This window comes from Kitasatospora sp. NPDC058048, from assembly GCF_042885555.1.
GTDB lineage: Bacteria > Actinomycetota > Actinomycetes > Streptomycetales > Streptomycetaceae > Kitasatospora > Kitasatospora lactacystinica.
Window position 1 is genome coordinate 74,328 of record NZ_JBHVRT010000024.1, and the last position, 52,912, is coordinate 127,239.

Consider the following 52,912-nt stretch of genomic DNA (forward strand, 5'->3'; position numbering starts at 1 on the left):
TGGGGGGGGGGCGGGGGGCGGGGGGCCGGGGCTGTGCTCCCGGGGGGGGGGGGGGGGGGCACCGGGGGCGGGGGCGGGGGGGCCCCCCCACGGCCCTTCACCCGGGTTTTGCTTCCGGGTCAGTCGGCGGAGCTGTCCGAGGAGACGGACGGCTGCTCGGCCTGCTCCAGCCGGGAGTGCCTGATGCTGTAGCCGAAGTAGACGACCAGGGCGACGGCGAGGGCGATCGCCCCGGCCCGGAAGGTGTCGGCGTGCAGGCCGGTGATCAGGTAGATGCAGAAGCCGACGCTGATCAGCGGGACGACCGGGTAGCCGGGCACCTTGAAGCCGCGCGGCAGGTCGGGCTGGGTGCGGCGCAGCACGATCACGCCGATCGAGACCACCGAGAAGGCGATGAGCGTGCCGAGGCTGGTGATGTCGGCCAGGACCCTCAGCGGGATGAACGCGGCCAGCGCGCCGACGCCGAGGCCCACCACGATGGTGTTCCAGATCGGGGTGCCGGTACGCGGGGAGAGCTGGGCGAAGCGCTTGGGCAGCATGCCGTCGCGGCCCATCGAGTACAGGATGCGGGTCTGGCCGTAGATCACCACGAGGGTGATGCTGAAGATCGAGACGATCGCGCCGAAGGCGAAGACCATGGCGGGCCAGCTCTGGCCGGTGATGTCCTGGAGGATCTGGGCGAGGCCGGCCTCCTGGCCGTCGAACTTCTGCCAGGGCTGGGCGCCGATGCCGGCCACGGCGACCAGGATGTAGAGCAGGGTCACCACGACCAGCGAGATGATGATCGCCATCGGCAGGGTGCGGCGCGGGTTCTTGACCTCCTCGCCGGCGGTGGACACGGCGTCCAGGCCGATGAAGGAGAAGAAGATGCTGGACGCGGCGATCTGGACGCCGCTGAAGCCGAGCGGCATGAACGGGCTCAGGTTGCCGGAGTGGAAGCCGGTGAGCGCCACGCCGATGAACATCAGCAGGATCAGGATCTTGATCGCGACCATCACCGCGTTGACCTTGACCGACTCGCTGACGCCGCGGATCAGCAGGACGCAGACCATGGCGACCAGCAGCAGCGCCGGCAGGTTGAACCAGTGGGTGCTGTCCGGCGCTCCGGAGAGCTCCTCGGGGATCGTGAACCCGAAGGCCAGGTCGAAGAACTTGTTCAGGTACTCGGCCCAGGTCACCGCGATCGCGGAGGCGGAGACGCCGTACTCCATCAGCAGGCAGATGCCGACGCCGAAGGCGACGCCCTCGCCGAGGGTGGCGTAGGCGTAGGAGTACGAGGAGCCGGAGACCGGGATCGCGGAGGCCATCTCGGCGTAGCAGAGCGCGGTGAGTCCGGCGGTGACCGCGGCGATCACGAAGGACAGGATGACGGCCGGGCCGGCCGAGGGCACCGCGGTGTTCAGCACGAAGAAGATGCCGGTGCCGATGGTGGCGCCGATGCCGATCGAGGACAGCTGCCACAGCCCGATCGAGCGGCGCAGGTGGATGCCGGAGCGCCCGCCCTCCTCGGGCGCACCGGCCGGGAGGGAGTTCTTGCCTTCGGTCTCGGCGATCAGTGTCGAGACGGGCTTGCGTCGCAGCAGACGCGCACCAAGGGTGTTGCTGGCCAAAACTGCGGTCCTTCTGGGCGGGGGAGGGTGTCCTGGTGGCTGGTCACCCGGAACACCCTGGGGTGTCATCGGGGATCAACCGAACAAACATGGGACAGTACCCGGCGAAAGCACCAGTGTCGCAAACGAACAGTCCCAACCGGCGCATTGTCCGAATTGGCGCACAGTGATGTACAAACCGGACACTTCGTAAACGGCGCTTCTACCTCCCGGCGATTAAAGCAGCAGGCCGGCGCCCCGCGGGGATCACCCGCCGAGCACCGCCCGCATCACCGACCGGGCGATCGGCGCGGCCGGGGCACCACCCGGCCGTCGGTGCCGGTCAGCAGCTCGTCCTCGGTCCCCTCCAGCCGGGTGGTGCCGTACGCCTGCGAGGCGAAGCCGGTGACGGCCGCGTCGGCCGGGACATGGCCGTCCAGGTCGACGCCGACCTCGACGTAGCCGAACACGGCGATCAGGACGGCGCCGATCACCAGGACGAGCTCGGTGGTGCGTCCGGTCGGCACCGGCCGGCTCGGCCCGGCCGCGGATCCCGACACGGCGGAGGGTGTCGCCACGGACCGTCCTGGGGATCAGGAAGGGCCCGGTGCCGCCGGCCGGGGGATGCCGATCGGGGCGGACCGGCGCCGGGGCTGGTCCGCCCCGACGGGAGCGGCGGTCGGGCGGAGGGTCAGACGGCGGCCTGAGCCCGGGAGGCCTCGACGGTCGCCTTCAGCTCGGCCTCGGCCTCGGCCGAGAGCGAGGTCTGGATGATCCGGCCGCCGTACCGGGCCAGCGCCGGGACGACCTTGTCGGCGGTCGCCTTGCGCACCAGCAGGAAGACCGCGGCGGTGCCGGGCTGGAGGTGCTCGCCGACCTGGCGCATGAAGTCGTCGTCCACCCCGATGTCGGTGGAGGCGCCGACCGCCGCCCCCGTCGCACCGCCGACCGCCGCGCCCACCAGGGGCATGAAGAACAGCAGGCCGATGACCCCGCCCCAGAGCGCGCCGCTCGCGGCGCCCGCCCCGGTCGTGCTGACCTGCTGGTGCAGCTTGATCCTGCCGTCCGCGCGACGCTCGACGACGACCGCGTCCTCCAGCTCGATCAGCTTCTGCTTCTGGAGCCCGATCGCCTCGTCGCGCACCGCCTGGGCGGTGGCGAGGTCCGGGTAGGCGATCGCGAAGAGGTTGCTCACTGCGGGGTCCTTCCAGGGTGTCGGACAGGCCGGCCGGGTCCCGGTGCCACCGCGGTGGCGCCGGGTCCCGATTCCGCACCCTAGCGAGGGTTGTCCATATGTAGGACTATTCGCTGCGGTGTGTCCCCCATCGGCGGAATCGCCCGGGCCCGCCGGTCCGTCCCGGGGCCGTCACTCCGGCCGCCGCCCGGCCAGCGCCGCCACCCCCGCCCCCACCGCGGCCAGCAGGACGACGGCGGCCGACAGGCTCGCCCACGGCACCTCGATCCGCCCGGTCCGGGCCGCCGCCACCAGACCGCGCACCGCCGTGTTGGCCGGCGAGACCGGCACCACCAGCAGCAGCGTGGCCAGCCCCAGCGCCGTCGGGATGCCGTACTGCGGGCGGAGCAGCACCGGACGGTTCGCCAGCGCCCCGGCCAGCACCCCCAGCAGCGCGCTGACCACCGAGGCCGCGAGGCCGGCCGCCACCGCCGCCCCGGCCCCCGGCTCCTGCCGCGCCCCCGGATCGGTCACCGGCCCACTGGTGAACCAGACCGCCGCCACCTGGCCGGCCGCCAGCACCAGCGACACCGTCAGCGCCGCCAGCAGCGCCCCCAGGTGGACCCGGACCGGGCCCGCCGCCGCCACCAGGCAGGCCCGCGAGGCCGGCGGCTCCGCGCTCAGCACGCTGCGCACGTACCAGGCGCTCACCGGCAGCAGCACCCCCGCGCCGAAGCCGAGGCCGCCCAGCAGCGGATCGCCCGCCGCCACCCCGACCACCAGCAGCAGCGCGTACGCCAGGAACGGCGGCAGCCAGGCGTGCGAGCGCAGCAGCAGCTCCAGGTGGTAGCGGGTCAGCGCCCCGATCCGCGCCGTCACCGCTGCCCCTCCTCGCGCCGCCGCACCGCCAGCACCCGGACGGCCGGGCGGCCCAGCAGCAGCCGGCGCAGCAGCGCGTCCGAGTGCGCGGCCGGCACCGCCAGCCGCACCGCCGTCCCGGCCAGCGCGGTGACCTCCGGCGCCCCCGGCAGCAGCGGAGGAAGCGGGGCGCCGTCCGGGACGTCCACCTCGACCTCCATCACCGGCCCGTCCCGCGGCGGCTCCTGGGGACCGTCCTCGACGGGCCGCAGCACGCCGTCCGTGCCGACCCCGTAGGCGGCGCTGGTCAGCCCGGCCAGCCGGGCCGGGTCGTGGTCGACGAACAGCACCGTGCCGCCCGCCGCCGCCCGCTCGGCGGCCGCCTCGTCCAGCACCGCCCGCGCCTGCGGGTCCAGCCCGGTCCAGGCCTCGTCCAGCAGCAGCACTCGCGCCTCGGGGAGCAGTGCCTGGGCGACCGCGACCTTCTGGCAGGTGCCCTTCGACAGCCGGCTCAGCGGCGTGCCCGCCCGGTCCGCGACGCCGAACCGGTCCAGCCACTCCCCCGCCCGCCGCCGTGCCCGCTCCGCCGACAGCCCGTGCACCCGGCCCACCCTCAGCAGGTAGGAGGAGGCGTCGAAGGGCAGCGCCGGCGGGAAGCGCTCGGGCACGTACGCCGCCGGGCCGGGCCGCACCACCCGCCCCGTGCTGGGCCGCTCGATCCCGGCGACCAGCCGCAGCAGCGTCGACTTGCCGCTCCCGTTGCGCCCGGCGATCCGCACCAGCTCCCCCGGCCCGACCGCCAGGTCCACCCCGCTCAGGATCCACCGCCCCCGCCGCCCGTACCGCTTGCCGACCGCCGCCAGCTCCATCGCGCCCCCTCCGCCGTCCGATGTGTACGGAAGGCTATCCACGGCGCGTAAGCCCGGCGTCAGCGAATTGCGCACCGATGCGCCGGAGTTCGCGCCGGAGCTGGTTGAGGCACGATCCGGACTCGTTTCGCCACGATGAACTGATGATCCCTAGGATCGGCCGGGTGACTACCGGACGACGACCACAGACCAGGCTCGGCAGCCTGCTGGCGGCCTTGGCGATAACGGGCGCCTCGCTGCTCCTCGGCCTGCCCGCCCACGCCGACGAACCATCAGCCGGGGCCGCCCCCGCATCCAAGGAGGCCCCCCGGGTCGACCTCGTCCTGGACGTCAGCGGCTCCATGACCGCCACGGACATCCAGGGCAAGAGCCGCATCTCGGTGGCCCAGCAGTCGCTGAACGAGGTGATCGACGCACTGCCCGCGGAGACCGAGTTCGGCATCCGCACCCTGGGCGCGAACTACCCCGGCAACGACAAGGCCCAGGGCTGCCTGGACACCAAGCAGCTCTTCCCGGTCGGCAAAACCAACAAGGTCGAGGCCAAGACCGCCGTCGCCACCCTGCGGCCCACCGGCTGGACCCCGATCGGTCTGGCCCTGCGCGGCGCCGCCCAGGACCTCGGCAAGGGCGAGACCACCCGCCGCGTGGTGCTGATCACCGACGGCGAGGACACCTGCACCCCGCCCGACCCGTGCGACGTCGCCCGCGAGCTCGCCTCCCAGGGCATCCACCTGGTGGTCGACACCCTGGGCCTGGCCCACGACGACAAGACCCGCCAGCAGCTGCTCTGCATCGCCAACGCGACCGGCGGCACCTACACCGACGTCCGCACCCAGGAGCAGCTCACCGACAAGGTGAAGCAGCTGGTCGACCGCTCCAACGACACCTACACGGTGGCCCCGGTCAAGACCGCCGGCACCGACAAGTGCGAGAGCGCCCCCGTGCTCGCCCCGGGCGTCTACACCGACCGCGAGAAGTTCTCCGAGCACCGCGTCTACAAGGTCCCGGTCAAGTCCGGCCAGGAACTGCGCGCCTCGGTCAGCGTCGCCCTCGACCGCCCGGTCGCCCGGGACTACGGGGTGCTGCTCCAGGCCACCAGCGCGGCCGGCCAGGAGCTGGTCCGCGGCACCGACGCCGGCAGCGGCCGCACCGACGTGGTCTCCACCGGCCTGCGCTGGTCCACCGACGACTCCAAGGGCTACGTCACCGCGAGCCCCACCGCCTCGAAGGGCTCCAAGGAGAAGCCGGAGACCACCGTCTGCCTGGTCGTCAGCAACTCGCTGGCCCCGCAGAGCGGCGTCCTGGCCGACCCCGGCATGCCGCTGGAGCTGACCGTCGACCTGGCCTCCGCCTCGCCCGCCCCGGAGGGCGCCGCGATGGGCCTCGGCCGCGGCTGGATCCTGCTGCTCACCCTCACCCTGGCCGGCCTGGCCTTCGGTCTGGTCTTCGGCTGGATCGCGCGCTGGCGGATCGCCGTCTGGCGGGAGAACTGACCATGCGTACGACGATTCGCGGCGCCCTCGCCGCCCTCGCCCTGCTGCCCGCCCTGGCCCTGAGCGCCCTGGGCGCCCCGGCGGCCTCGGCCGCCTCGCCGTCCCCCTCGGCGAGTGCGAACGGCACCCCGGCCCCGGCGACCAAGGCCGGCACCTCGTTCCTGACCGCGGTCAACCTCTCCCCCGGCCAGGACGCCAACGTCTCCGTCTCCACCGGTGACTACCTGTACTGGGCGTTCGGCGCCTCCGAGGGCCAGACCCCGACGGTCGACCTGACCGTCAACCTGGCCCCCACGGCCGACCGGCACGGCCCGCAGACCTGGTCCGTCGAGGTCTTCGACGGGCTGCGCCGGCGCCAGTCGTGCACCGCCGGCACCCAGAACGCCACCGCCGAGCAGAGCACCGCCACCCTGGCGCTGAACTGCACCCTGCGCGAGGTCCGCACCTGGGCCGAGCCGTGGTCCGGCGACCCGCTGCCCGGCACCTACTACGTGCGGCTGTCGGTCAGCGATGTCCCGCAGCCGGACCTCGGCCTGGCCTCCTCGGTCCAGCTGCACGTCGCCGCCAAGGGCGACGCCGACAACGCCCAGCCGGAGGGCGGCGAGCTGAAGGCCCCGCTGGTCCCGCCGGTCGGCGGCGGCGCGAGCACGGCCAAGGCGGCCGCCCCGGTCGCCCAGGAGGAGCACTGGTACACCGGCTGGTTCTCCGGCTGGAACAGCCGCTGGTACTGGACGATCGCCGGCGGCTTCCTGGCCGCGCTGGCCGGCGTCCTCGGCTACAAGCTGACCCGGCACCCGCGCGGCCACCGGCCCGGCCACTACGGCGCCGTCCCGGCCCAGGGCTCCCACCACAGCGGCAGCTACAACAGCTCCGACCGCCCCTGAGGCACCCCCGCGGGGCCGGCCGGACCTCGTTCCGGCCGGCCCCGCGGCGTGTGCGGGTGGCGGCTGTCAGCCGCGGAAGAGGTTGTGCCCCACGTCGGACGGGACCTCGTCCTGGACCGGCTCGCTGCCCGGCCCCGGCACGTGCTCACCGGGGATCGGCTCGTCGCCCTCCCGGTGCAGCAGCACCACCCCGTCCTCGGCCCACAGCTGCCGGTAGCCGTGCGCCAGCAGCAGCCGGATCCGCTCGGCCTGCTCCTTGTCCGTCTTGAACGGGAAGGACCGCTTGTCGCCCCGGGTGAGCACGTACTCGCGCCCGCGCGGCGTGCCGTCGACCAGCACCACGTCCGCCCGGGCGGTCAGCCGCGGCGCGATCTGGTTGTCCGCCTCGACGGACGCCCCGTCCGGGATCAGCGCGGCCGCCCGCACCAGCGCCGCCTCGCTCGTCTTCGGCGCCCAGGACGACGGTACGGCCAGCGGCAGCAGCCCGATCGGCAGCGCGGCGACCAGCGCGATCCCGGCCGCGCCGAGGCCGAGCCGGCGGGCCCGCCGCACGCTCCGCTCCGGCCGCCCGGCGGCGCTCAGCCGGCCCAGCACCTCGATCGCGGCGGTGAGCAGGATCGGCCACAGCAGCGAGTCGTAGTGCCGGGCGATCGACCAGTGGTTGGGGTTGCTGGACAGGATCCGCTCGGCCAGCAGCGGCAGCGCGCACAGCACGGTGGCCGAGCGCAGCGGCAGCAGCAGCGTGGTGCCGAACAGCCACAGCAGCAGCAGCGGCTTGAGCGGCTGGTCGAAGGCGGCCTGCACCAGCAGGAACGGGTCGTGCAGCAGGTTGCGCAGCGCGTCCCCGCCGTCCGTGCCGAGCGAGCCGTAGTTCCAGTAGTAGCCCGGCTGCCCGCCCATCGCCGGGATCAGCCAGGTGATGGCGACGGCCGAGGCGACCGGCCCGCCCAGCAGCAGCCCCAGGCCGGTGAGGCGGCCCGCCCGGTCCTCCGTACGGCGGGTGCGCAGCAGCAGCACCAGCCCGTACGCCCCGACCATCAGGCCGAGGTCCTCCTTGGTGCAGCACAGCAGGACGGCGGCGAGCACCACCGTGCCGTACCGGCGGGCCAGCCCGCGCTCCAGCATCAGCAGGGTCAGCGGCACCGCGAAGGCGACCTCGTGGAAGCCCACCCGGGCGGCGACCAGCAGCGGCCAGCCGAGGCCGTAGGCGAGGCCGGCCAGGTCGGCGGCCCGGCGGGCGGTGCGCGGCTCGGCGGCGGCGAAGGCGTACCCGGCGATCCGCCGGATCAGCGGCACCCCGGCCGCGAACAGCAGCGACTGCCCGATGATCAGCGAGCGCGGGTCGTCCCAGATCCAGTACAGCGGGGCGAGCAGTGCCAGCACCGGCGAGAAGTGGTCGCCGAGCAGCGAGAAGCCGGGCGGGAACTCGTGGTGGAAGCTCTTCAGCGTCGAGACGGGCAGCCCGAAGTGGGCGTAGCCGCGCACGCCCTGGTCGAAGATGCCGAGGTCGAAGCCGCCGAGCGACACTGACGTCCAGCCCTGCAGGCCGATGGCGCAGGTCACCGCGAAGCAGAGCGCGGTGAGCAGCAGGGTGCGCCGGGCCGGGCCGAGCAGGACGGCCTCGGCCAGCCGGCGGGCGGCGGGCACGGCGGCGGCCGGCGGCGGGGGTGCGGTCTGGGTGGTCACGTCGGGTCCGATCCGTCCGGTCTGGGTCCGTGGGTCCGGCCGTCAGGTCCGGTTCGTCAGTGCGGGATCGCGGTCCAGCCTGGCGCCCAGCAGGGCCCGGACCCCTCCGCCGGCGGCGTCCACGGCCTGCCGCCGGGCGCGGTACAGGCGCACGCCCAGGACGATCAGGACGGCGATGGCGATCGGCGGGTAGATCGCGCCGGGCAGCTGCCAGTACCAGGCGACCCCGCGGCCCCAGCGGTGCGGCACCGTCCACATCACGTGCGAGAGGAAGACCAGCAGGGTCAGGCCGAACAGCACCCTCCGGGCCGTGGTCCTGGCCTCCACCGCCAGCAGGGCGAGGAGCGGGATGCACCAGACCCAGTGGTGGGTCCAGCTGATCGGCGAGACCAGCAGCGCGGTGAGCGCGGCGCAGACCGCGCCCCAGGCGTCGGCCCGGCGCAGCACCCGCGCGGAGCGCCCGGCGAGCACCGCCACGCCGAGCCCGAAGGTCGCGACCAGCGCCGAGGCGATCAGCCCGACCAGGCCCGGGTCGTTGACGTCCAGCAGCCGGCAGACAGCGCCGCGCAGCGACTGGTTGTCCACCAGGACGGTCACACCGACCCGGCTCGGGTCCCAGAGGTAGGTGGTCCAGAACCCGTACGAGGCGTCGGGCAGCACGGCCCAGCCGATCAGGCCCGCCGCCAGGAAGGTGCCGGCCGAGACCAGGGCGGCCCGGACCCGGCCGGTCAGGAACAGGTAGACGGCGAACAGGCCCGGGGTGATCTTGATGGCGGTGGCCAGGCCGATGCCCACGCCCTTGAGGCGGTGGCTGTCCGGGCGGGTCAGGTCCCACAGGACCAGGCAGAGGATGCCGAGGTTGACCTGCCCGTACTGGAAGGTGGTGAAGACCGGCTCCAGCCAGATGCCCAGGCCGGTCGCCAGGATCACCACGGCCGCCCGGTGCTGCTTCGGCCAGCCGGCCAGCTTGAGCGACAGGTGCACGGCCGCGGCGAGCAGCGCGTAGTTGAGGAGCATCACCAGGACGCGCAGGGTGCTCACGTCGAACCAGGTGCTCGGCACGAAGAGCATCGCCGCGAACGGCGGGTAGGTGGCCGGCAGGTCCCAGCCGGGCAGCCGCATCGCGTAGAGGTCCTCGCCGCGGACGACGGCCTGGCCCTCGGCCCGGTAGACCAGCATGTCGACCATGGTGGCCCCGTGGCCGTGCCGGAACCAGGCGAACACCGCCAGCGACACCGCCGCCACGCAGACCGCCGGGAGGGTCCAGGAATTCGGTCTTCCGGTTTCCGCTGCGCCTCCGGGATTCTCCGGACCCGACCGCCGCACCCACCGTTTCAGACCGAACTCGCGCACCGCGATGGCACCCCGTTGAGATAGACCAGATCGTTCCCTCGTCAGCGTCTGGGCCCACCCACCATAACCGACCCCTCTGAGCCCCAAGCCGCGTCAGAAACGGGCCCGGAAGGGTGATGTGATCTCCCCCACAGCGGACCCCGGGCGGCGGCGGCCCCGAACCCGGAGCCCAAAACGCGAAATCCCGCCGGGAGTTGCCTCCCGGCGGGATTTCGTCGACCGGCCTGAGCCGGTCCGTTGGGTGGAGCTGAGGGGATTCGAACCCCTGACCCCCTCGATGCGAACGAGGTGCGCTACCGGACTGCGCCACAGCCCCAACGAGAAGAAACTCTAGCACCTTTCGGAGGGGGTCCGTGACCACCCCCCGGGTCGCGGTGCCGGTCGGGGGGTGGCCCGGGCTATTCGTTGGCCGCGCGCGGGCGCGACTCGGGGGCGTGCGGCTCGGCGTACTGGTCGAACAGCGGGGTCTTGCGGGACTCGGCGGGGCGCCCGGCGGTCCAGGTGCCGGGGGCCGACAGGTCGAGGCCGCGGGAGACCCGGGGGGCGACCGGGGCGGTCACGTAGGTGGGCAGCGGGACGGGCACCGGCTCCCAGGAGTCCGGGCCGGCCGCTCCGCGCTCGCGCATGCCGTCGACCCACTCCTCGTGCTCGGTCGCCTCGGCCACCGCGGAGGCGGAGGACACCGAGACGGTGGCCTGCTCCGGGTCGGCCGCCAGCCGCAGGTGCGGCCGGCGCGCGGCCCGCCCTCCGGCGGGGGCGGCCGGGGCGGGCTCCGCGACGGCGGGGGCCTCGGCCGGGGCGGCGCCGGGCGCCGCGGCCTCGGCGCGCTGCTGCTCGCGCTTGCGCAGCCGCTCGGCCGCCTGGGCGGCCCGGACCCGGTCGAGCTTCACCTCGTACCGCTGGCGCTCCAGCTTGCGCAGGTGGCCGATGTACACGGTGAGGAGGACCGCCGGGACCGCCGGGACCCAGAGGAAGGCCAGTCCGGCCACCGCGGCGACCACCGCGCCGAGCGCGAAGGAGAAGAAGAGGGCGGTGACCATCCGGCGCCGGCGGGCCAGCAGCCGCGCCCGGCGTTCGGTGCCGGCCCGCGGCTCGGGGACCGGCCGTTCGGCCGGGTGCCGCACCGGGGGTTCGGGCTCCCGCGCGGGGTCGCCGGAGGAGGTCCCGTCCCGTTCGGGAGGACCGTCGTCGCTCTGTTCGCCGTCACGTGGTTCGTCGCCCAGGGCCCGGGCCGCCCGCCGCTCCAGCCCCGAACGCCCGGCCAGCAGGCGGATGGCGGTGCTGAAGCGTTCCGTCGGGCGCGCCTCGTTGAGTTCGTCCTGCCTGCGGAGCCACATCGGCACCAGATAGGCGGCCCAGGCCCCTACGATGACGGCGTAGATAAGGCCGCTACTGCTCACGATTCACACCGTACGGGCGCCGGGGAAGGCCTGGCAGCAATTTGGCGCGGCGTGTCGTGTGATCAAGCTGATTCTCCGACTATTTTGCCGCTATTTGTGGGGGTCCGGTGCCCCTTCGATGCCATATCGATATTTCTTTCGAACATGTATTCAATTACTGCGCTCGCGCCCGGAACTGAGCGCCCGCCAGCGCTCCAGCATCCCCTCCGGGACCTCCTCGTCGGTCAGCGCGTAGACGAGGTGGTCGCGCCAGTCGCCGTCGATGTGGAGATAGCGCGGCCGGATTCCCTCCGAGCGGAAGCCGAGCTTTTCCACCACGCGCCGACTCGGGCCGTTCTCCGGGCGGATGCAGACCTCGATCCGGTGCAGCCCGAGCGTGCGGAAGCAGTGGTTCACCGAAAGCGCCACGGCGGTCGGGATGATGCCGCGGCCGGCCACGCCCTCGTCCACCCAGTACCCGATGTTCGCCGAGCACATCGAGCCCCAGGTGATCCCGCCGACGGTCAACTGGCCGACCAGGTGGCCCTTGTGGAGCACGACGAAGGGCAGCATCCGGCCGGCCGAGGCCTCGCCGCGCAGGAAGCGGACCATCTGCCGGTACGTCGGCCGGGGGCCGCTCGCCCGACCCGCCGGGCCGGGCGGCACGGTGGCCTCCCAGCGGCGCAGCCAGTCCCGGTTGCGGCGGCTCACCTCCTGCCACTCGCGCTGGTCGCGCGCCCGGATGGGGCGCAGCACGACGTCCCCCTCGTGGAGTTCTACCGGCCAGCCGGCGTTCAGTGGGTTCTCCCGGTCGCTGGGACGTCGGGCCGGGGGTGGTCCCCGCCGCCGAGCTGGTCGACGGCGTGGGCGAGCAACGGCTCCAGGACGGCCAGGCCGTCCTTGACGCCGCCGGTCGAGCCCGGCAGGTTGACGATCAGGGTACGTCCGGCGAGCCCGGCGAGCCCGCGGGAGAGCGCCGAGGTGGGCACCTTCTCCCGGCCGTACGCACGGATGGCCTCGGCGATGCCGGGGACCACCCGGTCGATCACCCGGGCGGTCATCTCGGGGGTGAGGTCCATCGGCGAGATGCCGGTGCCGCCGGTGGTCAGCACCACGTCGTAACCGGCCGCGACGGCCTCGCGCAGCACGGCCTCCACCGGCTCGCCGTCCGGGACGACCCGGGGGCCGTCGGCGGTGAAGCCCATCGCGGTCAGGCCGGCCACCAGCAGCGGGCCGCCCCGGTCCGCGTAGACCCCGGCCGAGGCCCGGTTGGACACCGTGACGGCCAGCGCCCTGCCGGCGGGCACCGCGCCGGACGGCGCCGTCACGCGTCCACCTCCGGCGCGAACCAGTCGCCGCTCTTGCCGCCCGTCTTGCTCAGCACCCGGACGGACTCGATCGTGGCACCCTTGTCCACCGCCTTGACCATGTCGACGACGGTCAGCCCGGCCACCGCGACGGCGGTCAGCGCCTCCATCTCGACGCCGGTGCGGTCGGCGGTCCGCACGGTGGCGGTGATCTCGACCGCGTCGTCCGCGACGGCGAGGTCGACCTTGACGCCGGAGACCGCGATCGGGTGGCAGAGCGGGATCAGGTCCGGGGTCTTCTTGGCGCCCATGATCCCGGCGATCCGGGCCACCGCGAGGGCGTCGCCCTTGGGCACGCCCTCGCCGCGCAGCAGCTCGACCACCTGCGGGGAGACCCGCACCCGGCCGGCCGCCACCGCGGTGCGCGCGGTGGTGGCCTTCTCGGAGACGTCGACCATCCGGGCGGCGCCCTGGTCGTCGACGTGGGTGAGGCGGTCGCCGGGGGGAGGTGTCGTCACGGGGAACTCCAGGGGCGCGCAGGTCGAATACCGCGCTACCGTACCGTTCCCCGGTCCGGGGAGCCGATCAGGAGTCCAGCAACACCACGTCCACCTCACTGCCGGCCGGCAGCGCGGTGGTGTCCTCGGGAACGGTGATCAGGCAGTTCGCCCGGGCCAGCGCGCCGACCAGGTGCGACCCGGCGCCGCCCACCGGCTCCACCGTGCCGTCCGCCGCCGAGTAGCGGCCGCGCAGGAACTGCCGGCGGCCGGCCGGGGAGCGCAGCGCCGCCGGGCAGAGCGCGCGGACGACCGGGCGGTGCACATGCGCGGCACCGAGCATGGTGCGGATGACCGGACGGACGAAGAGCTCGAAGGAGATGTAGGCGCTCACCGGGTTGCCGGGCAGGGCGAGCAGCGGCACCCCGGCCGCGCCGCCGATCCGGCCGAAGCCTTGCGGCTTGCCGGGCTGCATCCGCAGGCGCCGGAAGTCGACGCCCCCGTAGGACTCGAAGACCTCCTTGACCACGTCGTACGCGCCGACGCTGACCCCGCCGCTGGTGACGATCAGGTCGGCCCGGCCGAGCTGGTCCTCCAGGACGGCGCGCAGCCGCTCGGCCTCGTCCGGGACGGCGCCGACCCGGTAGGCGATGGCGCCGGCCTCCTGGGCGGCCGCGGTGAGGGTGAAGCTGTTGGAGTCGGCGATCTGCCCGGGGCCGACCGGCTCGCCGGGCTGGACCAGCTCGCTGCCGGTGGACAGCACCACGACCCGGGGCCGCGGGCGGACCTTCACGGTGGGCCGGCCGATCGCGGCGAGCAGGCCGAGCTGGGCGGGACCGAGCCGGGTGCCGGCCTCCAGCACCCGGGTGCCGGCCGTGACGTCGCTGCCGCGGCGGCGGATGTGCGCGCCCTCGGCGACCGGGCGCAGGACCCGGACCTCCTCGTCCGGGACCGGCGCGGTCATCGCGGCGGCGGCCACCCCGGTGCCGGTGCCGCCGTCGGTCCATTCGACCGGGGCGACGGCCCGGGCGCCGGGCGGCAGCGGGGCTCCGGTCATGATCCGGGCGGCCTGGCCGGGGCCGACCCTGGGCAGTTCGCCGGCGCCGGCCGCGATGTCGCCGACCACCGAGAGCACCGACGGGTAGGTGTCGGTGGCGCCCTCGGTGTCGGGGGTGCGGACCGCGTAACCGTCCATCGAGCTGTTGTCGAAGGGCGGCAGGTCGCCGTCGGCGATCACGTCCTCGTCGAGCCGGCAGCCCTGGGCTTCGAGCAGCTGGAGCTCGATCGCGGGCAGCGGGCCGACCGCGGCCAGCACGTCGGCGAGGTGCTCGTCCACCGTCCAGAGGCGGGGGGCCGCCGGGGCCGGGTCCGCTCCGGCGTCGCAGCAGGCGCTGGGCGTGGTGCTGGGCTCGGTGGACCCGGTCATCGGCGGCTCGCTCTCTGTCGTGGTCGGTCCTGCGTCAGGCCTGCATCTCGGAGCCGACGAACTCCCGCAGCCAGGAGCGGAACTCCGGGCCCAGGTCCTCGCGTTCGGCGGCCAGACGGACGATAGCGCGCAGGTAGTCGGCGCGGTCGCCGGTGTCGTAGCGACGGCCCTTGAAGAGCACGCCGTGCACCTGGCCGCCGTCCGCGGCCTCGCGGTTGGTCAGCTCGCGCAGGGCGTCGGTCAGCTGGATCTCGCCGCCGCGGCCGGGCGGGGTCTCCCGCAGCACGTCGAAGACCAGCGGGTCGAGGACGTAGCGGCCGATCACGGCGTAGGCGGACGGGGCCTCGCCGGGCTCCGGCTTCTCCACCAGGTCGGTCACCTGGAAGACGTCCTCGCCGAAGCCGTTCGCCTTGACGGCGGCGCAGCCGTAGAGGTGGATCTGGGAGGGGTCGACCTCCATCAGGGCGACGACCGAGCCGCCGAGCTGCTGCTGCACCTCGATCATCCGGGAGAGCAGCGGGTCGCGCGGGTCGATCAGGTCGTCGCCGAGCAGGACGGCGAAGGGCTGGCCGGCGACGTGCTGCTCGGCGACCGAGACGGCGTGGCCGAGGCCCTTCGGGTCGCCCTGGCGGACGTAGTGCATGTTGGCCAGCTCGACGGACTCGCGGACCCGGGCCAGGCGCTGCTCGTCGCCCTTGCGGACCAGCAGCTCCTCCAGCTCGTAGGCGCGGTCGAAGTGGTCCTCCAGGGCGCGCTTGTTGCGGCCGGTGACCATCAGTATGTCGGACAGGCCCGCGGCGGAGGCCTCCTCCACGACGTACTGGATCGCCGGCTTGTCGACGACCGGGAGCATCTCCTTCGGGGTGGCCTTGGTCGCCGGGAGGAAGCGGGTGCCCAGTCCGGCCGCGGGTACCACGGCCTTGGTTACCGGAACTCGGGAGTTGGTCGTCGTCATGCGTTTACCTTACTCAGGCACGTTTTCGCCCCGGCCGATCACCGGCGGCGGCTAGGACAGCACGTCGCGGGGCCCGGCCACAGTGGCTGGCGTATGGGTCGCGACCGGCTGGGCGAGGGGGTCCCGGCCGACACAGGCCGACAGACTACCCGCCTTTCCCGAACGGTCACGTTCGGCATCCGGTCCGTGATCGGACGGGCAACCGGCCTGCTCGGAGCGGTCGGTTCGGGGGCCATCGGTTCCCGGGCGGCCGGATTCCCCGGGCTGCCGGGACGAGAGCCGCCAGCAGTCGCCGCCGGCCGCCCGGGCCGCGGCGAGCGCCGCGTCGGCGGCGCGCAGCAGGACGGCCGCGTGGGTGCCGTCCTCGGGCAGCACGGCGATGCCGGCGGCGGCGGTCAGGCCGTTGCCGGCGGCGGGGCGGGACTCGCGCGGGCCGGAGGACCAGTCCAGCAGCAGGTGCCGGCGGACCGACCAGACCAGCCGCTCGGCGACCTGCGCGGCGCCCTCGGCCCCGGTGTCCGGCAGCACCACCAGGAACTCCTCGCCGCCGTAGCGGCCGAGGGTGTCGGCCCGGCGGATCTCCATCGCGAGCCGCTGGGCGAGGTCGCGCAGCACCGCGCCCGCCCGGGCCCGGCCGTGCTCGGCGACGACCGCGTCGAAGCCGGTGATGGCCAGCATCAGCACGGCGAGCGGGCGCGGGCCGTCGGCCTGCTCGGTGTGCTCGGCGCGGCGGGCCCGTTCGATCTCCCGGTCCAGGGTGAGCTGGAGGTGGCGGTAGTTCCACACACCGGTGAGCGGGTCGCAGGAGGCGGTGCGCTCCAGCTCGGCGCAGCGCTCCTCCAGTTCGGCGATCCGCCCGCGCAGCCGCTGGGCCCCGGCGGCGGCCCCGGCCCGCTCCCGCCGTCCGCGCAGTCCGAGGGCGGTGGCGCCGGCCAGTGCGGGGACGCTCAGTGCGGCCAGGGCCTGGACCAGCAGCGGGGTGGTCAATGGGGGGTGCCCTTTCGCGTGTCAGGCTCTGCGCGTCGACGGTGCGCAGGCCAGGAGGATCGGATGAACGAGGATCGGATGCCCAACGAGAAGAGCGACCTCAGGACACGGCTGTTGACGCAACGGCGCGAACTGGCCGCCGAGGAGCGCGCGGCGGCCGCCGGCGCGCTGGCCGCGCACGCCGGGGAGCTGGCCGCCGCGGGCGCCACGGTGGCCGCCTATGTCTCGGTGGGCGCCGAACCCGGGACGCGGCCGCTGCTGGACGCGCTGCGGGCGCGCGGGGTGCGGGTGCTGCTGCCGGTGCTGCTGGCGGACAACGACCTGGACTGGGCCGAGTACGCGGGGCCCGACGCGCTGGCCCCGGCCGGACGCGGGCTGCTGGAGCCGGTCGGCCCGCGGCTCGGGCCGCAGGCGGTGACCGGGGCCGCGGTGGTGCTGCTGCCGGGCCTGGCGGTGGACCGCTCCGGGCTGCGGCTGGGCCGGGGCGGCGGCAGCTACGACCGGGTGCTGGCCCGGCTGGCGCGGGCGGGCGCGCGGCCGGTGCTGGCGGTGCTGCTGTACGAGCACGAGCTGCTGGAGCGGGTGCCGGCCGAGCCGCACGACCGGCCGGTGGACCTGGCGGTGCTGCCCTCGGGGGTGCGCAGGCTGGGGTGAGAACGGCGGAGGCCCCGCTCCCTCGGGGGGAACGGGGCCGCCGGTGGCCGGGCCGTACGGGCGTCAGCCGGTGGTGAGCACCAGCTTGTGCTTGGTGGCCTTCTCGACCGCGTCCGGCGAGTAGGACCAGGTCAGCAGCTTGCCCTTGAGCCAGAGGTCGGTCTGGTCGTTGTAGTTGTCGTGGAAGGCGTGGCCGGAGGCGCCGCCGACGTTGATCCAGCGCGAGGAGTCGAGGTCGTTCAGGTCGACCACCATGCGCATCGACGGGATCCAGTCCACCTGGTAGCCGGCCGCCGCGTTCCAGCCGGCCGCGTCGACCGCCGCCGAGCCGCCGGAGAGCCGGTACGGGCCGCGGTTGAGCAGCTTGTGCACCGCGCCGGAGGCGATCGAGGAGTTGTCGGTGCCGAGGGTCTGCTCGCGCAGCTCCAGCTTGTGCAGGCGGCCCCAGCTCCAGGTGGAGACGTCCTTGCTGAGCAGCGAGGTCAGCTCCTGGCGGGCGTTCTTCATCGCCTCCTGGAGCAGGTTGTTCAGGCCCTTCTGCTCCTTGTGCTGGTCGTCGATGTACGTCCACCACGAGCTGTCGGGCTTCTCCAGCTGCTGGCGGACCACCTCGGTCCAGCGGTCGCCGCCGTCCGGCTGGGCCTTGCCCGGCTCGCGGGTGCCGCACTCGGTGACGATCTTGGTGGAGCTGTCCGGCTTGGTCGGGTCGTCCTGCTGGCGGACCAGCAGGCAGTTGTCCTTGGCCCGCAGGTCGGCCGGGAACTTCTGGCCGAAGGCCAGGATCAGCAGCTGGCGCCAGACGCCGTTGTAGTAGGCGGCGGCGGCCGAGTCGGCGTCCTGGTGGAAGTTCCAGTCCTTCAGCAGGTCCTGGGCCTCGCGCACGTACGGGTCGCTGACCGGCTGCTTGAGCAGCAGTGGGACGAGCGTCTTGGCCATCACGCTGGTGTTGTCCAGCTGGAGGGTCTGCATGTCGTCCGGCGAGATCTTGCCGTTGTTCTTGAGCAGGCCCTCGATCTGGTCGGTGATCTCCTTGGCGCGGGTGCCGTACTCCCAGTCCTTGGTCAGGTTGTACTTGTAGCTCGGGTCCACCACGGCCTGGTTGGCGGTGACGATGTAGCCGGCCGAGGGGTTGAGGCTCCAGGGCAGCGCGGTGAAGGGGATCGGGTCCTTCCACTGGTACGCGGAGTCCCAGCCCGGCGAGGGGAGGGTGCCGTCGCCCTTGCCGCGGACCGGGATGCTGCCCGGGGCCTGGTAGCCGATGTTCTTGGCGTCGGCGTAGATCAGGTTCTGCGCGGGGACGGTGAAGTCCTTGGCGGCGGCGCGGAACTCGTCCCAGTTCTTCGCCTTGTCCAGTTCGAAGACGGCGTCCATGGTCTTGCCGGGGCTGAGCGCCGTCCACTGGAGGGCGACGCCGTAGCCGCTGGTGCCGCGGTCCGGGGCGGACTGGCCGTTGGGGGCGTACTTGCCGACGTTCTGCTGCTCGCTGCTCTGGTCGGAGATCAGCGGGGCGCCGGTCTGGGTGGTGCGGACGGTGATGGTGCGGTCCTCCCCGCCGGCGACCTTGATGGTCTCCTTGCGGAGGTCGAACTTCACGTCCTTGCCGTCCACCTGGTAGGTCTCCGGGCCGGTGACCTTCTCCAGGTAGAGGTCGGTGACGTCGGCGCCGAGGTTGGTGAAGCCCCAGGCGATGTCCTTGTTGTGTCCGATGATCACGCCGGGCATGCCCGCGAAGGTGAAGCCGGAGACGTCGAACTGGCAGGCCGGGGAGGCGGTCCGGCAGTGCAGGCCCATCTGGTACCAGACCGAGGGCAGGCCGGGGCCGAGGTGCGGGTCGTTGGCCAGCAGCGGCTTGCCGGTGGTGGTGTGCGAGCCCGCGACCACCCAGGAGTTGGAGCCGATGCCCTGGCCGGGGCGGCCGAGCAGCTGCGGCATCGAGTCGACCCGGTCGGTCAGGCCCTGCAGCATCGCCTTGGTGGCCGCCGCGCCCTGGGCGGTGGCGGCCGTTCCGGCGGCCGTCCCGGACTGCGGGGAGCCGTCGGCGGGACGGTAGTTGTCGCCGGTCACGGCGCCGGTCTTCACGATGGTGCCGTTGCGGGCGTACGGATAGTCCGGGTACAGCTCGGCGATCTTGTCGGGGCCGAAGTCCTGGGCCAGCAGCGAGCGGTCGATCTCCTCCTGGAGGTTCCCGGAGAGGTTCCAGGCCATCGCCTTGAGCCAGGCCACCGAGTCGACCGGGGACCACTGCTCGGGCTGGTAGCCGCTGTTGACGACGCCGAGCAGGCCGTACTCCAGCGAGGCCTTCGAGCCGCCGGGGTGCTCGGCGAGCCAGGCGTTCACGCCGTCCGAGTAGGCCTGGAGGTGCTTCTTGGTCTCCGGCGACAGCTTGGTGTCGAACTCCTTCTGCGCCACCTGCCGCCAGCCCATGGTGCGGATGAACGCGTCGGTGTCGACCTGGCCGTCGCCGAACATCTCGGAGAGCCGGCCGGCCGTGATGTGCCGGCGGACGTCCATCTCCCAGAAGCGGTCCTGCGCCTGGACGTAGCCCTGGGCGCGGAAAAGGTCCTCGTCGGTGTCGGCGTACAGCTGCGGGATGCCGTTGGCGTCCCGCTTGACGTCGACGGGCGCGCTCAGGCCCGGCACCTTGACGCTGCCGTCGACCTCCGGGAAGGAGGCGCGGACCGCGGAGACCCCGCGGTAGCCGCCGTAGCCGGTGCCGGCCACCAGCAGCACGACCAGCACGATCACGATCAGACGGGCGCGCCGGAACTTCTTCGAGCGGGGCATCTGGGTCCTTGCGGTCCTGACTTCGGGGCGGGCGGGCGTGTCCAGGGCCTGCGGCCGTGACAGGGCACCACATTAGGCCGAGTCGGCCGGGCACCGTGAACGGGGGACCAAGCTAAAGATATGGCAAAATGTTAGACTGCGTAACGATCCGCAAGAGGAGCATTGACGACTTCTTAACGGGTCACCCCACAGCACCACCAGACACCCCGCCCGCCCATGCCTGCCCGAGGTGCCCCTGCGTGAACGTCTCCCACCTGAACCAGCTCCTGCTCGAGTCCTCCGTGATCCTGCTGTTCGCGGTGGGCGCCGTCCGCCTCTCCACCCGATCAGGGCTGCCGAGCCTGCTGATCTATCTCGGGATCGGCGTGGCGCTGGGACAGAACGGGATCGGCGTCACGTTCAACAACGCCGAGCTCACCCAGGTGCTCGGCTACGCGGCACTCGTGGTGATCCTCGCCGAGGGCGGCCTCAAGACCAGCTGGCGGGAGATCAAGCCGGTCATGCCGGCCGCGACCGTGCTCGCCACCGTCGGCGTCGGCATCAGCGTCTTCGCCACCGCCGCCGGCGCGCACTGGCTGGTCGGCCTGGACTGGCGCACCTCGCTGCTGCTGGGCGCCATCGTCTCCTCGACCGACGCGGCCGCCGTCTTCTCCGTCCTGCGGATGGTCCCGCTGCCGCACCGGCTCACCGGCCTGCTGGAGGCCGAGTCCGGCTTCAACGACGCGCCCGTGGTCATCCTGGTCGTCGCCTTCGCCACCACCGGGGAACTGGACACCTGGTACGTCCTGATCGGCACGATCGCCGCCGAACTGGCGATCGGCGCCGCGGTGGGCCTCGCCGTCGGAAAGATAGGCGCCTACGGGCTCAAGCACGTCGCACTGCCCTCCTCGGGCCTCTACCCGATCGCCGTGATGGCGCTCACCGTGCTCGCGTACGCCGGCGGTGCGCTGCTGCACGGCTCCGGCTTCCTCGCCGTCTACATCAGCGCGGTGATACTCGGGAACTCCAAGCTGCCGCACGGCCCCGCCGTCCGGGGCTTCGCCGACGGACTGGCGTGGATCGGGCAGATCGGCATGTTCGTGCTGCTCGGGCTGCTCGTCACGCCCGAGACCATGGGCGACGCGGTGGTGCCCGCGCTGGTGATCGGCGGAGTGCTGGTGTTCCTGGCCCGGCCGCTGTCGGTGATGGTCTCGCTCACCCCGTTCAAGGTGCCGGCCCGCGAGCAGGCACTGCTCAGCTGGGCCGGACTGCGCGGGGCGGTGCCCATCGTGCTGGCCACCATCCCGGTGGTGTCCGGCGCGCACCGGGCCGAGGACGTCTTCAACATCGTCTTCATCCTCGTCGTCGTCTTCACCCTCCTCCAGGGGCCGACCCTGCCGTGGGTGGCCAAGCGGCTGCGGATCGACGAGGGCGACATGGGCCAGGACCTCGGCATCGAGTCCGCCCCGCTGGAAAAGCTGCACGGGCACCTGCTGTCGGTCGCGCTCTCCCCCGCCTCCAAGATGTCGGGCGTGGAGATCAGCGAGCTGCGGCTGCCCAAGGGGGCGGCGGTCACCCTGGTCGTGCGGGAGGGGAACTCCTTCGTGCCGGACAAGGCGACGGTGCTGCGCGGCGGGGACGAGCTGCTGGTGGTCACCACGGACGAGGTCGGCGAGGCGGCGGAGCGGCGACTGCGGGCCGTGGACAAGGGCGGCAAGCTCGCGGGGTGGCTGAACGGGCGGTGAGCGCGGGGCCGGGCCGGCTCGGCCCCCTTCACTGCTCGAACCGGCTGCTCCTGCTCGCCACGGCTGCTCCTGCTCGCCACGGCCGCTCCGGCTCGTCCGGCTCCTCCGGCCCGTCACGGCTGGGGCGGGCCGGAGGAGCCGGGGTCGGCCCAGGGTATCTACGCGCGTAACTGATACGATGGTTCGATCATCCGTATAACCACCGCTAGACCACCCCCAATTTCTGCCTGACGCAGAGTTGGCGCGACCGCTCGGCGGCCGCGGTCCGGCTCCCGGCCACCACGCCGGACCGGCCCGGTATCTACCCCGGTCGACGCGCGAGAGGACGACTCTCGGCGCCGTCGGGGCCACACCATGCCCTGCCGCGCTACCAGGCAGCAGGAAGGACCGACCGTGACGGCGCGCCGAACGGTCGACACCGCCGCGGACCACGCGGCCACCCCCGCAGCTCCGGCCCCCGCCCGCGTCGGGTACGGCGAGCTGCTGCGCACGCCCGGGGCCTGGACGTTCCTGTCCCCCGCCCTGGTCGCGCGGCTGCCGTACGCGATGCTCAGCATGGGCATCCTGCTGCTCGTCACCCGGACCCACGGCTCGTACGGCACCGCCGGTACGGTCACCGCGGTCGCCGCCGTCGCCCAGGCCCTGGTCGGGCCGCAGACCGGGCGGCTCGCGGACCGCTACGGCCAGGCCGCGGTGCTCGTCCCGACCGTCCTGGTGCACGCGGCCGCGGTCGGCGCGCTGATCGCGCTCGCGCTCGGCCACGCGCCCGCCTGGAGCCTGTTCCTGGCCGCCGTCCCGGCCGGTGCGAGCGTTCCGCAGGTCGGCGCGATGGTCCGGGCCCGCTGGGTGGCCACGTTCACCGCGAACGGCGCCTCCGACGCCTCCGCGGCCCGGGTGAGCACCGCCTTCGCCTTCGAGTCCGTGACGGACGAGTTCACCTTCGTGATCGGCCCGATCCTGGCCTCCGGCATCGCCGCCCTCGCCAACCCGGCCACCGCCCTGGTCGCCGAGGCCGCGCTGACCCTCGTCGGCGGCCTGGCCTTCGCCGCCCAGCGGCGCACCGCCCCGGCCCGGATCGTGCCGCAGCCCGGCACCAAGCGCGCCTCGGCGCTCGCCTCCCCCGGCGTCCGCCTGCTGGCAGGGACCTTCCTCGGGGTCGGCGCGGTGTTCGGCGGCATGCAGGTGTCGGTGAACGCCTTCGCCGACTCGGTCGGGCAGCACGACGCCGGCGGCACCGTGTACGGGATCTTCGCCGGCGGCTCGATGCTGGCCGGCGTGCTGTACGGCGTGATCGCCTGGCGGCGGCCGGTGCAGCAGCGGATGCTGATCAGCTACGCGCTGCTGGTGCTGGGCTGCTCGGTGCTGTGGGCGATGCCCAACCTGGTCGCGCTGACCGCTGCCGGGCTGGTCTGCGGACTGGCCATCGCGCCGACCCTGATCAGCGGCTACACCCTGGTCGAGACGCTGGTCGCGGACGGGGCCAAGACGGAGGCCTTCACCTGGCTGACCGGCGCCATCGGGCTGGGGCTGGCCGTCGGCTCGATGGCGGCGGGCCGGCTGATCGACGGGCACGGGCCCTCGACCGGGTTCCTGGTGCCGGTGGCCGGGGCCGGACTGGGGCTGATCGTGCTGCTCTCGCTGCGGCACCTGCTGGTGGCACCGGGACACGGGGCGGCCGTCGCGGGCACCGCTCCGGCCCGGGGTTCGGGCGACGTCCCGGCGGAGCACGGCGCTGCCGGGCGGCTGGTGGGCGCGGCCAAGGGCTGAGCGGGAGGCGGTCCGGCGGCCGGGCCCGGCCCATCTCACACCGGAGTCGCTGGACTGATCCCGCGGAATGCCGCATCATTGACCATCGTTAGCACTCATCAGGCGAGAGTGCCAGGAGGAAGACAAGTGCCCACGTACCAGTACCAGTGCACCGAGTGCGGCAACGGCCTGGAGGCGGTGCAGAAGTTCACCGACGAGGCGCTGACCACGTGCCCCGACTGCCAGGGACGACTCCGCAAGGTCTTCTCGGCCGTGGGCGTCGTGTTCAAGGGCTCCGGCTTCTACCGGACCGACAGCCGCTCGTCCTCCAGCAGCACGGTGGGCGCCGGTTCGTCGTCGACCCCCTCGACGTCGTCCGCCACGTCCACGTCCTCCTCGGCTTCGTCCTCGTCGTCGAGCTCCGGCTCCTCGTCGTCGTCCAGCCCGGCTCCGGCCGCGAGCTGACCTCGGCGCCGGGCCATCGGCCCGGGACGGCCCGCAGACCTCGGAGAGGCCCGTCGGCCCCGCTTCCACGCGGGGACGGCGGGCCTTTCCGCGTTTCCGCCGGCTCCGGCCGTCGGCCTCCCTCGCCTTCCCCTCTTTCCTCTCCTTCCCCGTTCTTCCCCCGCTGCGGCCCCGTGGGTTTTCCGTCATCCCGGACGGGCCGGGGCAACTCGTGCGGGTGAACGAAGTTGTCCACAGGGCCCGGTTTTCCACAGGCCTGGGGAAAGTGCTGTCCGAGTTCGCCGGAAACGCTCATCGTGTGGGCATCCGGTCCGCGAGGGGCCGGGCCGCCGACACTCCGGAGGTGCGTCGATGACGACCGCGAACTTCTCCCTGCCCCTGCCCCTCCCGCTGCCCGCGCCCGCCGTACCGCCCCGGCAGGAGCTGCCGGGCTTCCCGCCGATCCGGCGCGGGTGCGGCGGGTGGCACCGCTGGCGCAGTGCGGTGCGACGGCGGGCCGGGGTGCCCGTCCTGGTGCTGCTCGCGGTGGCGGCGGCGCTGGCGCTGGGGCCCGCGCGGGCCGGTCTGCCGCCGCCCCAGGGGGGGCGCGCTGGGCCGGACGGGTTGTCAATCCGGGGCTGCGGAAGATCACCCGTAACCGGGGGGCGACTTCGTCGTTCGAGGCGGCATGAAGGGCTTCAAGGAATTCCTGCTGCGTGGAAATGTCATCGACCTCGCCGTGGCCGTGGTCATCGGCGCGGCTTTCACCAACATCGTCAACGCCTTCGTCAAGGGCGTGATCAATCCACTCGTCGGCGTCTTCGGGACGAAGGACCTCGCGTCCTACAGTTCCTGCCTCAAGGGGCCCTGCGAGGTGAGCCCGACCGGCGAGGTCACGTCCGGAATCCTCATCCTGTGGGGATCGGTGCTCAGCGCCGCGCTCCAGTTCCTGATCACCGCGGCGGTCGTCTACTTCGTTCTGATCGTGCCCATGAACAAGCTGGCGGCCCACCGCAAGACCCTCGCCGAGAAGACGGCGGACCTCGAAGCCAAGGAGGTCACCCTGCTGACCGAGATCCGCGACGCACTGGTCGCGCCGCTGCGCTGACCGACGGGTGCCGGTCGGCGCCCGGTCCCCGTTCCTCAGCCCCCGTGGTGCGGCGGGCGCTGGCTCAGGTACCAGTCCAGCCCCCGTCCACCACCCTCCCCCGCCCCGGGGCGGGCACCCCAGCCCGCATCGGTGTCGTCGCTGGACTGCTGGTCCAACGGGTCCCGGAAGACCAGCCGGGCCTTGGCGGCCGCAGCCTCCCGGGGCTCCTGCGCCCGGGCCTGCTCCTGGCCCTTTTCCTGCCCCTGCTCGCTCACGCCGTCCACTCCGTCCACTCGTCCCTCCCCTCCAGCCTAAGAGCCCCGCGGCACGCCTCGGGCCCCGGTACGGGAACGCTCCGCGCCAGGGCCCGGATGAGGGCTCGGCCCATCGGCCCGGCCGGTCCGTCGGGCGGCCCGCCAGGTGGAACTGCCGGGCAGCCTGCCGGGTGGCCTGTCAGGCGGCTTCGAAGCCCGCGTGGTCGGCGATCTTCTTCAGCTCGGCCAGCGCGTGCTTCTCGATCTGGCGGATCCGCTCGCGGGTGAGGCCGTGCTGCTTGCCCACCTCGGTGAGGGTGCGCTCGCGGCCGTCCTCCATCCCGTAGCGGGAGCGGATGATCGAGGCGGTGCGGTCGTCCAACCGCCCGATCAGGTCGTCCAGTTCCTCGCGGCGGAGCATGACCATCACGGCGTCCTCGGGGGACGTGGCCCCGGTGTCCTCGACGAGGTCACCGAACTGGGTCTCGCCCTCGTCGTCGACCGACATGTTGAGGCTGACCGGGTCGCGCGCCCAGTCCAGTACGTCCTTGATCCGGGCCTCGGTGGTGTCCAGCTCGGCCGCGATCTCGGCCGGCTCCGCCTCACGGCCCAGCTCCTTGGACTTCTCCCGCTGCACCCGCCGGATCCGCCCGAGCTCCTCCACCAGGTGCACGGGCAGCCGGATGGTGCGGGACTGGTCGGCGATGGACCGGGTGATCGCCTGCCGGATCCACCACGTCGCGTACGTGGAGAACTTGAAGCCCTTGGCGTAGTCGAACTTCTCGACGGCGCGCACCAGGCCCGCGTTGCCCTCCTGGATGAGGTCCAGCAGCGGCAGGCCGCTGCGCGGGTAGCGACGGGCGACGGCGACCACGAGCCGGAGGTTGGACCGGATGAAGACGTCCTTGGCGCGCTCGGCGTCGGCGGCTATCGTCTCCAGCTCCTCGCGCGTGACGCCGTCGGGGAGTCCGCCCTCGTCCATCAGGTGCTGGGCGTACACGCCGGCCTCGATCCGCAGCGAGAGCTCGACCTCCTCGGCGGCATCGAGCAGGGGTGTCCTGGCGATCTCGTCGAGGTACATGCCGACCAGGTCGCGGTCGGCCTCAAGGTTGGTCGGGCGGGCCGCGCGACTCCGGTCGGCCCTGTCGCGAACGACGGCACGGGTGGCCATGCTTGCTCCCTTTGCTGGTATTGCCGAGGTCTGCCTGCCTGCCTCGTGAGGGCAAGAAGTGCGGGCCCCTGGAGGCACACACGTAACGATCCAACGAACAGAATCCGGACAACATTCCCAAGTCACTCAGATTCTTCCCGGCGATGCAGTATCCTGCCGGTTTTCACCCCGGCCTCGAACGCTGAGTGACCGGTCGGGCGCGTCCCGTGCCGCCGGCCGACCGTTCCGGGAGCGATGTCTTCACTCGACCCACACGCTGCCGCCGCCCACTCGTTGAACCCGCGAACGGCCGCCGGCGTTCCCCGCGTTCCCCGCTTTCCGCCGCCGCACGCACCCCGGCACACGCAGGTCCTCCTCACAAACGATGCCGAATCGCTATCACTCCGGCTCTTGCCCGGCACGGGACACTGGGAAGGTGTCAGTCATGCACCTGACCAACAGCACGAACCGCCTCACTGCGCGTAACCGCAGTCTCCTTCGGGACACCGCGCTCGCGCTGGGCTGTGCCGCGCTGTTCGGCCTGCTGGCCGCTCCGGTGACCGGCCAGTGGCACCCGCTGGTCCGCTTCGACCAGGAGTGGATCGGCGAACTGCACACCTACGCCCGGGAACACCGGGTGTGGACCGCCTCCGTGCAGACGCTCTCGGACATCGGCGGCACCGTCACGATGCGGACGCTGCTCGGAATCGCCGCCGGGTGGCTCTGGTTGATCGGCGCACGGGTGCTGGCCGGCTGGGTGGCCGCCCAGGCCCTGGTCGGCTGGGGCGCCCAGTGGGCGCTGAAGCAGGCCTTCGACCGCGGCCGCCCCTCCTTCACCGATCCGGTCTCGCACGCCGACGGCCCGGCCTTCCCCTCCGGACACGCCATGGCCTCGGCGATCACCTGCGCCGTCCTGGTCGGCCTGCTCTGGTACCGGGTCCGCCGGCGCGGCCGCACCGCCGCCTGCCTGGTGGCGGCGGCCACGGTGCTGACCATCGGCTGGACCCGGATCGCGCTCGGGGTGCACTGGCCCAGCGACGTCCTGGCCGGCTGGCTGGCCGCCGGCATCGTGCTGGGCACCGTGACCGCCGTGATCCAGGTCTGGCGCCCCGGCGCCCTGGCCCGGGACGTACGGCGGGTCAACTGGCGCACCAGGGACCGGGTCCAGCGGGTCGTCGTGTCGGCCGGGCGCCCCTCGCGCACGGCCGCCCCGCTGGACGAGGACGGGCCGCACGGCCCGCCGGAGGAGGTCCCGGGTGACCCATTCGGACGGGCCGACGAGACCGTCCGCTGAGGCCTCGTCACCCCACGGCCCGCTCCCGGCCACCGCCGGCCACCGCGCTAGCGTGGCGGCCATGCCCGACACCACCGCCCCCACCGCCCCCATCTCCCCCGCCGCGCCCGCCGGTTACCCCGAGCGCCCGCTGCGGATCGCCGCCGTCCAGGCCCAGGCCGTGGCCGGTGACATACCCGCCAACGTCGCCCAGGCCGCCGAACTGATCCGCGAGGCCGCCCGGGCCGGCGCCCGGCTGGTGCTGTTCGCGGAGAAGGTCCTCTCCGGGTACGAGCCCGAGCTGATCAGCGCCGACCCCGTCAAGTACGCCGTCCAGCCCGGCGATCGGCGCCTCGCGCCGATCGCCGAGGCCTGCCGCGAGACCGGCACCGCCGCCATCGTCGGCGCCGCCGTACGGGACGGCGCCGACCTGCGCGTCTCCGCCCTCGTCCTGGGCCCGGACGGCGAGTTCGTCACCCGCTACGACAAGCAGCACCTGTTCCACAGCGAACGCGAGCACTACCGCCCCGGGACGGCCGGCTGCACCCTGGAACTGGACGGCTGGCGGCTCGGGCTCGGCGTCTGCTACGACTCCGGTTTCCCCGAGCACGCCCGGGCCGCCGCACTCGACGGCTGCCACGCCTACCTGGTCGGCGCGCTGTTCAGCATGGGACACGGCCACCACGAGTCCCGCACCTGGTTCCCGGCCCGCGCGCTCGACAACACCCTCTACACGGTGCTCGCCAACCACATCGGCCGCACCGGCGACTGGCACACCTGCGGCGGCAGCGCGGTCTGGGGCCCGGACGGCCGGCTGATCGCCGAGGCGAGCGAGGACCGGCGCGAACTCGTCGTCGTCGACCTCGACCCGGACGTCCTGCGCCGCACCCGCGAAACCGAGTCCCTCCTCGCCGACCTCGCCCTCGCCACCGCCCGCCCGCAGGCCCCCCGGGCCCGCTTCACTCTGGCCTGACGCACCTCGGCGGCCACCCCGGCCGGGGGCGTCAGGGCACGGGGCGCGCTCGGTTCCGGTGCACCGGTCACGGCCCGGTCAGGAGGCGCGCATCGCCGCCACCGCGGTCATCCGTCCGACCCGGCGGGCCGGCAGCACCGCGGCGGCCAGGCCGACCAGGACGGTCAGGGTCAGGGCGGCCAGCACCGGCAGGACGGGCGGGGTGCCGACCGTTCCCAGCGTCGAGGTGATCGAGCGGGCGGCCGCCCAGCCGTAGGCGACGCCCAGGCCGGTGCCGACCAGCGCACCGGCCAGGGAGAGCAGCAGCGCCTCCAGGGTGAGCATCCGGCGCAGTTGCTCGCGCGACATCCCGATCGCGCGCAGCATGCCGATCTCGCGGGAGCGTTCGCTGATGCTGAGCATCAGGGTGGCCGCGACGCCCAGGCCGGCGATGGCGACGGAGAAGGACAGCAGGACCATGCTGACGGTCTTCAGCCGGTCCAGCAGCGAGCGCAGGGTGTCCGCCTGGGCGGCCGTGTCGGCGACGGTCACCTGCGGGTGGTCGGCGAGGGCGCGGTCCAGGGCCCGGCGGGCGGTCGGCCGGTCGTCGCCGGCGGCCGGGGAGATCCAGGCCGTGGTGACGGGCGCGCCGGGGGCGAGGCGGTCCAGGGTCGTGGGCGTCACCAGCAGGGTGGCGCCGCTCTGCAGGGTGAACGGCAGGCTGCTGCGGCCGGGTTGGAGTCTCAGCTCGACGCCGCCGGCCCGCCGCACCCCGGTCTCGCCGAGTCCGCTCAGTGCGGTGCCCTCGGTGAGTGCGCGGGCCCGCTCCACGTCGTCCGTCGAGGAGTTGAGCCGGGTGGGGTCGACGGCGGCGACCACGGTGGGCCGGCCGTCGAGGTCGACGGTGGCCGAGCGGACCGGGGTGACGGTCAGCCCGTGGTCGGCGCCGAGGGCACCGAGTGCCCCGGTGGGCAGGGCGCCACCGCCGGTGGCGGCTGCCGAGAAGACGCCGGGCTGGCGCGCGGACACCACGGGCACCAGCGACTGCGAGGTGATGTCGAGCGCGGTGACCGCGCCGACCATCACGGTCACGCCGAGCAGCAGCGCCGAGCCGGTGGCCCCGGTGCGGCCGGGGTTGAGCCGCAGTTGCTGGGTGGCGAGCCGGCCGGCCGTCCCGCCGAGCCTGCGGGCGGGGCGGCCCAGTACGGCGACGACCGCGGGCAGCACCCGGTGGGACAGCCGCAGCACCCCGAAGAAGTTGGCGATGGCACCGACGGTGACGGCGAGCAGCGACAGCGGCGGCGGGGTCAGCGCCCCGGCCACCAGCAGCGCCGTGCCCGCGAGCAGCAGGCCGGAGGTCCGGACCGCGGCCCGCGCCCTGGCCGCCCCGCCGGCCGGAGCGGGGGTGCCGCCGAGCGCGGCGATCGGCGGCACGGCCGCGGCGGCCTTCGCCGGACCGCGTACGGCCAGCAGGGTCAGCAGCACGCCGAACAGTCCGGCCGCCAGGCAGGTCAGCGGGGTGGGCATCAGTGACAGGTGCACCGGTCCGAGGTCGAGCCCGCCGACCACGGCCGTGCCGAGCGCGCCGAGGGCGACCCCCAGCAGCACGCCCGCCACCGAGGCGCCCGCCCCGAGCAGCAGTCCCTGGCGGCGGATCAGCCGGCGCAGCTGCTGCCGGTCGGCGCCCACGCAGCGCAGCAGGGCGAGCTGGCGGGTCCGCTGGGCGAGCACCACCGTGAAGGTGTTGCCGACCACCATCCGCGCCACCGCGAGCGCGATCAGGACGAAGGAGAGCGCGGCGACCAGCACCACGCCGTACATGGTGTTGCTCTGCCGGGTCGCCTCGGTGACCGAGGCCGCGCGGGTGTGCACCTGGACGTCGGCGCCGAGGGCGGCGCGCAGGGCGTCGACGGTCCCGCTCCGGGAGGCGCCGGGGGTGGCCCTGACGTCGAGTCGGTCGGTGGTGACGCCGGTCGCGTAGCCGGCGACCGCGCTCGCCGGGACGCCGATGATCGGGGCTCCGGCGAGGCTCGGGGCGCCCCGCTCGTCCAGGGTGCCGACCAGCCGGGCGGTGGCGGCGGTGCCGTCGGCCCGGGTCAGGTGGACCTCGGCGCCCACGGCGGCGTCCAGCCGGTGCGCGGTCCCGGTGTCGAGCAGCACCTCGCCGGGGCCGGCGGGCCAGCGGCCGTCCTTGAGCAGCTGCCATCGCAGCGCCGGGTCCTCGGCGACGGCGCTGACCGTGGCAGTCCGGTCGAGCGGCCGCCCGTCGGCGGCCAGCACGGCGCTCCTGCCGGTCAGCCGCGGGGCCACCGCGGCCACCCCGGGGGTCTGCCGCACCTGCTCGGCGGCGGCCGCGTCCAGCCCGCCGGCCGCGGCCTTCCCGGTCGCCTGGATCGCCTTCCCGGTCACCTGGATGTCGCCGGGGCCGACCTCGGCGGCCGCGGTCTGGCTGTAGGAGTCCACCAGTGCCCCGCTGCCGCTGACGGAGGCGATCAGGAAGGCCACCCCCAGGGCGATCGCGGCGCCGCTCAGGAGCAGTTGGCGCAGTTGGCCGCGCAGCTCGGCCACGGCGTATCGGTAGGTCGTCATGGTTCCCCGGCTCGTCCGCCCTGACCTGGAACGGTGCTCCGGCAGGGGTCCCGACGAGCCTAGGAGCGCGGCGGCCACGCCCCGTCAGCACGAGGTCTGTTTCATGATCAAACCGTGGGCGCACGGCGGCCTCCGCCGCCTCCTCCCGGAGAGGTACGCCGCCCCTGACGCCGGCCGGTCCGCCCGCCGCCGGTCGCACCCGACGGTCGCACCCGGCGGGCGGCGACGGGCGGCGGCGGGCGGCGGCGGGCGGCGCCGGGCCCGGGAACGCCGCAGGCCCCCCGCCCGGAGTGGGCGGAGGGCCTGTGACCTGCGTGTTCGCTGTGCCCCAGGCAGGATTCGAACCTGCGACACCGGCTTTAGGAGAGCCGTGCTCTATCCCCTGAGCTACTGAGGCGCGGCCCGGGTGCTACCAGGCCGTTCACAGCGTACCGGATCAGGGGTGGGGCGCGGGGTGACGGAGGGGGTGCGGGCGGGGTGTGGGCGGCCGACGGGGTGTCAGGGCGGTTCAAGTAGCCTGCCGGGCAGGGTGGGATCCGCCCCGGCACGCCTCGCTAAGGAGACGAAGGACCTGATGAAACCTGCTGTGCACCCGGTGGGCCGGCTGTTGGGGCAGGTGTGGGTGTGGCCCTCGGTGGTCATGCTGGCGGTGGGCGGGTACCGGCTGGGGACGCCGGACCTGTGGCGGGACGAGATGGCGACCTGGACGGTGGCCACCCGCTCCCTGGGGGACCTGCTGCGGCTGCTCCAGCACGTCGACGCCAGCAACGGCGCGTACTACCTGCTGATGCACGGCTGGACGGCGGTGTTCGGCGACTCGACGGTCTCGCTGCGAATACCCTCCGTGCTGGCGATGGCCGGGGCGGCGGCGTTCGTGGCGCTCACCGCCGAGCGGCTGTTCGGCAGCAGGGTGGCGGCGGTCGGGGCCGGGCTGCTGTTCACCGTCCCCCCGGAGATCTCCCGCTACGCCCAGGAGGCGCGCTCCTACGCGCTGGTGACCTGCGCGATCGCGGCGGCCGCGTACTTCCTGCTGCGGGCGCTGGAGCGGCCGACCTGGCGGCGCTGGGCGCCGTACTGCGTGGCCATGGCGCTGGCCGGCGCCGGGCACCTGGTGTCCTTCAGCACGGTCGCCGGGCAGGTGGCGCTCCTGGCGCTGCACCTGTGGCGCACCCGCCCGGAGGCTGACCGGCGGCTGCTGTGGCAGTACCCGCTGGCGGTCGCCGTGGCGGCGCTGCCGGTGCTGCCGGTGGTGCTGCTGGGCAGCCGGCAGTCGGACCGGCAGCTGGGCTGGATACCGACCCCCTCCCTGCGCGGCCTCGCCCACTTCGGGGAGCGCCTCTTCGGCTCGGACGTCGTGTTCTACGCCTTCGTCCTGCTGGCGCTGCTGGCGCTGGCGCTGCCCGGCCGGCGGATCCGGGCCTGGCAGGCGCTGCTGCTCGCGGAGCTGCCGGTGGTGGGCGTCTGGCTGGTGTCCCGCCTGACCGACACCTCGTACTTCCTCGGGCGGTACCTGCTGTTCACGGTGCCCGCCTGGGCGGTGCTGGCCGGCGGCGGCGGCGGGGCGGTGTACGGCGCGATGGCGGCTCTGGCCCGGCGACGCGGCCGGGCGCCCCGGGGGGCCGTCCCGGCGGCCGGGTTGCTGACGGTCGCCCTGCTCGCGGTACCGGCCGTGGCGTCGCTGCCGCAGCAGCCCGAGGTGCGGTACGTGGGCTCGCACAACGGCTCGGAGGAGCCGTTCAAGGCGGCGGCCCGGGAGATCTCGGCCGGCTACCGCTCCGGGGACGGGATGGCGGCCCCGCTGGGCGACCAGTCCTGGGCGCTGGCCTGGCCCGGCGTCGACTACTACCTGCCCTCGGACGTACGCCCCTATCCGGTCTTCGTCGCGCAGAGCGCCGACGACGCCGGGGAGCTCTCGCCGATGCCCTGCCCGCAGCCGGCGGACTGCCTGGGCGGGGTGTCCCGGATCTGGCTGCTGGTCCTCGGTGACACCCAGGACCCGCTGGGCGCGATGCCCACGGACCAGGCGCAGGTGCTCCGCACCCAGTACGGCGACCCGGACCGGGTGACGCCGCTCGGCGGTCTCACGCTCGCGCTGCTCGACCGGGACGCCTAGGCCCTCTCTTTCGGATCACGCCAGGCGGTCGCCGCCGGAGCACGCACCTCGTCGGCTTGTCGTCGGTCGCCGATGCTCCGCATGGACTCCCTCCTCCGCACCGCCGATCCACGCACTCCAACGACGCCCACTGGTCCGACGTGATCCGAAAGAGAGGGCCTCCGGCGGAGAAGGAGGAAGGGGAGCCGGTGCGGACCGGCTCCCCTTCTTCTTCTGCCTTCTTCTGCGTTCGATGCCTCAGCGGCTCAGTGGCCTGGCGGCCCGGCGGCTCACCTCAGCGGCTCACAGCGTGCGCAGCAGCCGGGACTGGATGGACGGCGGGTTCAGGTCGGACTGGAGGGCCACCGGGACCTCCGCCTTGCCGTCGCCCGCGCCCACCCGCAGCACGCCGACCTCCGTGCCGGCCGTCGCCCTGTGGTCGACCTTCGAGGTGTCCAGGGTGACCGTGCCGGTGATGCCGGGGAAGCCCGCCACCACCAGGTCCTTGGTCGCGACGACCGCGACCTTGCCGCCGAGCCCGTCCTCCACCGAGCCGACGACGTCGCCCTTCTTCACCACCGTCTGGCCGGTCACGCCGTTCTGCGCGGCCTGGATCTGCTTGCCGCTGACCTTCAGCACGGTCGGCAGGATGCCGTCGCCCGGGTTGGGCGAGGTGGCCTGCTGGCCCAGTGTGACGCCGAGGATCAGCCGCTGCACGCCGCCGATCTCCTTGTAGGCGGCCCACATCAGGCAGCCGCCGGCCGGGGTGCTGGAGCCGGTCTTGACGCCGATGACGCCGGCCTTCGGGTTGATCAGGTTGTTGGTGTTGGAGATCTTCACGTTGTTGAAGTTGGTCTCCGCGGTGGAGACGATCTGCCGGAAGATCTCGTCCTGCATGACCTGCTCGGCCAGCTTCAGCTGGTCCTTGGCGGTGGACTTGGTGTCCGCGCTGAAACCCGCCGGGTCGGCGTAGATGGTGTTGGCCATGCCGAACTTGGCCGAGGTGTCGTTCATCAGCTTGACGAACTCGGCCTCGGAGCCGGAGTGGAAGCGGGCGAGCAGCCGGGCCACGTTGTTGGCCGAGGGCAGCATCAGCAGTTCCAGTGCCTGGTACTCGGTGAGCACCTGGCCCTCGGTGAGCGTCACCCGGGACTCGTCGACGTTGCCGGACTCCTGCGCGGCCTGCTTGTCGACGGTGATCTTCGGGCCGCTCTCCCCCTTCTTCAGGGGGAACTTCTGGAGGATCAGGTAGGCGTTCATCACCTTGGTGACACTGGCGATCGAGGACGGCGTCTCCTGGCCCGAGCTGCCGAGGCTGCCGACGCCGACCACCTCGGCGGCGGACTGGCCCTTGGTCGGCCAGGCGAGGTCGAGCACGTCGCCGGAGAAGCTGTAGCTGCCCGCGGCGGTCATCTTCAGCTTGGGGTCCGGCAGCGGGCGCAGCAGCTGGGCCACCGCGAGCGCGCCGAGCACCACGGCGAGGAAGACCGTCCAGATGGTCACCCGCTTGAGGGCACGCCGCAGCGGCGACACCGGGCGGGCGTTGAGGGAGGCCAGGACCTCCATCGCCTCGGCGGTGTTCTCCGGCGACGGCAGCGGCTCCGGTGCGGGCAGCGGCTCGGGCTTGGGCAGCGGCGGGACCGGCGGCACCGGCCGCGGGTCGGGCTCCGGCAGCGGCTTCGGGGCCGGCACGGGCGCGGGCACGGGGGCCGGCTTCGGCAGCGGCTTCGGGCCGGGGGTCGGCTCCGGCTCGGGAACGGGCCCGGGCTCCGGACGCGGCTCGGGCTTCGGCTCCGGCACGGTGCCGGCCGGGGCGGCGGTGCCTGCGGCGGAGGCGCGCGGCGGCGCGGGCTTCTCCAGCTTCTCGGCCCGGTCCGGCCGCTGGCCGGGCTGCCCGGTCCTGGTCAGCGCGAGGGTCATGGAGCTAATGGCGGGAGCGTCCTCGGCGTCGGCGTCCCCGGTGTCCTCCGGGTCGTCCTCGGTTCCGGCGTCCCCGGTCTTCTCGGCCTTCTCGGTCTTCTCGGCCTGGCCGGTCTGCTCGGCCTTCTCGGTCCGCTCCGCGCCGTCGGCCTCGTCGGTGCCGTCGGGCTTGCGCGCCTTGTCGGCCTTGCGGGCGTTGTCCGTGTTGCGGGCGTTGTCGGTGTTGTCGACGTTGTCGGCCGCTTCGCCGGCTGCCTTCTCCGCCTCGTCCGCCGTCCCGGCCGGTGCGGCCGAGGACCCCGAGCCGCTCTCGGAGCCGGTCTCGGAGTCGTCCTCGGAGCCGGTCTCCCCGGACGGCTCGGCCGCCTTCTGCCCGGCCTTCCCCGACGCCGTGGCACCCGTCCGCATGGCGAGACGCGGGTCGGCGGCGACCGGACGCCCGGCGGGCTCGGCCTCCTCCGCGGTTTCCGGCGAAGTCGCCTTCTCCCCCTCCCCACCTTCGGAACTCCCCTTGCCGGCGGCCTTCACCAGCTCATCGGGCAGCCGCAGCGCGGTGGTGCTGTTGTCCACCGGCAGCCGCAGCATCGTCGTCCGGCTGTCCACATCCCGGACGCGGAGCTGTACGGTCGAGCCGCCCTTGGGCGCCGCCTCCGAAGCGTCGGCGGGCGCCTTCGGGGCCGCCTCGCCGGAGGCCTCCGCGGGGCTGTCCGAGGAGGTGTCGGAGGAGATCTCGGCGGTCGCCTCGGCGGCGGCTGTCGCCGACGGCCCGTCAGCAGCCGTACCGGAGCCGCCCTCGGCCGGCCCGGCGGCGCCTGCCGCCGTACCGGTCCGTTCGCGCTCGCGGTCGCGCTGCCGCTCGTCGCCGTCCCTCAGCACCCTGTCGGGGGACTCGCCCACGTATCCCAGCCTCCTCAACGCCCGGCGGGGCACCGGCGAACCCGATTTCGGGAAGCCGACGCCCCGCCCCGTGTACCTGTACAGTCTCCGCCACCGGCGGCCGTTCCGGCCGCACACACCCCGCCCGACCGGCGCTTATTGTCGCCACCCGGTCGCGCCGCGGCCTGTTCACCGATCAGACGCAGGGCCCGCCGCCGCCGGTTCCGCACCTTCACCGCAAGGTCACGATTCGGAGGCGTACTCGACAAGCCCGTGTGAGAGGCGTCACCCTGTCTCTCATCCACGCGGGGAGGCTTGGATGGGCAAGAGCCGCAGAACTGTTCCCGAGGAACTCTTGCTGCTCGCTTTGGACCCGACCACGGGTACCACGGCGCAGCCGCAGACCCTCGACCTCGGACTCGCCGGGGCGCAGCTCGTCGAGCTGTCCCTGGCCGGACGGATCGTACCGGAGGGAGACCGGATCGCCGTCGTGCTCGCACGACCGACCGGCGACCCGACCCTTGACCACGCACTGGAACTGTTGCGCCGACGCGGCAGTCCGGTTCGCGCGGCGCACTGGATCGGCGGGCCCCGGTTGGGGCTGCGGCAGACCTATCTGGCGCACCTGGAGCGCTGCGGCATGGTCACGGCCGTGCCGGGCCAGGTGTGCGGGGTGCTGCCGACGACCCGGTACCAGGCGTCCGACGACTGCACCAACGCCGCGATCAAGCAGCGGCTGGACACCGCGATCCGCACCGGTGTTCCGCCGGATCCGCGGACGGCCGCGCTCGCCGCGCTCGCCCACTCGGTCGGGCTGGGCAAGCACCTGTACCCGGGCAACGAGGGCCGGTCCTCGCGGTCGCGGTTGCGCGACCTGATCCGGTACGACCCGCTGGGCGGGATGGTCGCGCACGCCGTGATGGACGTGCAGAACGGCCTTCCGGCGCAGCAGAACCGTTCTTCCCAGGGTCCCGGGGCCGCTGCCGGCCGCCCCGGCGCCCGTACGGCGGGCCGGGGTTCGGGCGGGCGGGTCCCCGCCTCCCGGGTCGGCGTCCGCTGACCCGGGAGGGCACCAGACCCCGGGAAAGCACCAGACCCCGGGAGGGCACCAGAACCGGGGAGTGCACGAGGGCCGGGGAGTCCTGGAGGGCTTCGCCGGCCGCAGTGGTCCGCACGGCCCGGCGGGCAGCCATCACGGCGCCCGACACCACCGGCCGCGCACCCGGCGGCGCACGCCGTCCCCCTCGCACCGCCCGAAGGCGCTGAGCGCCCCGACGCACCACCGGTGCCACCGGCACCACCGGCACCACCAACAGCACCGAGGGGCGGTCGCCCCGCGACGCGAGTCGCCCGGCGACCGCCCCTTCGCCGTCCCCGGACGCCCGGCAACCGCCCGCCCCCGCACCTGCCGGGGCAGGTGCGGGCCGGTCCGGGGGCGGCCTCCGCAGTACCTGTCCGAGTCGTCCGAGCCGCATTACCACCTGGGGGCTTTCGCTGTCTCGCGGAAGTGCTTTTCCGATGATCTGTGCTACCGCGCTGCTGTGATTCCCCGGCGCCGACCTGGCCCAAGGTGACATGCTGCTCCAAGTCAGGGGGGTTGGTCCCAATGTCCGAAGTGTTCCGAGGGCTGCCGCTCCAACGAGCACCAGAGGTCCGGCCGGAGGTCGAAGTGTCCGCCAACGTCAATCCCACCGTGCGCCGCCGGCGCCTCGGTTCGGAGCTGCGCAAGCTCCGCGAGGGCCTGGGCATGACGGCCGAGGAGGTCGCCGGCCGGCTGATGGTCTCCCAGTCGAAGATCAGCCGGCTGGAGAACGGCCGCCGCAGCATCAGCCAGCGCGATGTGCGCGACCTCTGCGACGTCTACAACGTGCCCGACGACCAGCTGCGCACCAGCCTGATGGAGATGGCCAAGGAGTCGCGCCAGCGCGGATGGTGGCACGACTTCAACGACATGCCGACCCCGTACAGCGTCTACATCGGACTGGAGGCCGAGGCCTCCTCGATCCGCGCGTACGAGTCCTCCTTCGTCCCCGGCCTGCTGCAGACCGAGCACTACGCCCAGGCCGTGGTCGAGGGCACCCAGCCGGACACCGACGCGGTCGCCGTGCAGCGCCGGGTGCAGGTCCGGATGAAGCGCCAGGAGCGCATCCACGGCGAGAACCAGCTGGGCAGCCTGTGGACCGTCATAGACGAGGCGGTGCTGCGCCGCGAGGTCGGCAGCAAGGCCGTGATGGCCCAGCAGTTGCAGCAGATGCTGGAGCTCAGCCAGCGCGCGAACATCACCATCCAGGTGATCCCGTTCTCGCACGGCGCCCACCCCGGCATGACCGGGACATTCTCGCTGCTGGAGTTCCCGGAGTCAGCCGATTCCACAGTTGTCTACTTCGAAGGTGTGACGAGCGATCTCTACCTGGAGAAGGAGGCGGACGTGCGCCGCTATACCGGTCTGTACGACTACCTGAGAGCGGCCGCACTCGGTGTCTCGGAGAGCCGGTCGCTGATAGCCGACATCGAGAAGGAATTCCACGAATGATCACCCCGTCCGAGTACGGAACCCGTTGGCGCAAGAGCAGTCACAGCGGGGGCCAAGGCGCCTGCGTGGAGATCGCCGTCCCAGGCGCGGGGGAGGTGGCCGTCCGGGACTCCAAGGACCCCCGGGGGCCCCAGCTGCGCTTCTCGGCCGATGCCTGGAACGCCTTCGCCTCGGCGGTGGGGGACGGCGCCTTCGGCGGCCTCCCGGACTGACCCTCCCCGCCCGGTTCCGCACTCGGACCAGTTGCCCGTAGCGGTGGCCGTCGCCCCTCGGCGGCGGCCGGCGCTACGGGCAACTCCCGTTCCTGGCTGCTTCCGTTCCGCCAGGCCCCGTTCCGGGGGCCCGGGTCGGTCAGCCCGTCACCGGGTAGCGGGTGGCCCAGTTGGCGCCCTCCGGGGTCCGCCGGTCGTGCAGTTCGGTGCCGTGCACCAGCTCCAGCACGAAGTCGTCGGCGAGTTCGAGGATCGCCCCGCGCCCTTCCAGTCCGGCCAGCAGGCCCGGCGGCAGCGCGGTGTCTCCGTGCAGCGCCCCGAGCAGGTTGCCGCAGATCGCGCCGGTGGAGTCGCTGTCCCCGGAGTGGTTGACCGCGAGCAGCAGGCCCGAGCGCACGTCGTGCGCGACCAGGGCGCAGTAGACGCCGATCGCCAGCGCCTCCTCGGCCACCCAGCCCTCCCCCAGCGCCTCGACCCGGTCGGCGGACGGCTCACCGGCCCGCACCGCGTCCAGGGCGGCCCGCAGCGCGGCGGTGGTCTCCTCGTGCGCCGGCCGCTCGGAGAGCAGGGCGAGCGCCAGGTGGACGCCCTCCTCCAGGGTGCCGCCGCGGGCGACGGACTGGACGATCACCGCGAACGCGCCCGCCGCGAGGTATCCGGTGGGGTGGCCGTGGGTGAGCACCGAGCACTCCACCGCGAGTTGGAACACCAGGCCCGGCTCCCAGGTGGTGAGCAGTCCGAACGGCGCCGCCCGCACCACCGTGCCGCAGGCCTTGGAGTGCGGGTTCTTGGGGGCCTCCAGGGTGCCGAGCCACTCGGCGTCAGCCCCGCCGAGGCCCGACAGGCAGCCCTGTCCGGGGGCGCGCTGGGCGTAGAGCCACTCCTCGCGGCCGAGCCAGCCGAGGTCGGGGCGGCGCTCGTCCGGGCCCCAGTCGCGCTGGGTGGCGGCCCAGCGCAGGTAGGCCAGGTGGAGGTCGGTGGGCGGGTGCCAGCTGCCGGTGTCGCGCCGGATGTGGGCGCGGATCAGCCCGTCGACGGTGAAGAGGCTGAGCTGGGTGTCGTCGGTGACGGCGCCGGTGCGCCCGTACGCGGGGACGTAGCCGGTGACGCCCTGCGGGCCGTGCTGGGCCCGGATCTTCTCCAGCGACTCGAACTCGACGCCGGCGCCGAGCGCGTCCCCGACGGCACCGCCGAGCAGACAGCCCCGCACCCGGCTGCGGTAGTCCTGCTGCTGGGCGCGTGACCACAGTGGCATCACGACGGGGCGCCTTTCCTCGGGTGTGGGGTCCGCGCGTCGCTCGGCCCGAAGCGCGCCCTGGCACTGTATTCGAAGAGCCGATCGAATCGGCCCCTCCCCAAGGGTTCGGTGCCCCCGTCCCGGCCGCCGTACGGGCGGCGGCCGGGACGGCAGGGGTGTCAGTCCAGCACCGGCAGCAGCTCCGGCAGGTGCCCGTCCGAGGCCAGCGCCGCGGCCCGCCGCTCGGCCGGCACCTCGCCGTAGGTGGTGGTGCGCTGGCGGTGCGGGCGGCCCGCGGCCTCGGCGATCGCCTGGAGGTCGCGCACCGACTTGTAGCTGCCGTACGCCGAGCCGGCCATCCGCGAGATGGTCTCCTCCATCAGCGTGCCGCCGAGGTCGTTGGCGCCCGAGCGGAGCATCTCGGCCGCGCCCTCGGCGCCCAGCTTGACCCAGCTGGTCTGGATGTTGGGGATGTGCGGGTGCAGCAGCAGCCGGGCCATCGCGACCACCGCGCGGTTGTCCCGGGCGCTCGGGCCGGGCCGGGCGATGCCGGCCAGGTAGACGGGCGCGTTGGTGTGGATGAACGGCAGGGTCACGAACTCGGTGAAGCCGCCCGTCCGTTGCTGGATCCCGGCGAGCAGCCGCAGGTGGCCGAGCCAGTGCTTCGGGGTGTCCACGTGCCCGTACATCATCGTGGACGAGGAGCGCAGGCCCAGTTCGTGCGCGGTGGTGACCACCTCGACCCAGGTGGCGGCCGGCAGTTTGCCCTTGGTGAGCACCCAGCGGACCTCGTCGTCCAGGATCTCGGCGGCGGTGCCGGGGATGCTGTCCAGGCCCGACTCCTTGGCCCGCTGCAGCCAGTCCCGGATCGACAGCCCAGTGCGGGTCGCGCCGTTGACGACCTCCATGGGCGAGAAGGCGTGCACGTGGATGCCGGGCACCCGCTCCTTCACCGCGCGGGCGATGTCGAAGTAGGCGGTGCCGGGCAGGTCCGGGTGGATGCCGCCCTGCATGCAGACCTCGGTGGCGCCCACCTCCCAGGCCTGCGCGGCCCGGTCGGCGACCTGCTCCAGGGAGAGGGTGTAGGCGTCCGCGTCGGTGCGGCGCTGGGCGAAGGCGCAGAAGCGGCAGCCGGTGTAGCAGACGTTGGTGAAGTTGATGTTCCGGGTGACGCAGTAGGTGACGTCCTCCCCGACCGTGTCGCGGCGGACGTCGTCGGCGATCCGGCAGAGCGCGTCCAGGGCCGGGCCGTCCGCGTGGAACAGGGCCAGCGCCTGGTCGTCGGTCAGTCCGGTCGGGTCGTCGGCGGCCACCGCGAGGGCCTCCCGCAGGTCTCCGGCGAGGCGCTCGGGCGCGCCCTTCGCGAGCACCTGCTCGCGCAGCACCTCCCAGTCGCCGTACACGTCCTCGAAGTCGGCCCGGCGGTCGCCGGTGCGGCCCTCGGTGTCGATGGTGGCGTGCAGGTCGGTGCGGCCGTACGACTCCGGCAGGTCCTCGGGCTCCTGCCAGGGCAGGCCGCGGACCACCGCGTCCGGGTCGGCCAGGCCGGTGGCCGGGTCGGCCAGGGCGCGGACGTGCGGGAGCACCCGCGGGTCGAGCCAGGGTTCGCCGCGGCGCACGTACTCGGGGTAGACGGCGAGCCGCTCGCGCAGTTCGAAGCCGGCCGCCGCCGAGCGCTCGGCCAGCTGCTCGATCTGCGGCCAGGGGCGCTCCGGGTTGACGTGGTCCGGGGTGAGCGGGGAGACCCCGCCCCAGTCGTCGATGCCGGCCGCGATCAGCCGCTCGTACTCGCCGTCCACCAGGTTGGGCGGGGCCTGGAGGCAGGCGGCCGGGCCCATCAGGTGCCGGGCGACCGCCACCGTGGCCACCAGCTCGTCCAGTTCGGCGTCCGGCATGCCGCGCATCGCGGTGTCCGGCTTGGCCCGGAAGTTCTGCAGGATCAGTTCCTGGACGCCGTGGTAGGCGCGGGAGACCTTGCGCAGCGCGAACAGCGATTCGGCGCGCTCCTGGTACGTCTCGCCGATGCCGATCAGCAGGCCGCTGGTGAACGGGACGGAGCTGCGCCCGGCGTCCTCCAGCACCCGCAGCCGGACGGCCGGCTCCTTGTCCGGGGAACCGTGGTGCGGGCCGCCGGGCTCGCTCCACAGCCGGGTGGCGGTGGTCTCCAGCATCATGCCCATGGAGGCGGAGACGGGCTTGAGCCGCTGGAAGTCGGTCCAGCTCAGCACCCCGGGGTTGAGGTGCGGCAGCAGGCCGGTCTCCTCCAGGATGCGGATCGACATGGCGCGCACATAGGCGATGGTGTCGTCGTAGCCGTGCGCGTCCAGCCACTCGCGGGCCTCCGGCCAGCGGTCCTCGGGCTTGTCGCCGAGCGTGATCAGGGCTTCCTTGCAGCCGAGTTCGGCGCCCCGGCGGGCCACGTCCAGCACCTCGTCCGGGGACATGTACATCCCGTGGCCCTCCCGGCGCAGCCGGCCGGGGACGGTGACGAAGGTGCAGTAGTGGCACTTGTCGCGGCAGAGCCGGGTGAGCGGGATGAAGACGCTCTTGGAGTAGGTGATGACGCCGGGACGGCCGGCGGCTTCGAGGCCCGCGTCCCGGACCCTGGCGGCACTCGTACAGAGGTCCAGCAGGTCCTCGCCTCTGGCCTGGAGCAGCACGGCGGCCTCGGTCGTGTCGAGGGCGACGCCGTCCCGGGCGCGGCGCAGGGCTCGGCGCATCGCGTTCTCGGTCGGCGGGGTGCTGGCGTCCATGGCGGTTCCGTCCATGGCGCGACCCTACGCCAGGCGGTGGTACCGCGGGTGGACCCAACCCTGAGGCCGTCTCAGGGTCGGCGTACCCAAGAAGGTCAACCCGATCTGGACCCACAGGGCGATGACGGCGGCGCCGCGGCGGCCTCTAATGGACGAGCAAGGCCAATCACACGTGTTCGCGGAGGAGTTGAGACGCCATGACCAACGAGAAGGCGGCGGGGGACGATCTGGACGGCGGTGCGCCGTACCGCTCCCGGCGACGCGTCCTGATGCGCGCCGGGGTGCCGGTGGCGGTGGTCGCGGTGATCGCCGCAGGGGTGGGGCTGGTCCCGGCGCTGGCGGCCGACGGCGCGCCCGACCTGCCGACGCTGACGTCGGAGCAGCTGGTCGCCAAGGTGCTCGGGTCGGAGGCCCAGACGCTGTCCGGGACGGTGTCGATCAGCACCGACCTCGGGGTGCCCGGCCAGCTGCTCGGCGCGGCCGGCGGCCTCGGCGGGGCGGTCGGCGGGCACGGCGGCAACGGCGGGGGCTCCACCGCGGACCCGCAGTCCAAGCTGCTCGGCCTGCTCGGCGGGGACCAGACGCTGCGGGTCGCGGTGGACGGCCCGGACCGCCAGCGGGTGGACGTGCTGGAGAACATGGCCGGCTACACCCTGGTCCGCAACGGCGACCAGGCCTGGGCCTGGGACAGCTCGTCCAACTCCGCGGTGCACATGACCGGGCGGGCGGCCGCCGCCGAGCGGCACGGCAAGGCGCCGCTGTCCGAGCTGCCGACCACCCCGCAGGATGCCGCCAGGCAGTTCCTGACCGGGAGCGCCGGCACCACCTCGGTGACCGTCGCCGGGACGGCCAAGGTGGCCGGGCAGAACGCCTACGAGTTGAGCGTGAAGCCCACCCAGTCCGGTTCGACGCTGGCCGAGGTCCGGATCGCGGTGGCCGCCGACAACGGGGTGCCGCTGGCGGTGGCGGTGAAGTCCGTCGACGGCAGCACCGTGCTGAACGTCCGCTTCACCCAGGTGTCCTTCGCCAAGCCGGCCGACAAGACCTTCGACTTCTCCGCCCCCAAGGGCGCCAAGGTGACGGAGCAGAAGGCCGGGGACGTGGCCGAGGGCGCGCCGGGCGACGCCCGGGAGCACCGCGGCACCGGGGCGCCCGAGGGCGTCGACGTGATCGGCGAGGGCTGGACGACGGTCGTCTCCACCCGGCTGCCCGACGCGGCGGACGGGGCGCCGAAGGCCGACGCCAAGGGCGGCAAGCACGGCGGCCGCGGGAACGGGGCGGCGCAGTCGCTGAACCCGCAGGCGATGGTGAAGTCGCTCGGCAAGCCGGTCGCCGGCGGCACCCTGGTGAGCACCAAGGTGCTCAACGTCCTGCTCACCGACGACGGCCGGGTCCTGGCCGGCGCGGTGACCCTGCCGGTGCTCCAGCACGCCGCCGGGGTGAACTGACGGATGACCAAGGCTCCCGTAACGGGGGACGTTACGGAGTCGGCCGGGGGTACGGGCGCGGTGCCGCGTCCGGCCCCCGCGCCCGTCCCATCCGCTTCCCCCGCCTCCTCTCCCGCCTCCGCCGCCTCCCCGGCCGCTCCGGCCTCGCGTGAGGCCGCCGACGACGTCATCCGGACCCGCGGCCTGACCAAGCGCTTCCGCGGCGGCCAGCTCGCCGTGGACGGCCTGGACCTGGCCGTGCCGCGCGGCTCCGTCTTCGGCTTCCTGGGCCCCAACGGCTCCGGCAAGACCACCACCATCCGGATGCTGATGGGCCTGATCGCCCCCACCTCGGGCGCGGCCAGCGTCCTCGGCGAGCCGATGCCGCAGTCCGTCGCCACCGTGCTGCCCCGGGTGGGCGCGCTGATCGAGGGCCCGGCCCTGTACGGCTTCCTCTCCGGCCGGGACAACCTGGCGCGCTTCGACGCCGCCGACCCGACCGCCGACCCGCGCACCCGCCGGCAGCGGGTCGAGACGGCGCTGGAGCGGGTCGGCCTGAGCGCCGCGGCGGGCAAGAAGGCCCGCGCGTACTCGCTGGGCATGAAGCAGCGCCTGGGCCTGGCCTCCGCGCTGCTGCAGCCGCGCGAACTGCTGGTGCTGGACGAGCCGACCAACGGGCTGGACCCGCAGGGCATGCGGGAGATCCGGACGCTGGTCCGGGAGGTCGCGGCGGAGGGCACCACGGTGTTCCTCTCCTCGCACCTGCTGGACGAGATCGAGCAGGTCTGCACCCACGCCGCGGTGATGTCCCGGGGCCGGCTGGTGGTGCAGGGCACCGTCGCCGAGCTGGCCGCCCGGGCGCAGGGCCGGCTGGTGGTCCGCACCCCGGACGTGGCACGCGCCGCGGAGGTGCTGGCGGCCCACCGGGTCACCGCCCTGGTGCCGGGCGAGGACCGGGTGGACGGCGAGCCGGGCGTCCTGGACGAGGAGGCGCTGCCCAGGCTGTGCGCGGCGCTGGTCGAGGCGGGGGTGCGGGTGCACGGCTTCGGGCTGGAGCGGGGCACGTTGGAGGACGCCTTCGTGGCGCTGACCGGGGAGGGCTTCGATGTCGCGGGCTGAGGCGCTGTCGCGGGCCGGGGTGCCGCCGATCGGCACCGGCCGCCGGCCGCAGACGGCGGCCGGGTTCCTGGCGCTGTTCCGCAGCGAGCTGCACCTGACCTTCCGCCGGATGCGCACCAAGGTGCTGCTGGGCATCCTGGCGGCACTGCCGATCCTGATCGGGGTGGTGGTCAAGCTCAACACGGACAGTCCGCACGAGGGCGGCGGCGGTCCGAGCTTCATCGCGCAGACCACGCAGAACGGGCTCTTCCTGGTCTTCACCGCGCTCGCGGTGGCGCTGCCGGTCTTCCTGCCGATGACCGTCGGCGTGGTCGCCGGGGACTCGGTGGCGGGCGAGGCGGCCGCCGGGACGCTGCGCTACCTGCTGGTCGCCCCGGCCGGGCGGACCAGGCTGCTGGCCGCCAAGTTCACCGCCGGGCTGGTGTTCTGCGCGGCCGCCACGGCGGCGGTCGCGGTGACGGCGCTGGCCGCGGGCGCCGCGCTCTTCCCGCTCGGCCGGGTCACGCTGCTCTCCGGGGACACCATCGGCCTCGGCGACGCGCTGCTGCGCGCGCTGCTGGTGGCCCTGGTGGTCGCGGCCTCGCTGGCCGGGCTGGTGGCGATCGGGCTGTTCGTCTCCACCCTCACCGGCAGCGGCATCGCGGCGATGGCCGCCACCGTCGGGCTGGTGATCACCGTCCAGATCCTGGACGTCTTCCCGCAGCTGCACGCCGTCAGCCCGTTCCTGTTCTCCCACTACTGGCTGAGCTTCGCGGACCTGCTGCGGGCGCCGATGTACTGGGACGGCGTGCTGAAGGACCTCGGTCTCCAGGCCGCCTACGTCGCCGTGTTCGGCTCGGCGGCCTGGTCCCGCTTCACCAGCCGGGACATCAGCGTGTGACGGCCGCCTCGGCGGGTGCGGGCTGCGGCCGTGCCGCGGCCCGCACCGCGCGGTCGGCCCGCACCTGGCGCAGCGCGTCCCAGGTCAGCAGCGCGAGCGCGGCCCAGACCAGGCCGAAGCCGGCCCAGCGGGCGGGCGGCATGGACTCGTGGAACACCGCGACGCCGATCAGGAACTGGAACACCGGCGCCAGGTACTGCAGCAGCCCGAGCACGGTCAGCGGCACCCGGACGGCGGCCGCGCCGAAGAGCAGCAGCGGGATCGCGGTGATCACCCCGCTGAGCATCAGCAGCCCGGAGTGCCCCCAGCCGTACGAGCCAGCCACCGTGTGCCCGAAGGTGCCGCGCCCGCTGACCTCCAGGTAGACCAGGTAGCCGAGGGCGAACGGGAACATGAAGGCGCTCTCGGCGGCCAGGCTCTCCAGCCCGCTCAGCCCGACCTGCTTCTTCAGCAGGCCGTAGGTCGCGAAGGAGAGCGCCAGGGTGAGCGCGATCCAGGGCAGCTGCCCGTACGCGACGGCCAGCACCGCGACGGCGGCGGCGCCGATGCCCACCGCCGTCCACTGCGCGGTGCGCAGCCGCTCCTTGAGCACCAGGACGCCGAAGCCGATGGTGACCAGGGGGTTGATGAAGTAGCCGAGGCTGGTCTCGACCACGTGCCCGGCGTTGACGGCCCAGATGTAGACGCCCCAGTTGACCGAGATCACGGCGGCCGCGCCGGCCAGCATGGCGAGCCGGCGGGGCTGGCGCAGCAGCGGGCGTATCCAGCCCCAGTGCCGCTGGGCGATCAGCAGCAGGACGACCGCGACCAGGGACCAGACCATCCGGTTGGCCAGGATGTCGTCGGCGGCACCCGGTTCCAGCAGCGGCCAGAACAGCGGGAAGAGCCCCCAGATGCCGTAGGCGGCGACGCCGGACCAGAGGCCCCGGCCGTAGTCCTGCTGGTCTGTTCCCGCCATGGCCGAGTGCCTTCCCGCGCGCGTGTGTCGAGGCGACGGTAGCGGGCGGGAGGGCGGGCTGTCATCTCCGTTTCCGGATTTTGGTCATGACATTGCTCGCGGGCCGGACGGCTCCGCCGCTCCGGGGCCCGGAGCGGCGGAGCGGGAGTCCGGAGCGGCGGCGCGGGAGTCCGGGCCCGCGGCGACTCAGGAGTTCAGGGCCGCGCGGACGGACTCGGCCAGCGGGACGGTCGGACGGCCGATCAGCCGGGCCAGGTCGCCCGGGGTGCCGGCCAGCTCGCCGCGCGCGATGCCCGCGTCCACGTCCACCAGGGCCTCGGCGAAGCCCTGCGGCAGGCCCGCGCCGACCAGCGCGTCCAGGTGCTCGGCCGGGGTGACGTCCCGGTGCTCGACCGGCCTGCCGGAGGCCTTCGCCAGCTCGGCGGCCAGCTCGGGCAGGCTCCAGGCGGCGTCGCCGCTCAGCTCGTACACCTCGCCCCGGTGCCCCTCGCCGACCAGGACGGCGACCGCCGCGGCCGCGTAGTCCGCGCGCGGGGCGGTGGCGACCCGGCCCTGCCCGGCACTGCCGAGCACCACGCCGCGCGCCACCGTGCCGGCCGCGTCGCCCAGGTAGTTCTCGGTGTACCAGCCGTTGCGCAGGAAGGCGTGCGGCAGGCCGGAGGCGAGGATCAGCTCCTCGGTCGCCTTGTGCTCGTCGGCCAGCCGGAAGGTGGCCGCACCCGGGATGCTGGTGTAGGCGAGCAGCGCGACCCCGGCGGCCTTGGCGGCCTCCACCACGGCCCGGTGCTGCGGGATCCGGCGGCCGACCTCGCTGCCCGAGATCAGCAGCACCCGGTCGCCCCCGGCGAACGCGCCGGCCAGGGTCTCCGGCTTGTCGTAGTCGACCACCCGGACGGTCACGCCGCGGGCGGCCAGGTCGGCGGCCTTCTCGGCGGAGCGGACGGCGACGGCCACCTCGCTCGCGGGGACCTCGGCCAGCAGGCCCTCGACGACGAGACGGCCGAGCTGGCCGGTGGCACCGGTGACGACGTACATGGTGTGCTCCTCAGGGGTTGCTGCGGGGTTCTGGCCTCGAAACTCACCCTAGGGGTGGCACTAACCTTTCGAAAGTACGCACTTCAAAGTAGGGTACTGACATGAAGGTAAGCGAGCTGAAGGCCGGCGGGCTGCCCCCCGCCGACGTCTTCGACCGGATGTGCCCGTCCCGGGGCGTGCTGGAGCACGTCACCAGCCGCTGGGGCGTGCTGGTGCTGGGCGCGCTGAACGAGCGCGGCTACCGGTTCAGCGAACTGCGCCGCAAGGTCACCGGGGTCAGCGAGAAGATGCTCGCCCAGACCCTCCAGACGCTGGAGCGGGACGGCTTCGTGCTGCGCGAGGCGCACCCGGTGATCCCGCCGCGGGTCGACTACAGCCTCACCCCGCTGGGGCGGGAGGCGGCGGAACTGGTCGCGGCGCTGGCGCACTGGTCGGAGCGGCGGGTGCCGGAGGTCGAGACGGCCCGCCAGGAGTACGACGGGCGGGCTACCGCCCCGCGATGAGGGCGTCGAGCCCGTCCAGGACCCGGGCCAGACCGAAGGCGTAGGCGTGGTCCGGGCTGTACGCGCCGCCGTGCGCCTCGCCGGCCGCGGCACCCACCCGGGCGGCGACCGGGTAGCGCTCGGGGTCGAAGACCCGGGCGAGCAGCCCGGCGTTGGCCGCCCACCACTGCGCGTCGGTCATCGCGCTGTCCTGCCGGGCGGCGCGCTCGTCGGCGGCCATCCGGGCGCAGGTCTGGACGAAGCCGAGCAGGTGGGTCAGCGCGGCGTCCAGGTCGACGTCGGAGAGCCCGGTGCCCTCGAAGGCACGCAGCTCGTACTCGTACTTGGCCATCAGGCCGGGCCCCAGCGGCGGGCGGCTGGTGGAGACGGCGGCGACCCACGGGTGGGCGCGGTGCAGCACCCGGTTGTCGTCCGCGACGGCGGTGACCCGGGAGCGCCAGCCCTCGTCGGCGGGGGTGCTGCGGGGCATCGTGGCGTAGACGGTGTCCAGCATCAGGTCGAGCAGCTCGGCCTTGCCGGGCACATAGGTGTAGAGCGCCATCGGGGAGAGCCCCAGTTCCTGGGCGACCCGGCGCATGGTGACGGCGTCCGCTCCTTCGGCGTCGGCGAGGGCGATCGCGGTGGTGGCGATCTCACCGGTCGAGCGCGCCTGCCGGGGCCCGCGCCGGCCGGGCTTCTCCTCGGCGGTGAGCCCCCAGAGCAGGGCGAGGGTGCGTGCCGGGTCTCCTGCGCTGCTGCGGTCGCTCGCCATGGGGCCATCGTTTCACGCACCGGCAGGGGCCTTGACGGCGTGGGCGGCTACCGTCTCAGCATGACCAGCCCGACCAACCCTCCCGGTCCGCCCGGCGTGCCCGGCGTGACCGGCGTGCCCGGCTCGACCGGTCCGACCCGCGCGTCCGGCGCGTCCGGCCCCGAGCCGCTGCCCGGGACGGACACCGCGCAGACCCTCCGCCCGCGGGTGACCTGCCGCCGCTGCCACCGGCCGCTGCACGACCCCGAGTCGCGGATGCTGCGGCTGGGACCGGAGTGCCGGGACCCGGCGGAGCGGGTCGCGCGGTTCGACGTCGACCAGGAACCGCTGCCGGGGATGGGTTAGGGCCGCCCCGGCCCCGGCCCCAGACCTGGCCTCGGACCTGGCGCCTCAGCCCCGGCCGAAGAGGCGGCGCAGGCGGCCGGGGCGGGGCTCCGCCTGGGCGGCCCGCTCGGCCTCCGACCGCTCCGCCGCCTCCGGTTGCCCCGCCGCCCCCGAGTGCTCCGCCGCCTCGGCCTGGTCCGCCGCCTCCGGTGCGGTCTCCGCCCCCGCGTCGGCGGCGTCCTCCTGCTCCATCAGGTGCCGGGCGAGCGCGCGGTCCTCGTCGGACGTCCAGGGCGCGGCGAGCACCAGCGCGGACAGCGAGCGGAGGATCGTCACCGCCCGGGTGCGGCGGGCCCGGGCGCCGTGGTGCAGCCGCTGCTGGAGCAGGGCGGCGACGTCGGCCCGGGTCTGCGGCTGGGTCCAGCCGATCGCGACCAGCGCGAAGCCGGCCGCCTCGACCACCCAGTCCTCCGGCCCGAGCAGCAGGTCGCGCAGCACCCGGCGGCGCTCGGAGCCGGCCCAGGGCTGGTCGGTGCGGTGGTGGGCGATGCCGAGGCAGGCGAAGACCTGGACGGCCCGCACCCAGAGTTCGGGCTGGTGGGCGAGCAGGGCGCGGCCGAGTTCGTCCTCGCGCGGCACGGGCGGGTGGACCAGGACGCCGAGCAGGTCGTCCAGCGGCAGTCCGGCCAGCCGGACGGCGTGGTCGTAGGCGGCGGGGACGGTCGGCCAGAAGATCTCGGCGGTGGCGCGGACGAGTTCGGCGCTCCGCGGCGCGGGCGGGGCGACGGCCGGGCGCGGGTCGGTGCCGTCCCAGGCCCAGATCCGGGTGGTGGGTTCGGTCAGCGGCAGCCGGGGGTCGGGCTCGCCGACGGCCCGGTAGCCGACGGTGGAACGCGGCAGCGCGAGCCGGACGGCCAGCACCGAGCTGGGCGGCTCCACGGTGGAGGCCGTGCAGTCGATCTCGGTGTCGCGGCCGGTGTCGTGGGCGGCGAGCACCTGGTGCAGCACGTTGACGGTGGCCTCGGTGGCGCCGGAGACCAGGCCGAGCCAGGGCTCCCGGTGGCTCAGCCGTTCCAGCAGTTCCTGGGCGTACTCGTGCTCGGGGTGGGAGCGGTGGTGGTCGGCCAGGCCGAGCAGGTGGGCCGGGTCGCCGTCGAGGGCGTGGCGCAGCCCGTACCGGGCCGGGCCCGCCTTGGGGTGGTCGGGCTCGGCGGCGAGCACCCGGTCGAGCCAGGGCAGGCCTTCGGCGGGGCGCCCGAGGGCGCCGTACAGCTCGGCGACGTCGACGGCGAGGTAGCTGCTGGAGTCGTCGCGGTCCGGTGCGGCCCGGGCCAGCTCGGCCTCCCAGACGGCGAGCGCCCGTTCCGGCCGGCCGGCCGAGCGCAGGGCGTTGCCGAGCATCACTGCGGTCAGGTAGCCGGGGGCCAACCGGTGGGCCCGATCGGCGAGTTCAACGGCGCGGTCGGTGTCGCCGAGCCGGCGGGTCAGGCCGGAGGCCATCGCCAGCAGCGGCACGTGGTCCTCGTGCCGGGTCAGGACGGCCTGCACGAAGTCGTGGAACGGCCGTACGGCTCCGGCCGGTTCGGCCGGGAGCGGGTCGGGCAGCGCGCCGGTGGCGCGGGCCACCGCCTGGGCGACGGCGTCCGGGTCGACCAGGCCGGGCAGGTCCTCGCGGGCGAGCCAGGCGGCGTGCGCCCAGGGGCGGACCGGCTCGTGCTGGACGGCGGAGGCGAGCAGGCCGACGGCGGTGTCCCAGTCCCCGGCGGCGGCCTCCACGTGGGCCCGGCAGGCCACCGTGCCGAGGTACACCTGGCCGTCCAGCGGGAACAGCTCGCGGGCCGCGGCCGGTCCGCCCGCCGCCGCGCACAACTCGGCCAGTGCCTCGTGCAGTTCGGGCAGCTGGGGGTCGGCGAGGATCGCGTCGCCGAGGTGGTCGGCGGCGTGGGCCAGGTCGCCGGAGTCGATCGCCAGCCGGGCGAGGGCGACCTCGCCCTCGGCGGCCAGGCGCTCGTCGCCCGTGTCGTCGGTGTGCCCGCTCATTCGCCCCTGCTCCCCGTTCCCCCGGTGGTGCCGTCCTGCTCGGAAGGAGGCTATCCGGTGCGGCCGACAGCCCGGTGGGCCCCCACCGGCGGGCGGCGTCCAGCGACCGGACCGGATACGACCCGTACGAGTGGTTTAGACCTCCGATGGCCATATTTGATGCTTTCCGACCGCGAGGATGGCGGAGGCTCTTCGCACGCGAAGTGCCAATCCTGCCAACGGAATCGAGGAGATCAATGAAGCTCTCGCGCACCCTGTCCCTGGCGGCCTCCGCCGCCGTGCTGAGCACCCTCGCCGTCGCCGGCCAGACCGCCCCGGCCTCCGCCGCCGGATCCTTCGTGGTCTCCGAGGCCCAGTTCAACAAGATGTTCCCGAGCCGGAACTCCTTCTACAGCTACCAGGGCCTCACCGACGCCCTGGGCGCCTTCCCCAAGTTCACCACCACCGGCGACACCGCCACCCGCAAGCGCGAGGCGGCCGCCTTCCTCGCCAACGTCAGCCACGAGACCGGCGGCCTGCGGTACGTCGTCGAACAGAACACCGCCAACTACCCGCACTACTGCGACAGTTCGCAGCCGTACGGCTGTCCGGCCGGGCAGTCCGCGTACTACGGGCGCGGGCCGCTCCAGCTGAGCTGGAACTTCAACTACAAGGCGGCCGGCGACGCCCTGCACATCGACCTGCTGCACGACCCGTACCAGGTCGAGAAGAACCCGGCGACGTCCTGGAAGACCGCCCTCTGGTTCTGGAACACCCAGAGCGGCGCCGGACGGATGACCGCGCACGACGCCGTCGTCAACAACAAGGGCTTCGGCGAGACCATCCGCACCATCAACGGCGCGCTGGAGTGCGACGGCAAGAACCCGGACCAGCGCAACGCCCGGATCAACCTCTACAAGCAGTTCGTCGGAGTGCTGGGCACCGACGTCGGCGGCGGCAACATCTCCTGCTGACGGTTCGCCGGGGAGCGGGGGCCTGGGGCCCCGGAGCGGGACGTCGGCGCGGAGTGGGAAGTCGGCCGGGCCGACTTACCACACCCCCGCCCCCCGTGTGCGGCGGTAAAGCCCGATGCCCCAGCAGCGGCACCCCGGGCGGCGGGTCAGCGCGGCACCCGGGCGGCGGTTGAGCGCGGCCC

Annotated in this window: 44 protein-coding genes and 2 tRNA genes; 19 read left to right on the forward strand and 27 right to left on the reverse strand. The window is 73.9% G+C overall.

Annotated features, from left to right (window positions below):
• Positions 1-119: 119 nt before the first annotated feature.
• The 5 genes from ACFVVA_RS24555 to ACFVVA_RS24575 all read right to left on the reverse strand — a co-directional run bounded on the left by ACFVVA_RS24555 (position 120) and on the right by ACFVVA_RS24575 (position 4,490).
• Positions 120-1,679, reverse strand: coding sequence for an amino acid permease (locus tag ACFVVA_RS24555; RefSeq protein ID WP_387692643.1), 1,560 nt, complete (start codon positions 1,677-1,679; stop codon positions 120-122).
• A gap of 200 nt (positions 1,680-1,879) precedes the next feature.
• Positions 1,880-2,167, reverse strand: a complete 288-nt coding sequence (locus tag ACFVVA_RS24560) for a hypothetical protein (RefSeq protein WP_387692645.1) — start codon at positions 2,165-2,167, stop codon at positions 1,880-1,882.
• A 113-nt stretch (positions 2,168-2,280) separates the two neighbouring features.
• Positions 2,281-2,784, reverse strand: coding sequence for a DUF1269 domain-containing protein (locus tag ACFVVA_RS24565; protein ID WP_387692647.1), 504 nt, complete (start codon positions 2,782-2,784; stop codon positions 2,281-2,283).
• 171 nt (positions 2,785-2,955) lie between these two features.
• Complete coding sequence (locus ACFVVA_RS24570) at positions 2,956-3,642, reverse strand: ABC transporter (protein ID WP_387692649.1); 687 nt, start codon at positions 3,640-3,642, stop codon at positions 2,956-2,958.
• Positions 3,639-4,490: an ATP-binding cassette domain-containing protein gene (locus ACFVVA_RS24575; protein ID WP_387692651.1), complete on the reverse strand. Its 852-nt coding sequence runs from the start codon at positions 4,488-4,490 to the stop codon at positions 3,639-3,641. Before ACFVVA_RS24575 ends, ACFVVA_RS24570 begins: the two co-directional genes overlap by 4 nt.
• 164 nt (positions 4,491-4,654) lie before the next feature.
• Here ACFVVA_RS24575 and ACFVVA_RS24580 point away from each other — a divergent pair, with 164 nt between their 5' ends.
• Positions 4,655-5,983, forward strand: coding sequence for a VWA domain-containing protein (locus ACFVVA_RS24580; protein WP_387692653.1), 1,329 nt, complete (start codon positions 4,655-4,657; stop codon positions 5,981-5,983).
• Positions 5,984-5,985: 2 nt separating this feature from the next.
• Complete coding sequence (locus tag ACFVVA_RS24585; RefSeq protein WP_387692655.1) at positions 5,986-6,867, forward strand: peptidase; 882 nt, start codon at positions 5,986-5,988, stop codon at positions 6,865-6,867.
• A 66-nt stretch (positions 6,868-6,933) separates the two neighbouring features.
• Here the strand turns inward: ACFVVA_RS24585 and ACFVVA_RS24590 are convergent, their stop codons facing one another.
• The 10 genes from ACFVVA_RS24590 to ACFVVA_RS24635 all read right to left on the reverse strand — a co-directional run bounded on the left by ACFVVA_RS24590 (position 6,934) and on the right by ACFVVA_RS24635 (position 16,457).
• Positions 6,934-8,553, reverse strand: coding sequence for a DUF2079 domain-containing protein (locus ACFVVA_RS24590; protein ID WP_387692657.1), 1,620 nt, complete (start codon positions 8,551-8,553; stop codon positions 6,934-6,936).
• Positions 8,554-8,595: 42 nt separating this feature from the next.
• Positions 8,596-9,798 (reverse strand): glycosyltransferase 87 family protein, encoded by a 1,203-nt coding sequence (locus ACFVVA_RS24595; RefSeq protein ID WP_387692659.1) that lies wholly within the window; start codon positions 9,796-9,798, stop codon positions 8,596-8,598.
• A gap of 350 nt (positions 9,799-10,148) precedes the next feature.
• Positions 10,149-10,222 (reverse strand) — tRNA-Ala (locus ACFVVA_RS24600).
• Positions 10,223-10,304: 82 nt separating this feature from the next.
• Positions 10,305-11,306 (reverse strand): hypothetical protein, encoded by a 1,002-nt coding sequence (locus ACFVVA_RS24605; RefSeq protein ID WP_387692661.1) that lies wholly within the window; start codon positions 11,304-11,306, stop codon positions 10,305-10,307.
• A gap of 150 nt (positions 11,307-11,456) precedes the next feature.
• The gene (locus ACFVVA_RS24610) at positions 11,457-12,083 is read right to left on the reverse strand and encodes a GNAT family N-acetyltransferase (RefSeq protein WP_387692742.1); all 627 of its coding nucleotides are present in this window, start codon (positions 12,081-12,083) and stop codon (positions 11,457-11,459) included.
• Complete coding sequence (locus tag ACFVVA_RS24615) at positions 12,080-12,613, reverse strand: molybdenum cofactor biosynthesis protein B (RefSeq protein WP_387692663.1); 534 nt, start codon at positions 12,611-12,613, stop codon at positions 12,080-12,082. The genes ACFVVA_RS24610 and ACFVVA_RS24615 overlap by 4 nt, the downstream gene beginning before the upstream one ends.
• On the reverse strand, positions 12,610-13,050 hold the full coding sequence (gene moaC, locus ACFVVA_RS24620; protein ID WP_380635337.1) for a cyclic pyranopterin monophosphate synthase MoaC: 441 nt from the start codon (positions 13,048-13,050) through the stop codon (positions 12,610-12,612). The genes ACFVVA_RS24615 and moaC overlap by 4 nt, the downstream gene beginning before the upstream one ends.
• A gap of 127 nt (positions 13,051-13,177) precedes the next feature.
• Complete coding sequence (gene glp, locus ACFVVA_RS24625) at positions 13,178-14,515, reverse strand: gephyrin-like molybdotransferase Glp (protein WP_387692664.1); 1,338 nt, start codon at positions 14,513-14,515, stop codon at positions 13,178-13,180.
• A 34-nt stretch (positions 14,516-14,549) separates the two neighbouring features.
• Positions 14,550-15,470: a UTP--glucose-1-phosphate uridylyltransferase GalU gene (gene galU / locus ACFVVA_RS24630; protein WP_359899794.1), complete on the reverse strand. Its 921-nt coding sequence runs from the start codon at positions 15,468-15,470 to the stop codon at positions 14,550-14,552.
• Positions 15,471-15,521: 51 nt separating this feature from the next.
• Entirely contained in the window at positions 15,522-16,457 is a 936-nt protein-coding gene (locus ACFVVA_RS24635) for a GGDEF domain-containing protein (protein ID WP_387692666.1), read from the reverse strand.
• Between the two features lie 63 nt (positions 16,458-16,520).
• On the opposite strand from ACFVVA_RS24635, the gene ACFVVA_RS24640 reads away from it, so the two are divergent.
• Positions 16,521-17,111 (forward strand): 5-formyltetrahydrofolate cyclo-ligase, encoded by a 591-nt coding sequence (locus tag ACFVVA_RS24640; protein WP_387692668.1) that lies wholly within the window; start codon positions 16,521-16,523, stop codon positions 17,109-17,111.
• A gap of 63 nt (positions 17,112-17,174) precedes the next feature.
• Here ACFVVA_RS24640 and ACFVVA_RS24645 read toward each other — a convergent pair whose 3' ends face one another.
• Positions 17,175-19,895 carry a penicillin acylase family protein gene (locus ACFVVA_RS24645; protein WP_387692670.1) on the reverse strand — a complete coding sequence of 907 codons (2,721 nt, stop codon included), beginning with the start codon at positions 19,893-19,895 and terminating at the stop codon, positions 17,175-17,177.
• 239 nt (positions 19,896-20,134) lie between these two features.
• On the opposite strand from ACFVVA_RS24645, the gene ACFVVA_RS24650 reads away from it, so the two are divergent.
• The 4 genes from ACFVVA_RS24650 (at position 20,135) to mscL (ending at position 24,917) form a co-directional block, all read left to right on the forward strand.
• Positions 20,135-21,619 (forward strand): potassium/proton antiporter, encoded by a 1,485-nt coding sequence (locus ACFVVA_RS24650; RefSeq protein WP_387692672.1) that lies wholly within the window; start codon positions 20,135-20,137, stop codon positions 21,617-21,619.
• Between the two features lie 393 nt (positions 21,620-22,012).
• Complete coding sequence (locus tag ACFVVA_RS24655) at positions 22,013-23,386, forward strand: MFS transporter (protein WP_387692674.1); 1,374 nt, start codon at positions 22,013-22,015, stop codon at positions 23,384-23,386.
• Between the two features lie 126 nt (positions 23,387-23,512).
• Entirely contained in the window at positions 23,513-23,830 is a 318-nt protein-coding gene (locus ACFVVA_RS24660) for an FmdB family zinc ribbon protein (protein WP_359899804.1), read from the forward strand.
• Positions 23,831-24,497: 667 nt separating this feature from the next.
• The gene (mscL, locus tag ACFVVA_RS24665; protein WP_387692676.1) at positions 24,498-24,917 is read left to right on the forward strand and encodes a large conductance mechanosensitive channel protein MscL; all 420 of its coding nucleotides are present in this window, start codon (positions 24,498-24,500) and stop codon (positions 24,915-24,917) included.
• Between the two features lie 35 nt (positions 24,918-24,952).
• Here mscL and ACFVVA_RS24670 read toward each other — a convergent pair whose 3' ends face one another.
• Both ACFVVA_RS24670 and ACFVVA_RS24675 read right to left on the reverse strand, forming a co-directional pair.
• Entirely contained in the window at positions 24,953-25,174 is a 222-nt protein-coding gene (locus tag ACFVVA_RS24670) for a hypothetical protein (RefSeq protein WP_387692678.1), read from the reverse strand.
• 178 nt (positions 25,175-25,352) lie between these two features.
• The gene (locus ACFVVA_RS24675; RefSeq protein ID WP_359899812.1) at positions 25,353-26,324 is read right to left on the reverse strand and encodes a sigma-70 family RNA polymerase sigma factor; all 972 of its coding nucleotides are present in this window, start codon (positions 26,322-26,324) and stop codon (positions 25,353-25,355) included.
• A gap of 424 nt (positions 26,325-26,748) precedes the next feature.
• Here ACFVVA_RS24675 and ACFVVA_RS24680 point away from each other — a divergent pair, with 424 nt between their 5' ends.
• Entirely contained in the window at positions 26,749-27,597 is an 849-nt protein-coding gene (locus tag ACFVVA_RS24680; protein WP_387692680.1) for a phosphatase PAP2 family protein, read from the forward strand.
• 61 nt (positions 27,598-27,658) lie between these two features.
• Complete coding sequence (locus ACFVVA_RS24685) at positions 27,659-28,549, forward strand: carbon-nitrogen hydrolase family protein (protein ID WP_387692682.1); 891 nt, start codon at positions 27,659-27,661, stop codon at positions 28,547-28,549.
• Between the two features lie 78 nt (positions 28,550-28,627).
• Here ACFVVA_RS24685 and ACFVVA_RS24690 read toward each other — a convergent pair whose 3' ends face one another.
• Both ACFVVA_RS24690 and ACFVVA_RS24695 read right to left on the reverse strand, forming a co-directional pair.
• The gene (locus tag ACFVVA_RS24690) at positions 28,628-31,117 is read right to left on the reverse strand and encodes an FtsX-like permease family protein (protein WP_387692684.1); all 2,490 of its coding nucleotides are present in this window, start codon (positions 31,115-31,117) and stop codon (positions 28,628-28,630) included.
• 324 nt (positions 31,118-31,441) lie between these two features.
• A tRNA-Arg gene (locus ACFVVA_RS24695) sits at positions 31,442-31,514 on the reverse strand.
• Positions 31,515-31,691: 177 nt separating this feature from the next.
• Between ACFVVA_RS24695 and ACFVVA_RS24700 the strand changes: the two genes are divergently transcribed.
• Positions 31,692-33,230 carry a glycosyltransferase family 39 protein gene (locus ACFVVA_RS24700; RefSeq protein ID WP_387692686.1) on the forward strand — a complete coding sequence of 513 codons (1,539 nt, stop codon included), beginning with the start codon at positions 31,692-31,694 and terminating at the stop codon, positions 33,228-33,230.
• 282 nt (positions 33,231-33,512) lie between these two features.
• On the opposite strand, the gene ACFVVA_RS24705 is transcribed toward ACFVVA_RS24700, so the two are convergent.
• Positions 33,513-36,026: a hypothetical protein gene (locus tag ACFVVA_RS24705; RefSeq protein WP_387692688.1), complete on the reverse strand. Its 2,514-nt coding sequence runs from the start codon at positions 36,024-36,026 to the stop codon at positions 33,513-33,515.
• Positions 36,027-36,324: 298 nt separating this feature from the next.
• Between ACFVVA_RS24705 and ACFVVA_RS24710 the strand changes: the two genes are divergently transcribed.
• The 3 genes from ACFVVA_RS24710 to ACFVVA_RS24720 all read left to right on the forward strand — a co-directional run bounded on the left by ACFVVA_RS24710 (position 36,325) and on the right by ACFVVA_RS24720 (position 38,750).
• Positions 36,325-37,065: a GPP34 family phosphoprotein gene (locus tag ACFVVA_RS24710; protein ID WP_387692690.1), complete on the forward strand. Its 741-nt coding sequence runs from the start codon at positions 36,325-36,327 to the stop codon at positions 37,063-37,065.
• Positions 37,066-37,674: 609 nt separating this feature from the next.
• The gene (locus ACFVVA_RS24715) at positions 37,675-38,538 is read left to right on the forward strand and encodes a helix-turn-helix domain-containing protein (RefSeq protein WP_387692692.1); all 864 of its coding nucleotides are present in this window, start codon (positions 37,675-37,677) and stop codon (positions 38,536-38,538) included.
• Positions 38,535-38,750: a DUF397 domain-containing protein gene (locus ACFVVA_RS24720; RefSeq protein WP_359899826.1), complete on the forward strand. Its 216-nt coding sequence runs from the start codon at positions 38,535-38,537 to the stop codon at positions 38,748-38,750. The genes ACFVVA_RS24715 and ACFVVA_RS24720 overlap by 4 nt, the downstream gene beginning before the upstream one ends.
• A 139-nt stretch (positions 38,751-38,889) precedes the next feature.
• Here the strand turns inward: ACFVVA_RS24720 and ACFVVA_RS24725 are convergent, their stop codons facing one another.
• Together ACFVVA_RS24725 and ACFVVA_RS24730 are read right to left on the reverse strand one after the other, a co-directional pair.
• A complete protein-coding gene (locus tag ACFVVA_RS24725) occupies positions 38,890-40,005 on the reverse strand; it encodes an ADP-ribosylglycohydrolase family protein (protein ID WP_387692695.1) in 1,116 nt (371 codons plus the stop codon).
• Positions 40,006-40,166: 161 nt separating this feature from the next.
• On the reverse strand, positions 40,167-42,755 hold the full coding sequence (locus ACFVVA_RS24730) for a bifunctional FO biosynthesis protein CofGH (protein WP_387692697.1): 2,589 nt from the start codon (positions 42,753-42,755) through the stop codon (positions 40,167-40,169).
• A gap of 182 nt (positions 42,756-42,937) precedes the next feature.
• Between ACFVVA_RS24730 and ACFVVA_RS24735 the strand changes: the two genes are divergently transcribed.
• Genes ACFVVA_RS24735 through ACFVVA_RS24745 form a run of 3 tightly spaced genes read left to right on the forward strand, consistent with a single transcriptional unit; the run spans position 42,938 to position 46,166 of the window.
• Positions 42,938-44,188, forward strand: a complete 1,251-nt coding sequence (locus ACFVVA_RS24735; protein WP_387692699.1) for an outer membrane lipoprotein carrier protein LolA — start codon at positions 42,938-42,940, stop codon at positions 44,186-44,188.
• A 60-nt stretch (positions 44,189-44,248) separates the two neighbouring features.
• Positions 44,249-45,286 (forward strand): ABC transporter ATP-binding protein, encoded by a 1,038-nt coding sequence (locus tag ACFVVA_RS24740; RefSeq protein WP_387692701.1) that lies wholly within the window; start codon positions 44,249-44,251, stop codon positions 45,284-45,286.
• Complete coding sequence (locus ACFVVA_RS24745; RefSeq protein WP_387692703.1) at positions 45,273-46,166, forward strand: ABC transporter permease; 894 nt, start codon at positions 45,273-45,275, stop codon at positions 46,164-46,166. The genes ACFVVA_RS24740 and ACFVVA_RS24745 overlap by 14 nt, the downstream gene beginning before the upstream one ends.
• On the opposite strand, the gene rarD is transcribed toward ACFVVA_RS24745, so the two are convergent.
• Together rarD and ACFVVA_RS24755 are read right to left on the reverse strand one after the other, a co-directional pair.
• Positions 46,156-47,124 carry an EamA family transporter RarD gene (rarD, locus tag ACFVVA_RS24750; RefSeq protein ID WP_387692705.1) on the reverse strand — a complete coding sequence of 323 codons (969 nt, stop codon included), beginning with the start codon at positions 47,122-47,124 and terminating at the stop codon, positions 46,156-46,158. The two genes, ACFVVA_RS24745 and rarD, sit on opposite strands and share 11 nt — an antisense overlap.
• A gap of 186 nt (positions 47,125-47,310) precedes the next feature.
• Positions 47,311-48,159 (reverse strand): SDR family oxidoreductase, encoded by an 849-nt coding sequence (locus ACFVVA_RS24755; RefSeq protein ID WP_359899840.1) that lies wholly within the window; start codon positions 48,157-48,159, stop codon positions 47,311-47,313.
• A gap of 101 nt (positions 48,160-48,260) precedes the next feature.
• Here ACFVVA_RS24755 and ACFVVA_RS24760 point away from each other — a divergent pair, with 101 nt between their 5' ends.
• Positions 48,261-48,662, forward strand: a complete 402-nt coding sequence (locus ACFVVA_RS24760; protein ID WP_359899842.1) for a helix-turn-helix domain-containing protein — start codon at positions 48,261-48,263, stop codon at positions 48,660-48,662.
• Here the strand turns inward: ACFVVA_RS24760 and ACFVVA_RS24765 are convergent.
• Entirely contained in the window at positions 48,646-49,413 is a 768-nt protein-coding gene (locus ACFVVA_RS24765; RefSeq protein ID WP_387692708.1) for a TetR/AcrR family transcriptional regulator, read from the reverse strand. The genes ACFVVA_RS24760 and ACFVVA_RS24765 overlap by 17 nt on opposite strands.
• A gap of 60 nt (positions 49,414-49,473) precedes the next feature.
• Here ACFVVA_RS24765 and ACFVVA_RS24770 point away from each other — a divergent pair, with 60 nt between their 5' ends.
• On the forward strand, positions 49,474-49,758 hold the full coding sequence (locus tag ACFVVA_RS24770) for a DUF6011 domain-containing protein (protein ID WP_387692710.1): 285 nt from the start codon (positions 49,474-49,476) through the stop codon (positions 49,756-49,758).
• A 45-nt stretch (positions 49,759-49,803) separates the two neighbouring features.
• Here ACFVVA_RS24770 and ACFVVA_RS24775 read toward each other — a convergent pair whose 3' ends face one another.
• Positions 49,804-51,777, reverse strand: coding sequence for a tetratricopeptide repeat protein (locus ACFVVA_RS24775; protein WP_387692712.1), 1,974 nt, complete (start codon positions 51,775-51,777; stop codon positions 49,804-49,806).
• A 236-nt stretch (positions 51,778-52,013) separates the two neighbouring features.
• Here ACFVVA_RS24775 and ACFVVA_RS24780 point away from each other — a divergent pair, with 236 nt between their 5' ends.
• A complete protein-coding gene (locus ACFVVA_RS24780) occupies positions 52,014-52,730 on the forward strand; it encodes a chitinase (RefSeq protein ID WP_387692714.1) in 717 nt (238 codons plus the stop codon).
• Positions 52,731-52,912: the final 182 nt, after the last annotated feature.

Excerpts from the sequence above, each read along its gene's own strand:
- ACFVVA_RS24555 (WP_387692643.1), bottom strand. The coding sequence starts at position 1,679 with ATGACACCCCAGGGTGTTCCGGGTGACCAGCCACCAGGACACCCTCCC.
- ACFVVA_RS24575 (WP_387692651.1), bottom strand. The coding sequence starts at position 4,490 with ATGGAGCTGGCGGCGGTCGGCAAGCGGTACGGGCGGCGGGGGCGGTGG.
- ACFVVA_RS24585 (WP_387692655.1), top strand. The coding sequence starts at position 5,986 with ATGCGTACGACGATTCGCGGCGCCCTCGCCGCCCTCGCCCTGCTGCCC.
- moaC (WP_380635337.1), bottom strand. The coding sequence starts at position 13,050 with ATGGTCGACGTCTCCGAGAAGGCCACCACCGCGCGCACCGCGGTGGCG.
- glp (WP_387692664.1), bottom strand. The coding sequence starts at position 14,515 with ATGACCGGGTCCACCGAGCCCAGCACCACGCCCAGCGCCTGCTGCGAC.
- galU (WP_359899794.1), bottom strand. The coding sequence starts at position 15,470 with ATGACGACGACCAACTCCCGAGTTCCGGTAACCAAGGCCGTGGTACCC.
- ACFVVA_RS24640 (WP_387692668.1), top strand. The coding sequence starts at position 16,521 with ATGAACGAGGATCGGATGCCCAACGAGAAGAGCGACCTCAGGACACGG.
- ACFVVA_RS24645 (WP_387692670.1), bottom strand. The coding sequence starts at position 19,895 with ATGCCCCGCTCGAAGAAGTTCCGGCGCGCCCGTCTGATCGTGATCGTG.
- mscL (WP_387692676.1), top strand. The coding sequence starts at position 24,498 with ATGAAGGGCTTCAAGGAATTCCTGCTGCGTGGAAATGTCATCGACCTC.
- ACFVVA_RS24675 (WP_359899812.1), bottom strand. The coding sequence starts at position 26,324 with ATGGCCACCCGTGCCGTCGTTCGCGACAGGGCCGACCGGAGTCGCGCG.
- ACFVVA_RS24680 (WP_387692680.1), top strand. The coding sequence starts at position 26,749 with ATGCACCTGACCAACAGCACGAACCGCCTCACTGCGCGTAACCGCAGT.
- ACFVVA_RS24685 (WP_387692682.1), top strand. The coding sequence starts at position 27,659 with ATGCCCGACACCACCGCCCCCACCGCCCCCATCTCCCCCGCCGCGCCC.
- ACFVVA_RS24690 (WP_387692684.1), bottom strand. The coding sequence starts at position 31,117 with ATGACGACCTACCGATACGCCGTGGCCGAGCTGCGCGGCCAACTGCGC.
- ACFVVA_RS24700 (WP_387692686.1), top strand. The coding sequence starts at position 31,692 with ATGAAACCTGCTGTGCACCCGGTGGGCCGGCTGTTGGGGCAGGTGTGG.
- ACFVVA_RS24710 (WP_387692690.1), top strand. The coding sequence starts at position 36,325 with ATGGGCAAGAGCCGCAGAACTGTTCCCGAGGAACTCTTGCTGCTCGCT.
- ACFVVA_RS24720 (WP_359899826.1), top strand. The coding sequence starts at position 38,535 with ATGATCACCCCGTCCGAGTACGGAACCCGTTGGCGCAAGAGCAGTCAC.
- ACFVVA_RS24725 (WP_387692695.1), bottom strand. The coding sequence starts at position 40,005 with ATGCCACTGTGGTCACGCGCCCAGCAGCAGGACTACCGCAGCCGGGTG.
- ACFVVA_RS24730 (WP_387692697.1), bottom strand. The coding sequence starts at position 42,755 with ATGGACGGAACCGCCATGGACGCCAGCACCCCGCCGACCGAGAACGCG.
- ACFVVA_RS24735 (WP_387692699.1), top strand. The coding sequence starts at position 42,938 with ATGACCAACGAGAAGGCGGCGGGGGACGATCTGGACGGCGGTGCGCCG.
- ACFVVA_RS24745 (WP_387692703.1), top strand. The coding sequence starts at position 45,273 with ATGTCGCGGGCTGAGGCGCTGTCGCGGGCCGGGGTGCCGCCGATCGGC.
- rarD (WP_387692705.1), bottom strand. The coding sequence starts at position 47,124 with ATGGCGGGAACAGACCAGCAGGACTACGGCCGGGGCCTCTGGTCCGGC.
- ACFVVA_RS24755 (WP_359899840.1), bottom strand. The coding sequence starts at position 48,159 with ATGTACGTCGTCACCGGTGCCACCGGCCAGCTCGGCCGTCTCGTCGTC.
- ACFVVA_RS24760 (WP_359899842.1), top strand. The coding sequence starts at position 48,261 with ATGAAGGTAAGCGAGCTGAAGGCCGGCGGGCTGCCCCCCGCCGACGTC.
- ACFVVA_RS24765 (WP_387692708.1), bottom strand. The coding sequence starts at position 49,413 with ATGGCGAGCGACCGCAGCAGCGCAGGAGACCCGGCACGCACCCTCGCC.
- ACFVVA_RS24770 (WP_387692710.1), top strand. The coding sequence starts at position 49,474 with ATGACCAGCCCGACCAACCCTCCCGGTCCGCCCGGCGTGCCCGGCGTG.
- ACFVVA_RS24775 (WP_387692712.1), bottom strand. The coding sequence starts at position 51,777 with ATGAGCGGGCACACCGACGACACGGGCGACGAGCGCCTGGCCGCCGAG.
- ACFVVA_RS24780 (WP_387692714.1), top strand. The coding sequence starts at position 52,014 with ATGAAGCTCTCGCGCACCCTGTCCCTGGCGGCCTCCGCCGCCGTGCTG.